Origin of the sequence: Rhizobium anhuiense (genome assembly GCF_003985145.1) — a bacterium.
Taxonomy (GTDB): domain Bacteria; phylum Pseudomonadota; class Alphaproteobacteria; order Rhizobiales; family Rhizobiaceae; genus Rhizobium; species Rhizobium anhuiense.
The window spans coordinates 1-42847 of sequence record NZ_ML133547.1; the positions used below are offsets into that span (position 1 = coordinate 1).

The following is a 42847-nucleotide window of genomic DNA, read 5'->3' on the forward strand; positions in this document are numbered from 1 at the left end:
TTCCAAACTCGCGCCCAGAACACAAACCAGCAATCCGCCAATCCGCTTGAGGTTCTTTAGAACGAAAGACTTCGTCGCCAGCAGCGCCGCCGCCCTCGTTCAGTGAGGGGGCTTATAGAACTAACCCTCCCAAGCAGTCAACAGGCCATTTCGAAAAAAGTGATATTTCTTTCATGTCGTTGTTTTTCCAGATAGAATTCCGGGAGGCACCCAGATGCGGTCATTTCCCGGATTCCGATCGGCCTTAAACCCTCAGGAAAAGATGAACGTCTTTCGACTTTTCGTGGAAAGAACGCTCTTTTGTCTCCTGCGCCCCGACATCATCACAATCTGCTGGTCTTAAGAGACACACGATTCACACAGGCAAATGCAGGCAGACTGCCTTTTCCCGGGTGATTTGACTTCCATGCTTAAAATATGCACATCTTTCGCCCCAGCCAGGATGGCTAAGAAATGCTCTCTGAGACGCCTGATGTAAGGACGCGGACCCGACTGCCATGATGACGGAGAAAATGATGATCCGCTCGTTGGGCAACGAGCCTCCGCTTCTGGCCGACGGCAGACGCGCGCCCGACCGGCGCGAAGTTTCCCTGCGCTGGCTCTCGGGCACGTTCCTCACCGGCATCACATCGTCCGTGCTCATGGGTGTCGCCCTTTTTGCCGCCCTTGACGGGCGCCAGCAGCTGGCGATCCCCGCCGAAGCCTATGCAAGTGCCGCGACAGACGCGCATGAGGATACGACAGTGGTCCGCGGCGGCCGGCTGATCGCGCCCGCCATCGCCGCAAAACCGTCCGACCGTGCCATCATGGAAGTTTCGACCGTCGTCCATGACGGCGAAAAGGAAGTCGTGCGCCGCCAGCCCTTCGCGCATGTGAAGATGACGCTGGCCGCTAACCACGTGGCGACCGAGGACTATCCGGACTTCGATCCCCTGGCGATCTTTTCCGCCGACGAGCCGCAACCCGCCCCGCAAAGCCGCACCGGCGCGCTTTACGGCTCCGACGTCGAATCCGAAGTCAGCCTGAAGACCATTCCCTTCCCAACCGGCAAGACCAGCATGCAGATGGCGTCCGGCCTGTCGCTCGAAGAGGTCGAAGAGAACGTACGCTCCAACGGCTCGGTGCTGACCGACGGCAACACGCAGCTCGCAGCGCTTTATTACGTCGATCCGCGCCGTTTCTCCAACGAGGATGCCGATGTCGATCTGACCGCCGGCCTGTCCGCCCGTGTGCTCGAACAGAACATGACGGTCTCCGCATCGGAATCGATCACACCGCAGACCGAAGAGTTCGCCGACGACATCCTGCCGGTGCGCATCGACACGCCGATCGCCAAGGCGCTGACGGATTCAGGCTATCCGCAGCAATATGCCGATGGCATTGCCGGCTTTATCTCGCAGCAACTGGGGTCCACCGATCTCGATAAGGGCGACGTGCTGCGCATCGGCATCATTCAGAAGGGCGAACAGGCCAAGATCATCCGCGCCAGCGTCTATCGCGGCACGCGCCATCTCGTCACCGTGGCCGTCGACGACAAGGGCAGATACGTGCCCGGCAGCGAGCCGCCGATGCTGGATGCCATCGCCACCGCTTTCGATGATAATTCCTTCGCGCCGCCTCCCGGCCAGAACCTGCCGCGCGTCTATGACGGCATCTATCGCGCTGCCCTTTCCTACGGCATGACCAAGGATATGACGGCGCTGATCATCAAGCTGCTCGCCAGCAACGTCGATTTCCAGGCGCAGCTAAGGACGACCGACAGTCTCGAGGCCTTCTTCTCCGTCGCCGACAGCGCCGGCCAGGCGACCGAGGATTCCGAACTGCTCTACGTCAACGCCCGTTTCGGCGATACGCAGACGCGCTTCTATCGCTTCCAGGATCCCGATGACGGCACGGTCGATTATTTCGACGAGAACGGCAAGAGCATCCGCCAGTTCCTGCTACGCAACCCGGTTCCGAACGGCATCTTCAAATCGGGCTTCGGCATGCGCCGTCACCCGATCCTCGGTTTCGCCCGCATGCACACAGGTGTCGATTGGGCAGCGCCGCGCGGCACGGCGATCATCGCCGCCGGCAACGGCACGGTCGAGAAAGCCGGCTGGGATTCCGGCGGTTACGGCAACCAGACGATTATCCGCCATGCCAACGGCTATGAATCCTCCTACAACCACCAGAGCGCCATCGCCAAGGGCGTCGTCCCCGGCGCCAAGATCCGCCAGGGCCAGGTGATCGGCTGGGTCGGCACCACAGGCGAATCCACCGGCCCGCATCTGCATTACGAATTGATCGTCAACGGCACGAAGGTCGACCCGCTGCGCATCCGTCTGCCGGGCGGCAAATCGCTGCAGGGCGAGGCGCTGGCGAAATTCGAGGACGAGCGCAAGCGCATCGATACGCTGCTGAACAACCAGACGTCAGACCAGGTGGCCAGCAAATAATCTCCGACAGCGTCCTTTGAACTGCCTACACGCTGGTCATCCCGGTCGCCGATCGCACCCCAGACGAAAAATGGCGGCCGAAGCCGCCATTCCTCATTCATCCGCAAACCGGTTTACGCCGCTTCGCTCACCGTCTGCTGCGTCTTGAACTGCAGCCGGTCCGAACCGCTCGTCACCTTCACCGTCGATCCGTCCGGCACCTGGCCGGACAGGATCTGCTCGGCGAGCGGATCCTGCACGAACTTCTGGATCACCCGCTTCAGCGGCCTTGCGCCGTAGACCGGATCATAACCCTTGTTCGCCAGCCAATGGCGGGCGTCTTCGTCGAGATCGATGACGATCTTGCGCTCGGAAAGCAGAGCCACCAGCCGTTTCAGCTGGATATCGACGATCGCGCCCATCTCCTCACGTTTCAGGCGATGGAAGAGGATGATCTCGTCGATGCGGTTCAGGAATTCCGGCCGGAAATGCCCGCGCACGACCTCCATCACCTGCTCGCGAACCGTATCGCTGTCGTCGCCGTCCCTCAGCTGCGTCAGATATTCGGCACCGAGGTTCGAGGTCATGATGATCATCGTGTTGCGGAAATCGACGGTCCGGCCCTGGCCGTCCGTCAGGCGTCCGTCGTCCAGCACCTGCAGCAGGATGTTGAAGACGTCGGGATGCGCCTTTTCGATCTCGTCGAACAGCACGACCTGATAGGGCCTGCGGCGCACGGCTTCCGTCAGCGCTCCGCCTTCGTCATAACCGACATAGCCGGGAGGCGCGCCGATCAGACGGGCAACGGAGTGTTTCTCCATATATTCCGACATATCCATGCGCACCATCGCCGTTTCGTCGTCGAAGAGGAAGCGGGCGAGCGCCTTGGTGAGCTCCGTCTTGCCGACGCCGGTCGGACCGAGGAAGATGAACGAGCCGATCGGCCGGTTCGGATCCTGCAGGCCGGCGCGCGCGCGGCGGACGGCGCGCGACACGGCCTGAACCGCATCACCCTGGCCGATCACCGATTTCGCCAATTCGTCTTCCATCCGCAGCAGCTTGTCGCGTTCGCCCTCCAGCATCCTGTCGACCGGAATGCCGGTCCAGCGGGAAACGACGTGAGCGATATTGTCGGGGCTTACCACCTCCTGCACCATCGGGCCGCGATCGCCATCCTGCTTCTCGGCATCGACGAGCTGCTTTTCGAGATCCGGAATGACGCCGTAAGTCAGCTCGCCGGCACGCTGGAACTCGCCTTTGCGCTGGGCGATCGCCAGTTCGTTACGGGCATCGTCGAGCTGCTTCTTGAGATCGGCGGCAAGGCCGAGCTTCTGCTTTTCCGCCTGCCAGCGGGCCGTCAGCGCATCGGCCTCTTCTTCGAGGTCGGTGAGTTCGGTCTCCAGCCGCTTCAGCCGGTCGGCCGAGGCAATGTCGGTTTCCTTCTTCAGGGCCTCGCGTTCGATCTTCAGCTGGATGATGCGGCGGTCGAGTTCATCGAGCTCTTCCGGCTTGGAATCCACCTGCATGCGCAGCCGCGCTGCCGCTTCGTCCATCAGGTCGATCGCCTTGTCGGGCAGGAAACGGTCGGTGATATAGCGGTTGGAAAGTGTCGCCGCGGCCACCAGCGCCGCATCGGCGATGCGCACCTTGTGATGCTGCTCGTATTTTTCCTTCAGGCCGCGCAGGATCGAGATCGTGTCTTCGACCGTCGGTTCGTCAACGACGACGGGTTGGAAGCGGCGGGCAAGGGCCGGATCCTTCTCGACATGTTTGCGATATTCATCAAGCGTGGTCGCGCCGACGCAATGCAGCTCACCGCGGGCAAGGGCGGGTTTCAAGAGGTTGGAGGCGTCCATCGCCCCATCCGCCTTGCCGGCGCCGACCAGCGTGTGCATCTCGTCAATGAACAGGATGATCTCGCCGTTCTCCGCCTGCACTTCGTTGAGTACGGCCTTCAGCCGCTCCTCGAATTCGCCGCGGTATTTCGCACCGGCAATCAGCGCGCCCATGTCGAGCGCCATCAGCTTCTTGTCCTTGAGCGATTCCGGCACGTCGCCGTTGACGATGCGCAGCGCCAGGCCTTCGACGATCGCCGTCTTGCCGACACCGGGTTCGCCGATCAGCACAGGATTGTTCTTGGTGCGGCGCGAAAGCACCTGGATGGTGCGGCGGATTTCGTCGTCGCGGCCGATCACCGGGTCGAGCTTGCCCTCGCGGGCTTCGGCGGTGAGATCGCGTGCGAACTTCTTCAGCGAATCGAAACCCTGCTCCGCATTGGAGGAATCCGCCGTCCGGCCCTTGCGGATGTCATTGATGACTTGGTTGAGGCCCTGAGCCGTCACGCCTGAATTCTTCAGCGTCGAAAAGGTCGAGGCCGAGGATTCGATCGCCAGCGCCTGCAGCAGGCGCTCGACGGTGACGAAACTGTCGCCGGCCTTCTTCGCCGCCTCTTCAGCTGTTGAAAGTACCTTGGCAAGCGGTTGCGCAAGATAGATGTTGCCGTTGCCGCCGGAAATTTTCGGCAGCTTGGCCAAAGCCGCGTCGTTGGCAAGGCGGGCCGCCTTGGCATCGCCGCCGGCGCGCTCGATCAGCGAGGCCGCCATGCCCTGATCGTCGTCGAGCAGGACTTTCAGCACATGTTCGGGCGTGAATTGCTGGTGACCTTGCGCCAGCGCATAAGTCTGGGCGGACTGGATGAAACCGCGCACCCGCTCGGAATATTTCTCGATATTCATATTCTACCTCCATGGATCGCCCTGCCCTGACGAGGCGCAGACCGATGATTGAGATCGACCCCCTGAAAAGGCAGGCCGCGCTTTGCCCGTCTGGGATTTCGGGCGAAGCAGTTCGAGGAGAATATGGTAGCCTGTTCTGCGAGTTTAAAGCCCATAAAACGAAAATCCCCGGCGCGAGACCGGGGATTTTAAAGGCAATTTGAGCAGATGGCATGAACCTCACGCTCTCCCCTGAAGGAGAGGCGAAATCCTCATTCCGATGCGACGTCGGCCAGCACCGGCGCCTCGGCAGAGGCACCCTCGCCTTCAGCAGCAGCTTCCCCTTCTGCGCCGCGACGCGGGCGACGGGGACGGTTGCCGGTGCTGCGACGGCGAGGCTGGCGTTCGCGCGGCTGGCCGCCCGAACCTTCCTCGTCCATGGCGACTTCGGCCGGTATGCCTTCGATCTCCGGCTGCGGGCCGGTTCCATCGATGACCTCGGCCTGGGACACTACCGGCGCCGGAGCAGGAGTCGGCTGGGGCTGGGACTCAGGCTGCGGCCGCGGCTGATGCTGCCTGCTCTGCGGCGGCTGGACGATAACGACGTCGTCACCGTCATTGTCGTTGCTATCCATATCGTCGCCGTCGCGGTCCGCGCCGTCGCGATCATTGTAATCGCCGCGATCGTCGCGCTGGAAGCGCTCCTGCATCTGCGCCTGGGCGCTGGCGATGATACGATTGTAATGTTCGGCGTGCTGGAGATAGTTCTCGGCAATCACGCGGTCGCCGGAACTTTGCGCGTCGCGGGCGAGTTGCGCGTATTTTTCGGCGATATGCTGCGCAGTACCGCGAATCTTCACATCGGGGCCGGAGCTGTCATAGGTCCGGGTCAGCGGATTGCCGCCCTTGCGGTTGAAATTGTTGTTATTGTTATTTCCACCGCCGCCGTTGTTATTATTGTTGTTACCACGCCCTCGACCGCGCTTGTTCTGCTGTCCTGGCCTCATAGATCGTTCACCTGAATTCTCTGTTTGTGATGGATACATGGCACCAACCGCCATGACCGGAAAACCGGGTCAGGACCTTTGTGCCGCGAGCATACTGCGCCTTTGCGCCGACCTGCCGCTTGGTTCTCAAGTCAGTTTGACTGATTCACGCATTGGGTCGTGTTCAACCGTTGAAACTCTCATTTAAAAGAGCGGACCCCCGAGGCAAACCAAGTACCGAACGAATCTCGTTCATTCCTATCTGCCCAACACGTAACCGCAACCTATATTGCTTCCCTGGGAAATCCAAGCCTTTTCTTCGCAATAACAATAATGTCCTGTCCAGTGCAGCAATTATCGCCTGTCACGCGAGCGCGAACACGAGCACCCTGTCGTTCTGACCATAATCTTTCACGGATTTGAGGCACTTGAAGCCTTTCGCTTCAAAGATCGCCGTCACATCGTTTCGCTGATCGTAGCCGATCTCCAGTCCGACGAACCCATCGGGTCTCATGAACCTTGCCGCATCCTTGGCTATGGCTTTGTAGGCGTCAAGCCCATCCGGGCCGCCATCCAGGGCCGCAAGCGGATCAAATTTCGTCACTTCGGGAGCGAGATCGTGAATGACATTGGACGCAATATAGGGCGGATTTGAGACAATCGCGTGAAAGGACCCTTCGATGCTCTCGAACCATCTCGACTGTATGGCCTGAAACCGATCCAGCAATCCGTTTCTTTCTGCATTCGATCTTGCCGTCAAAAGCGCATCCGCCGATATGTCGCTGCCGACACCTGACGCATCAGGACACTCGCTCAAAAGCGCAAGGCATATTGCCCCGGTCCCGGTTCCTAGATCAAGGATATGGAGACCGCCTTCAGCTTTTGCAAGGTTGCGGAGATAGCCGAGCACCGTATCGACCAGGATTTCTGTATCCGGCCGCGGCTCCAGCGTTTCCGCCGAGAGCCGAAGCGGCAAGCCGTAGAACTCCCGCTCGCCGAGAATGCGATGCACCGGCTCATGGCCGAGCCGCCGCTCCACCGCCTTGAAGATCAGCTCGGACCGCTCGGGAGAAAGTCTCTCGGCCGATCGCGTCAACAGCTCGGTCGGCGACAATTTCAGAAGGCCCGCGACCAGCAGCCGCGCATCGGTCGCCGGATCGACGATACCTGCTTCGGTGAAGCAACGGCGCGCTTCGGCAAGCATATCGGCGATCGTCGAGCTCATTGCTGTTCGCCGAGCTGTGCCAGCTGGCTTGCCTGGTAATCGGCCATCAGCGCATCGACGACCTCCTCGATCTCGCCTTCCATCATCCGGTCGAGCTTGTAGAGTGTCAGGTTGATGCGATGGTCCGTCACCCGACCCTGCGGGAAATTATAGGTGCGGATGCGTTCCGAGCGGTCGCCGGAGCCGACCTGGCTCTTGCGATCGGCAGAGCGCTCGCTGTCAGCCCGCTGCCGCTCGGCATCGTAGAGCCTGGAGCGCAGCACCTGCATCGCCTTGGCGCGGTTCTGGTGTTGCGACTTTTCCGAGCTGGTGACGACGATGCCGCTCGGCAGGTGGGTGATGCGCACCGCCGAGTCCGTCGTATTGACGTGCTGGCCGCCCGCACCCGAAGAGCGCATCGTATCGATGCGGATATCCTCCGGCCGGATCTCGATGTCGATCTCCTCGGCCTCCGGCAACACCGCAACCGTTGCCGCCGACGTATGGATGCGTCCGCCCGCCTCGGTTTCCGGCACGCGCTGCACGCGATGTACGCCGGATTCGAATTTCAGTTTGGCGAAAACGCCCCTGCCGGTGATCGTCGCGATGATTTCCTTATAGCCGCCGGCTTCGCCCTCGCTTGCCGAGAGAACTTCCACCTTCCAGCCCTTTTCCGCGGCGAAACGCTCGTACATGCGAAAGAGATCGCCGGCAAAAAGGGCCGCTTCCGAGCCGCCGGTGCCGGCGCGGATTTCGAGGATCGCACTCTTTTCGTCCGCTGCATCCTTCGGCAAAAGCAGGATCTGCATGTCCTGTTCGAGCGTCTCGATCTGCTCTTTCACCTCCGGCAGTTCCAGCTCGGCGAGGTCGCGCATCTCGCGATCGACCGATTTATCCGCCAGCAGCGTTTCGAGATCGGCAAGCTCGGCGACCGCCTTCTCATAGGCGCGGATCTGCGTCACGACGGCCTGCAGCTCGGAATATTCGGATGCGAGCTTCACATAGACATCGGCAGCCGGGCCAGCCGACATGCGCGCCTCGATCTCGCCGAAACGGCGCTCCAGCTCGCGCATTTTTTCAACGGGAAGCTTCGCCACCCTTCACTCCGATTCTTCTTAATCTCTGTCTAAAGGGGAATATTGTGGCTCTCGGCGAAGCGGGCAAGCACCTCGCGCATCGGCATCACGGCGTGGTGATCGTCCAGCACCTCGTCCATCACCTTGGCCAGCGCCCCGACATCGAGCCCGAGCAGCATCGCCTTCACCGGTCCGATCGAGGCCGGCGACATCGAGATCGAGCGGAAGCCGATGCCGAGCAGCGCCATCGCCGAGATCGGTTTGCTGGCGAGTTCGCCGCAGAGCGTCACCGGCGTCTTGTTCCGATCCGCCCCGCGCACGATATCGCGCAGGATGCGCAAGAATGGTTTGCCGAGCGGATCGAAGCGATCCGAGACCCGCGCATTGCCGCGATCGACCGCCATCGAGAACTGGAAGAGGTCGTTCGAACCGACCGAAACGAAATCCACCGCCTCCATCAGTTCGTCAAGCTGCCAGAGCAGTGCAGGCACCTCCAGCATCGCTCCGAATTGCAGCTTGCGCGGCAACCCGTGACCGAAGCGCGAGAGGTGCTGCACTTCCTTCTGCAACAGCTCGCGCACGATCTTCAGCTCCGAAACCTCGGTCACCATCGGCACCATCAGCTTCAGTTCGGTGTCGGCCGACGCCTTCAATAGGGCGCGCAGCTGGGTGCGCAATAGTCCCGGCCGATCGAGCGATAGCCGGATGGCGCGCCAGCCAAGGGCGGGATTTTCTTCCTCATGGCCGCGGAAATAGGGCACGACCTTGTCGCCGCCGATATCCAGCGTGCGGAAGGTGACGGGGCGGCCCGCCGCCTGTTTTATCACATTGCGATAGAACTGCTCCTGCTCATCCGCCTTCGGCATGGTGGAGGCGATCATGAACTGCAGTTCGGTGCGGAAGAGGCCGATGCCCTCGGCGCCCGATTCCGAAAGCTGCGGCAGGTCGACCAGCAGCCCCGCATTCATCATCAGCGCGATCCGCTGCCCATCCTTCGTCACCGGCTCGACGGCGCGCAGCGCCCGGAACTGCTCCTGCCGTCTGGCACGGAAGCGGACCTTTTCCTCGTAGGAACGCCGATGATCGGCCATCGGCCGCAGATGCACATGCCCCTCGTCGGCATCGATGATCACGGCATCGCCGTTCTCGGCGAGCGCCACGACGCCGGCTGCCTGGCCGATGACCGGAATGCCCATGGCGCGCGCGACGATCACCACATGGCTCGTCACCGCGCCTTCTTCCAGCACCAGCCCGCGCACATTGGCACGTGGATAATCGAGCAGTTCTGCCGCCCCCATGGCGCGCGCCAGAATAACCGCGTCGCTGGGGAAACCCTCGGCCGTCGTCCGCCCGGTATAACCCGTCAACTGTCTGAGCAGCCGGTTCGCCAGATCCTCGAAATCGTGCATGCGTTCGCGCAGATACGGATCCGTCAGGCGCATCATCCGCGCCTTGGTATCGCTCTGCACCTTCTCGACCGCCGCTTCCGCCGTCAGGCCGTTGCGGATCGCCTCCTCGAGCTTGCGCACCCAGCCCTGATCATGCGCGAACATACGATAGGTTTCGAGCACCTCGCGGTGTTCGCCTTCCATCGACACGTCGCGACGCGACAGCATGTCGTCGATCGAGATCCGGAGCGAGCCCATGGCTTCGGCCAGCCGTCGGATTTCCTTCTCGGCATCCTCGTTGAGCAGGTTGGTGACGACGATGCGCGGCTCGTGCAGCACGACGTAACCGAGGCCGATGCCGTCATTATAGGTGTCGCCGTCGACGGTCACCGAACGCGTCAGGTCGAGTTCGAGGCCCGGCTTGGTGATCTTCTTGAGCTCGCCGGTGGCGATCATCTCGGCCAGCACCATCGCCGTCGTCTCGAGCGCTTCCAGCTCTTCCTCGCGATAGTTGCGGCTCGCCTTGTTCTGGACGACGAGAACGCCGAGCGAGCGCCCGGTTCGGAGAATCGGCACACCAAGGAAGGAATGGTAGATCTCTTCGCCCGTTTCCGGCAGGTAACGGAAAGCAGGGTGTGACTGCGCGTCGGAAAGGTTCAGCGGCTGGGCCGAGGCTGCGATCGTGCCGACGAGGCCCTGCCCCATCTTCAGTTGCGCCAGATGCACGGCCTCGCGGTTGAGACCTTCGGTTGCATAGAGTTCGAGGACGCCGTCGGCGCGCAGCACGTAGACAGAGCAGACTTCCGCCACCATGTTGCCGGCGATCTGGCGGACGATCCGGTCAAGACGATCCTGCGGCTCCAGCGGCTCCGCCATCAACTCGCGCAGCCGCCTGAGCAGCACGCGTGGACCGCCGGAAAGGTCTCTCATGGCGTCTCAAGCTCCCGAAACAACGCACTCAGTCCCGGCGGGCCGGCCCTCGTCTCCTCAACCTGAAGGGGCAGGCCGCCCACTGGGAATCAATTCTTATCCAGACCGTAGCAGGAATGCAAAGTCCTGACAGCGAGTTCTGCATAGGGACCGTCGATCAGGATGGAAATCTTGATCTCGGAGGTCGTGATCGCCTTGATGTTGATGCCTTTTTCGGCAAGTGCACGAAATGCGGTCGCGGCAACGCCCGCGTGGCTGCGCATGCCGATGCCGATGACCGATACTTTCACCAGCCCCGATTCGTTCTGCACGACATCGTAGCCGATCTTCTCCTTATGGTCGCCGAGCACCTTGATCGCCTTCTCGACGTCGCCTGAAGGGACGGTGAAGGTCATGTCGGTCTTCGACCCGTCCTCGGAGATATTCTGGACGATCATGTCGACATTGATATGGGATTCGGCGAGCGGTCCGAAGATCGCTGCGGAAACGCCAGGCCGGTCGGCAAGACGGCGAAGCGAGATCTGAGCCTCATCCTTGGCATAGGCGATGCCGGTGACTACTTCCTGTTCCACGATTTCATCCTCGTCACAAATCAGCGTTCCGGGCGGGTTCAACAGATCGCCCATGCCCGGAGCATCGGGATCTTCGAATGACGAGCGCACGAAGGTGCGCACCTTGTGCACCATGGCAAGCTCGACCGAGCGCACCTGCAGCACCTTGGCGCCGAGCGAGGCCATTTCCAGCATTTCCTCGAAAGCGATCTTCTTCAGCCTGCGCGCCTTCGGCACGATACGCGGGTCGGTGGTGTAGACGCCGTCGACATCGGTATAGATATCGCAGCGATCCGCTTTGACAGCTGCCGCGATCGCGACGGCGGACGTGTCCGATCCGCCGCGCCCGAGCGTCGCGATACGGTTGTCGGGTCCCAAACCCTGGAAACCGGCGATGACGGCAACCTGCCCCTCGCCCATCCGCTTGACGATGTCGGAGCCGTCAATCTCCATGATCCGCGCCGCGCCATGAGCGTTGTCGGTGTGGATCGGGATCTGCCATCCCTGCCAGGACCGCGCATTGATATCCATCGCCTGCAATGCGATCGCCAGCAGCCCGGAGGTCACCTGCTCGCCGGATGCGACCACCGCATCATATTCCCGCGCATCGTAAAACGGAGAATTGGCACCGATCACCTTCGGCGTGCCTTGCACCCAGCCGACCAGTTCATTGGTCTTGCCGGACATGGCCGAGACGACCACCGCCACCTCGTGCCCGGCATCGACTTCGCGTTTTACGTGGCGGGCAACGTTCTTGATGCGGTCCAGGTCAGCGACGGATGTGCCGCCGAATTTCATTACGATGCGTGCCATATGCCTCTACCACGACTGGCGCCGGGACAGCGGAAAACCGAACCCGGCATCACGAAAGCTCTGGGGCGGACCGCCTGGCCAAAGAGCCGGATTCCCAACTTCTGGAACCGCTCTAAAAGCCCAGGCCCCAAAAGGCCCCAAGTTGCGGCGTCTCTTAGCGAGTTTGGCGGGGGTAGGCAAGCGCACGCGATAAAAGCTGTTGGCGAGCGGCTCCGCGCTCGTCAGTCCGCTGATCCACGCCCCTTGACTTATGCCGTCGATCGTCCGACTTCACATTGAGCGAATGAAGGAGTGGACGATGACGGAAGGCGCCAGAAGCACGATCGACCAGGGCGAAGTGGACCGCTTCTCGGCGATGGCGGCGGAATGGTGGAGCCCGACCGGCAAGTTCAGGCCGCTACACAAGTTCAATCCCGTCCGGCTTACCTATATAAGAGACAAGGCCTGCGAGAATTTCGGCCGTGATCCGAAAAGCGCCCGCCCGCTCGAAGGCCTGCGGGTGCTCGATATCGGCTGCGGCGGCGGCCTCCTGTCCGAACCTGTCGCCCGCATGGGCGCCTCCGTCACCGGCGCCGATCCGTCCGAGAAGAATATCGGCATCGCCTCTACCCATGCCAAGGCATCAGGCGTTTCGGTCGACTATCGCGCTGTCACTGCCGAGGAGCTCGCCGACGCCGGCGAGACCTTCGATATCGTCTTGAACATGGAAGTGGTCGAACACGTCGCCGACGTCGAATTTTTCATGACGACCTGCGCGAAAATGGTCCGCCCCGGCGGTCTGATTTTCGTTGCCACCATCAACCGCACGATGAAGGCGGCCGCGCTCGCCATCTTCGCCGCCGAAAACATTCTACGCTGGCTGCCGCGCGGCACGCATCAATATGAAAAGCTGGTGCGCCCGGAAGAGCTGGAAAAGCCGCTGGCCGCAAGCGGCCTCGAGATCACCGACCGCACCGGCGTCTTCTTCAACCCACTGTCGAACCAATGGAACCTGTCCAAGGATATGGACGTCAATTATATGCTGCTGGCAAAGCGGCCGGCGTAAGTCCAGGGCAGGCGCCACATGCAGGTAGCCATTGCAGCAGGCCGCGCGGACTGCGTCAGTTCACGTCTTCCGGCAAAACCGGAATGGCTGCGATCTCGATGCCCTCTTCGAGGAGTGCCTGCGCCTCGTCGAAAGTCGCCTGGCCAATGATGCCGCGGGCATCCGCCTCGCCATAATGGATCTTGCGGGCTTCCTCGGGAAACTGCGTGCCGACATCCTCGGAATTGGCCTTGACGGCCGCGACCGCCTCTTTCAGCTTCCGCAGGGCCTCCTGGCGCATGGCATCCATCGCCAATGTCTGGATCTCGTCCTTCTTCCGCGCCGTCGACACCGAAGGCGCCATCAACAGCTTGGAAATAGCAGCGGAATGACAGACGGGGCAGGTCAGGAAGCCGGTCGCGACCTGACGGTCGAAATCGGCGCTTTCGGAAAACCAGCCTTCGAATTCATGGGCATTGTCACAGGTGAGAGAATAGCGGATCAAGCGGCGACGCCTCCTGCGACTGCCCCCGCAATCTTCTCGACCGAGAATTCCCGGCCATTCCTCAGGTTCGGGATCTTATCATGCGCGGTTTTGACCGCACTGGGATCGATCTCGGCAACGATAATGGCCTCGCCGGTGGCGCCGGCCGACGCCAGCACCGTGCCCCAGGGATCGATGATCATCGAATGGCCAAAAGTCTCGCGGCCGTCCTCATGCCGGCCGGCCTGTGCGGCGGCGATGACGAAGACACCGTTCTCGATCGCGCGTGCCCTGAGCAGAATCTCCCAATGCGCCTCGCCGGTCTGTTTGGTGAAGGCGGCGGGAACCGTCATCACCTCGGCGCCGGCAATCGCCTGGGCGCGGAAGAGCGTGGGAAACCGCACGTCGTAGCAGATCGTAAAACCCATTTCGGCAAAGGGCAGCGACAGGACACGGGCCTCCGAGCCGGCCGTATAGGCGGCACTTTCACGCCAGCTCTCGCCATTGTCGAGGTCGACGTCGAACATATGGATCTTGTCGTAGCGATTGAGGATTCGGCCGTCGGGACCGAAGAGGAAACCGCGATTGGCGATTTTGCCGTCGGCAAGGGCGATTGCCGTCGAGCCGACATGCACGTGGATGCCGAGTTCGGCGGCGAGCTCCGAGCCGGTCTTGACGATGATGTCATGCGCCTCGTCAGCAAGAACGGCGCGCGCCGCCGCGCGATCGCGCTGCAACATGCCGGTCATCTCCGGCGTCTGCACATAGATCGCGCCCTCTGCGGCAGCCTCGCGCGCCAGCCGCGCCATGGCTGCGGCGTTTTTCACCGGATCGACCCCGGAACACATCTGGATGGCGGCGGCCTTGAAGCTCATCGATTTGTCCTCAGGCCGCCAGCATCGGATCGAGCTTGCCGGCCCGATCGAGCGCGAAGAGATCGTCGCAACCGCCGACATGATCGGCGCCGATGAAGATCTGCGGAAAGGTGGTGCGGCCGTTCGACTTGCCGATCATCTCCTGGCGAAGATCCGGCGAAAAGGTTGCGTCGTGTTCGACGTAGTCGACGCCCTTTTCTTCGAGAAGGGACTTGGCGCGGCTGCAATAGCCGCAGAACTGCCGTGTATAGATCGTGACGGGTACCATAATTTCTCCAGACCGATGCCGGGTATTTCTGTCATATAGGCTCGGAGAGAGCCCTTGCAAAGGTCAAAACCGTTATCTCGGCCGCACCTGCCTTGCGCAATGTCCGGCTTGCCGCAGCAACCGTCGCCCCCGTTGTATAGACGTCGTCGACGAGGACGATGCGCTTGCCGAAAATGTCGTTTTCGCAACCCTTGGCAATCGCGAAAGCGCCCCTGACATTGTCCTCGCGCGCCTTCGCGCCAAGGCCAACCTGCTGGCTGGTGCGCTTGACGCGAACAAGCGTGGCTGCAAGCAGCGGCTTGCCCGAAAGCCTTGCCATATGGCGGGCAAGCTCGGCTGCCTGGTTGAACTTGCGCGCCAGCATGCGGGTGCGATGCAGCGGCACCGGGATCAGCGCATCGCAGCTTTCGACCGCCCCGTCGGAAGCGCGCAGCATCCAGGCGGCCATCATCGGCGCCAGATCGGTACGGTCGCGATATTTCAGCCCATGCACGAGATCGCGGACCGCATGGTCGTGGGTCGCAGCCGACCGCAGCCGGTCGAAGGGCGGCGGGTCAGCAATCGCCTCGGCACTGAGGATGCCGGCACCGAGATCGTGCGAGAAGGGAATGCCGAGCACCTCGCAATAGGGCCGTTCGATGAAGCGGATGCCGGACCAGCATTTTGCGCAGAGCCCGCGATGGCCGCCTGTGGAAATACCGCAGACGGAGCAGGCGGGCGGATAGAAGAAATCGGCAAGCGCCGACAACGGCCGCAAGAGATGCGCCCGCAAAAACTCTGCCGGTCTTTCGAAATCGATCGAGCCCATGCGGCTAAGACTAGAGCCTTTCCTGGTCAGATTGAAGCATTCTGTTGGCTCAAACGGAATCGGATGGTCGACCGGCCGGCGCGCGTCGTAGCCCAGTTCTACGGCCAAGCCGGCCGGTCGATCAGCCGGCCCGTTTCAGCCAACCCTCCCGCAGATTTGCTAGGCAAATCTGCGGGACTTTAGAATCGCCGGACGCACCTATTGCTTCGCATGGCGAAGCAGTGCGGCCGGTGGGCCGGGCATCTCTACGCCAGGACAGAGGCGATCGGCTCGGACGTACCAAGGGGTATGTCCGTCGCCAATCGCCTTTGCCCTGATGAAAACCTGCTCCGGCAGAATGCTTCAATCTGGCCAAGAAAGGCTCTGGCGCGTTCTGCGCGAAACGAAAATCGTCTTGCCGCCTAAACGACGCGGGACTAAGGACATCGCCATGGAAACGATCTTCGACAAGGCCCTGATCGCCGCACACCGCCATCGTGCGCTTGCCAGCAACGACCCGAAAGCCGCCTTCCTGCTCGACATCGCCGCTGAGGAAATGGCCGAGAGGCTTGCCGTCGTCGAGCGGACCTTCGAGACCGCCGTCGAGCTGCACGGCGCAACCGGGGCTGCCGCCCGTGCGGCGCTGGCGACGGGCAAGATCGGCACGATCATCCGCGTCGAAAGCGAGAAGGCCTATGCCGGGCCGGGCGAAACCTTGATCGAGGCGCCGCTCGAAGATGTGCCGCTCGAACCGCAATCGGCCAATCTCATCCTTGCGCCGCTCAGCCTGCATCTGACCAACGATACGCCTGGCGTTTTCATCCAGATTCGCCGAGCCCTGAAGCCGGACGGGCTGTTTCTCGCTGCGATCCCCGGCGCCGGGACCCTCCAGGAACTGCGCGAGGTGCTGCTGGCCGCCGAGGTCGAGATGACCGGCGGCGCAAGCCCGCGTGTCATTCCCTTCGCCGATGTGCGCGATGTTGGCGGCCTGATGCAGCGCGCCGGCTTCACGCTGCCGGTGATCGACACGGAGAACTACACGGTGCGCTATGATTCGCTCTTCCCGCTGATGCGGGATCTGCGAGCGATGGGCATGAGCAATCCGCTTGCAGCCCGCGGCCGGATGCCGCTGACACGCGCCTTCTTCCTGCGCGCAGCGGAGATCTACGCCGAACGCTATTCCGATCCCGACGGGCGCATCCGCGCCACCTTCTCGATCATCTATGTCTCGGGATGGGCTGCGCACGAGAGCCAGCAAAAGCCGCTGAAGCCCGGTTCGGCCAAGGCTCGCCTCGCCGATGCGCTGAAAGTGGACGAGCACAAGCTCAGGCAGTAATGGCCGGCTGCCTCTTCAATTCCCAGGCAGATTGTTGCCGATCGCGTTGAAAATATCCTGCAGTCTGCCGGAGAAGATACCGAGAGCAGAGACAATTGCGCCACCGATGACGGCGGCGATCAGCCCATATTCGACCGCCGTCGCACCTCTATTATCTGCAAGAAATGCCTTCAAAAAATGCATCACCCAACCCTTAGCGCGAACGGACAGCAAACGACCAATTCCACGACCATCAGGTGATGGCCGACATTTTTCAGCAACCGGCGCCGACGCCATAGCCCTGGACGACGCAGACCGAGCCGGGTGTATCCTGGAGGACGCTGCGGCGAATCGTATAACGCTTGCCGCTTTCGGCCTTCGGAATCGATCCTGTTGTCATCGTATCAAATTCAAGGGGAGCGCTGGCAAAGACACTCTTTTTCGAGGAATCCGCAAGCATCGGCGTCAGGATGAGCGTCAGCGCAACCACCGCCGTACCGAACAGAAGGGCGATATTGAGCGCACCCGTCCTGCGCGAGGCAGACGAAGCCCGTTCCTTTTCCCGGACAGCTTTCCAGAAATCATCGTCCATGACGTCAAGCCTTTTAATACACGCACGCCAGATGCTTGATTGAGGCCGATCTTTGGCAGAAGGTGTTAAACGATCCATTAATATCCACAGCCGAAAACGACACGGCGCGATAATAATCAGGTAACGCTAAAGTAAATCCTGCAGCATCGGGATGAGCGGCTCGTCGGCCGGCGGCATCGGATAATCGCGCAACGCCTGCGGCCGCACCCATTTCAGCGCCTGGCCCTCGCGGCCCTGGGGAACGCCCTCATAGCGCCGGCAGATATAAAGCGGCATCAAAAGGTGGAAGGTCTCGTAGGAATGGCTGGCGAAGGTGAGCGGCGCCAGGCAGGCGATCTTGGTCTTGATGCCGAGCTCTTCCTCGAGCTCGCGCACCAGCGTTTCTTCCGGCGTCTCGCCAGGTTCGACCTTGCCGCCGGGAAACTCCCAGAGCCCCGCAAGCGACTTCCCCTCGGGACGCTGTGCCAATAGGATACGCCCGTCGGTATCGATCAGCGCGCAGGCGGCGACCAGCAATATCTTCCGGCCTGCCTCGATCATTTCGGCTCCCGCTGCCAATAGCAATAATGATAGGCGTCGCGAAAACCGAGGCGCTCATAGAGGGCGATCGCCGGACGGTTGGAAAGCTTCACCTGCAGCCAGGCCGAACGAGCGCTGCGCATGCGTGCCCAGCGCAGCGCCGAGGTCAGGATCTCGGTGCCAAGCCCCTCGCGCCGCCGCGCCTCGGAGACCGAAAGCGACATGATGCCGGCAAGATCGTTGTCCTGAACGCAGAGCACGGTCGCAAGCGGGCCATCCGTCGCATTCTCGATCATGAACAGGCCGGATGGCGGCTTGATCGCCGTAATGATTTCGGCAAGCGCCGGCTTCAAGCTCAGTGGCGCCCGCTCGACGGCGAGATTGGCATCGACGAAACGGCCGACATCATGGGTCGGCAGGTGATCGAGCGTGTCCGGCAATTCCGCCTCGGCCAGATCGCAGGTCATCACGACAGTCTCGTCGAACTGCATCCAGTTCTGCTGGCGCAGAAGTTCGATCAGCACCGGCGAGGCAAGCGGCGTCTGGCGGACCACGACGGCGCGGCCATAGGCCTCGAACTTCCGGCTCGCCTTTTCCAGGCGGATTTCGACGTCGCGATGATCCGAAGGATCGAGCGGCACGATCGAATTCAACCGGTTGGACGGGTGGCCGGCCGTCAGCCGCACCTGCCAGCTGCCGTCATATTGCACGGACGCCGCCGGCCAGGCGCGGAAGCCGACAGCCTCCAGCCTGCGGACCAGCGGCAGATTGTGTGAGGAAATGGATGCCTGCGCCAATGACCGATCAGCTCCGATAGTCGCCATTGATCGCAACATATTCCTTGGTGAGGTCGCAGGTCCAGACCGTAGCCGTGCCGGCACCGAGCCCGATATCGACTTTGACGGGGATATCCTGCGCCTTCATGACATCAGAGGCGGCCTCCTCGGAATAATCCGGGTCACGCTCGCCGTTGACGGCGACCCTGATGTCGCCGAACCAGATGGCGAGCCGGTCGCGATCGGCCATCTCGCCGGATTTGCCGACCGCCATGACGATACGGCCCCAATTGGCGTCTTCGCCGGCGGCCGCCGTCTTGACCAGCGGCGAATTGGCGATCGACAGTGCGATGCGCTTGGCGGCGGTATCGCTCTCGGCGCCCGTCACTGTGATCTCGAGCATCTTGGTGGCACCTTCGCCGTCACGCACCACCTGCAGCGACAGATCCTTCAGCACTTCGTTGAGTGCAGCGCGGAAGGTGGCAAGGCGCGGATCATCGGCGCGTTCGATACGGGCCTGGCCGTCCTCGGCCGCCGCACCCGTCGCAAACAGCATCAGCGTATCGGAGGTGGAAGTGTCGCTGTCGACAGTCATGGAATTGAAGGTCGGGCCGACACCGTCGGACAGAAGCGCCTGCAGCGCGGCCGGTGCAATGTCGGCATCGGTGACGACGAAGGAGAGCATGGTCGCCATATCAGGCGCGATCATGCCGGCGCCCTTGGCGATGCCGTTGATCGTCACGGCCACGCCGCCGATCTCGGCGCTGCGGGTCGAAACCTTCGGGTAGGTGTCGGTCGTCATGATCGCCTTGGCGGCCTCGAACCAGAAATCGCCCGTCGCTTCGACCTGCATCCGATCCAGAACGCCTGCGAATTTGGTGGCATCGAGCGGCTCGCCGATGACGCCGGTCGAGGCCAGATAGATCTCGTTTTCAGCGCAGCCAACGGCAGCGGCAGCCGACTGCGCCGTCAGCGCGGTCGCCTGGCGGCCCTTCAGCCCGGTAAACGCATTGGCATTGCCGGAATTGACGACGACGGCGCGGGCGCTGCCATGGGGAAGATTGGCCCGGCAGAAATCGACCGGCGCCGACGGGCACTTCGAGCGGGTGAAGACGCCCGCAACGGCCGCCGGCCTGTCGAAGACCATCATCAGCACGTCGGTGCGGTTCTTGTACTTGATGCCGGCGGACGCCGTCGCCATGCGCACGCCGCGCAACGGCGGCATCGAGACGAAGGATTTCGGAGCGAGCGGAGAGACGGAACCGGACATGATAAGACCTGCCAATGAGCATTTCCAGGCGAATTGGAAACCGGTTCGCCGTCCGGAAATGCGACAACAAACGATGCCGGAGCATGATGCCGAAAGTGTCGGCGTTTTTCGACGACATCATGCTCTGCTTTTTGATTTGGAAGGGCCCGGAAGAACCGGGCCCCGATGCGATGATTACTGCTGCGGCGCCGGCGCGACGGGCTCGCTGCCCGGCTCCGGCTGCTTGTTGGCCTGGTCGTAACCCTTGCGCAGCGTCTCGTCCGAGATCTCGATCTTGGCGGAGGCCTTCGCCTTGTTCAGAAGCTCAAGATACTTGTCGCGCATGACGAGCTGACGAACCTGATCCTGCACCTGCTCGAAGGGCGGCGGCGGAGCGTCGCGCTTGTCCTCGACCTTGATGACGTGGAAGCCGAAATCGGTCTTGACGGGTGTCTTGGAATAGGTGCCCTTCTCCAACGCGAAGGCTGCGTCCTCGAATTCCTTGACCATGCGGCCGCGCGAGAAATAGCCGAGATCGCCGCCTTCCGACTTGTTCGGATCGGTGGACTTTTCCTTGGCGAGTTCGGCAAAATCCTTGCCGGCGTCGAGCTGCTTGATGATGTCCTTGGCTTCGTCCTCGGTCTTGACGAGGATGTGACGGGCGTGGACTTCTTCCTGCTTCGGCAGGGCAGCGACTTCCTTGTCGTAGCGGGCCTTGACTTCCTCAGGCGTCACGATGTCGACGACATGCTTCTTGAAATAGGCGTTGTGCAGCTCGCGATCGGTGAGATACTGCATGCGCCTCTTGAATTCGTCGGTCTGATCGAGCTTCTCGGCCGCAGCGTCGGCGGCGAGCAGCTTCACGTCGATGGCGGCGGAAAGGGCTGCGACCTTCTTCTGGTCATCAGGGAGCTGCGCCAGCTGCGGGTCGAGATTGGCGACGGCAAGGTCGAGTTCCGACTGGTGGATCTCCAGATTGCCGACCTTGGCGATGACGGCGTCATCGGCATAGGCCGGGGCCTGGAGCGCAACAAAAGTTGCGAACGCCAGAACGGCAAGTTTGTTGGTGCTCAACATGAAATACCCTTCACAGTTACATCGCCGGTTTCAGCATCGCCTGAATCCAGCCCAAAATAGCCATCAACACCGGATTGTGGCCTTTCTGTATCCGCCAAATCCGTTGACATCATTCGACCCCCCTCTTATCTGTCACGCAACCTCGCGTCCAGAACAGTTTCCGGGCGTTTTAAGGCGCGCGCCTGATTTTCGGCTGGGCCGCGAATAAGAAACGTCGGGGATGAATATTGAGAAAGGACCAGTCATATGGTCAGCTTTGGCGGTATAGCCCGCAAGTTATTTGGTTCTTCCAATGACCGCCGCGTGCGGTCCTTCCAGCCGAACGTCACTGCCATCAACTCTATCGAAGAGAAGACGAAGGCCCTGACGGACGAGCAGCTCGCGGCAAAGACCGTGGAGTTTCGCGCCCTGCTCGCCGAGGGCAAGACCCTCGACGACATTCTGATCCCGGCCTTTGCCGTCGTGCGCGAAGCCTCGCGCCGCGTTCTCGGCCTGCGACCTTTTGACGTACAGCTGGTCGGCGGCATGATCCTGCATTCGAATGCGATCGCCGAGATGAAGACCGGCGAAGGCAAAACCCTCGTCGCCACCCTGCCGGTCTATCTGAACGCGCTTTCCGGCAAGGGCGTGCACGTCGTCACCGTCAACGATTACCTCGCCCAGCGCGACGCCGCCACCATGGGCCGAGTCTACGGCTTCCTCGGCATGACCACCGGCGTCATTGTCCACGGCCTCTCCGACGAGGAGCGTCGCGCGGCCTATGCCTGCGACATCACCTATGCCACCAACAACGAACTCGGCTTCGATTATCTGCGCGATAACATGAAGTACGAGAAGAACCAGATGGTCCAGCGCGGCCATAACTTCGCGATCGTCGACGAAGTGGACTCGATCCTGGTCGACGAGGCGCGCACGCCGCTGATCATCTCCGGTCCGCTCGACGACCGCTCCGAACTCTATAATACGATCGACGCCTTCATTCCGCTGCTGGCGCCCAGCGACTACGAGATCGACGAGAAGCAGCGCTCCGCCAACTTCTCCGAAGAAGGCACTGAGAAGCTGGAAAACCTGCTCCGCCAGGCCGGCCTCCTGAAGGGCAACGCGCTCTACGACATCGAGAATGTCGCGATCGTCCACCACATCAACAATGCGCTGAAGGCCCACAAGCTCTTCCAGCGCGACAAGGACTATATCGTCCGCAACGACGAAGTCGTCATCATCGACGAGTTCACCGGCCGCATGATGCCGGGCCGCCGTTATTCGGAAGGCCAGCACCAGGCGCTGGAAGCCAAGGAAAAGGTGCAGATCCAGCCGGAAAACCAGACGCTGGCCTCGATCACCTTCCAGAACTACTTCCGCATGTACGGCAAGCTCGCCGGCATGACCGGTACGGCGCAGACGGAAGCGGAAGAATTTGGGAATATCTACAATCTCGATGTCATCGAGGTTCCGACCAACCTGCCGATCAAGCGCATCGACGAGGACGACGAGGTCTACCGGACCTTCGACGAGAAGTTCAAGGCGATCATCGAGGAAATCCTCGATGCCCATAAGCGTGGCCAGCCGGTGCTGGTCGGCACCACCTCGATCGAGAAGTCGGAGCTGCTTGCCGAACGCTTGCGCAAGCAAGGCTTCAACGACTTCCAGGTGCTGAACGCCCGCTACCACGAGCAGGAAGCCTATATCGTCGCCCAGGCCGGCGTGCCGGGTGCCGTCACCATCGCCACCAACATGGCCGGCCGCGGCACCGACATCCAGCTCGGCGGCAACCTCGACATGCGCATCGAGCGCGAACTCGGCGATGTCGAAGCCGGTCCGGAGCGTGACGCCCGGATCCAGGCGATCGTCGAGGAGATCAAGGAACTCAAGCAGAAGGCGCTCGCCGCCGGCGGTCTCTACGTCATCGCCACCGAACGCCATGAAAGCCGTCGCATCGACAACCAGCTGCGCGGCCGTTCCGGCCGTCAGGGCGACCCCGGCCGCTCGAAGTTCTACCTTTCGCTTCAGGACGATCTGATGCGCATCTTCGGCTCCGACCGCATGGACAGCATGCTGACCAAGCTCGGCCTCAAGGAGGGCGAGGCGATTGTCCATCCCTGGATCAACAAGGCCCTGGAGCGCGCCCAGAAGAAGGTCGAAGCCCGCAACTTCGATATCCGCAAGAACCTTCTGAAATATGACGACGTTCTCAACGACCAGCGCAAGGTAATTTTCGAACAGCGCCTCGAGCTGATGGAAGCGGCCAATATTTCCGAAATGGTCTCCGACATGCGCCGCGAGGTAATCGAGGACATGGTCGAAAAGCATATCCCCGAGCGCGCCTATGCCGAACAATGGGATGCTGCCGGCCTGAAGACCGGTGCTTTGAACATCCTCAATCTCGATCTGCCGATCGAGGACTGGGTGAAGGAAGAAGGTATCGGCGAAGACGATATCCGCGAGCGGCTGACGCAAGCCACCAATGCCGCCTTCACGGAAAAAGCCGAGCGTTTCGGCGACGACATCATGCATTATGTCGAGCGCTCGATCGTCATGCAGACGCTCGATCATCTCTGGCGCGAGCATATCGTCAATCTCGACCATCTGCGCTCCGTCATCGGCTTCCGCGGCTATGCCCAACGCGATCCGCTGCAGGAATACAAGTCGGAAGCCTTCGAGCTCTTCACGGCGCTGCTCAACAATCTGCGCGAGGCCGTCACCGCCCAGCTGATGCGCGTCGAGCTGGTGCAGCAGGCGCCCGCCGAGCCCGAACCGCCGTTGATGCAGGCCCATCACCTGGATCCGACGACCGGCGAAGACGATTTCGCCCCAGCGATCTACCAGGCATCGGAAGTCATCGTTTCTCCCGAAAACCGCAACCCGGATGACCCGGCCACCTGGGGCAAGGTCGGCCGTAACGAGACCTGCCCCTGTGGTTCCGGCAAGAAATACAAGCATTGCCACGGCGCCTTCGAGCAGGTCTGAGGCAAGCCGCAACGATCCTGAAAATGCCGCCTTCGGGCGGCATTTTCTTTTCTCCGGCAACGCCTCACGATCGTAACTCAGCGTCGGGCAGCAAGCCCGATCCGGAACCGTTTCTTAACCCTGTTCTGTCAAGACTTCATGCGCGATTTGCCTGACCTTAGAGTTTTGCGTGTTCATCATGGCGGTCATAGAAACAGCGGAGAAGATGCTGCCCGCGGGCCTGCGCCCGATCGGCGGCCGTACGCTGCGCATGCTTGCGGCCGTGCTCACGGAACGCGGCGAGAAGGCGGCCGCCCAGCGCATGGCGCTGACGGCCTTTTCGATCCGTATCCTCAGCGCGGCTCTCGCCTTCGTCTCCCAGATCGTGCTCGCCCGGCTGATGGGCGAATATGAATACGGCATCTTCGTTTTCGTCTGGGTGCTGGTCGTCGTCTTCGGCGATCTCTCATGCCTCGGGTTCCACACGGCGATCATCCGCTTCCTGCCGCAATACAGGGCAGCGGGCGCTTTCGAGGAAATCCGCGGCCTGACCGGGACGGCGCGCATCTTTGCGCTGCTTTCCGGCACGGCGGTGCTCGCCGCCGGCACGCTCGGTCTGCATTTCTTCGGCGACATGATCCAGGTCTATTATCTCGTCCCGATCTTCATCGGCCTGCTCGCCATGCCGATGATCGCGCTCGGCGACATTCTGGAAGGCACGTCGCGGGCCAACCACTGGCCGGTGATGGCGCTGAGCCCGGTCTATATCGTCCGCCCGATCCTCATCATCCTCTTCATGCTCATCGCCATTGCCATCGGCGCCGAGCACACCGCCGTCACTGCGATGCAGGCAGCACTCGTCGCCACCTTTGTCACCGCGCTCGGCCAGTATGCCGCAACGCTCTATCGCCTTCGCCGGCATTATGATGAAGGCCCGCGCAAGGTCGATTTCCTCGCCTGGTTCAGCGTCGCCTTTCCGATTTTCCTGATCGAGGGCGTGAGCTTCCTGCTCACCAATTCCGATGTCGTCGTCGTCGGCATCTTCCTCGAACCGCACGATGTCGCCATCTATTTCGCCGCCGCCAAGACGATGGCGCTGGTGCATTTCATCAATTTCTCGGTCAAGGCAGCCTCCGGCCCGCGCTTCTCCTCGATCATCGCCGAAGGCGACCACGGACAGCTGGCGACCGCTGCCATCGACGCCGCCCGCTGGACCTTCTGGCCGGCGCTCGGTGTCGGCCTTGCCGTGCTTGCGGCCGGCCATCTGCTGCTATCGCTCTTCGGCGGCGCCTTCACATCAGGCTATCTGGTCATGGCGATCCTGCTCGCCGGCATCCTCGCCAAGTCGCTGGTCGGCCCCGCCGAAACGTTGTTGATGATGGCAGGCAAGCAGAACCTCTGCGTCGCACTCTATGCCGGCGCACTGACGGCCAATGTCGGCCTCAACCTCGCTTTGATCCCGCATTATGGCATCGAGGGCACGGCGATTGCCACGGCCTCGGCCATGGCGGTCGAGGCGATCCTGCTGCATCTCGCCGTGCGCCGCACGCTCGGTATCGTCCTGTTCGCCTTCGCCAGCCCCTCCGCCGCAACGCCAGAAATGAGAGTTCGATAGATGGTGCGTGTTCCCCCCGTTACCGAAAGCACCAACAGCGCCGCCAACCGCATGGTGCATGATCTCGCCGCGCTGCATTTCGAAGCGCCGCAGGCCGAGGCCCGCGCCGAGATCGGCCGGCCGGGGCGCGAGCTCTGCCTCTATCCCGGCAAACTCGGCTATGAACTTCAGGATGAGCTCGATTTCCTCTCCAACCGGGCGATGGAACCGAACGTCTTCTTCTCCGGCCGCTTTCTCGCCCCCGCTATGCCGCGGCTTGAGGACCGGCAGGTGAACTTCGCCCTGATCCGCGACCACAATGCCGGCCGCAGCCGCATGCGCTTCCTGATGCCGTTTTCGGTCGACCGGCCCGGTTTTGCCGTCGGCCCGTCGATCATCCGCGGCTGGTCGAACAGTTTCGGCCCGCTCGGCACGCCGCTCGTCGATGCCGAGGATGCTGCCGAGACCCTCGACAATCTCTTCGAGGCCCTGACCGTGCGCGATCTCAATCTGCCCGGCATTCTGGTTCTGCCGGATCTGCGGCTGAACGGCATCTTCGTGCGCATGCTCAAGGCTGTGGCGCTCAGCCGCAACCTTCCCGTCACCGTCACCAATCCTTACCAGCGCCCGATGCTGCAGAGCGACGAAGAGGCGCCGGCCTATCTCGGCAAAACCATTTCCTCCTCGCATATGCGCGAAATGCGCCGTCAGTGGCGCCTGCTGGAGGAACAGGGAACGGCGGTCTATGCCGTCGCCCGCCAGCCGCGCGAAATCCATATCCGCTTCGAGGAATTCCTGGCGATGGAAGCCGGTGGCTGGAAGGGCAAGCGGCGAAGCGCTCTCGTCACCGATCGCTATCACACGGCCTTTGCCCGCGAGGCGGTGTCGAACCTTGCCGCCGTCGATGCCGTGCGTATTCACACGATCGATCTCAATGGCAAGGCGATCGCCGCCATCGTCGTCCTGATGATGGGCGGCGAAGCCTATACCTGGAAGACCGCCTATGACGAGAACTATGCCCGCTATTCGCCGGGCAAGCTCTTGATGAGCGAGCTCACCGAATGGCATCTCGACGACGCCAATATCGTGCGTTCCGATTCCTGTGCCGTCTCCGATCATCCGATCATGAGCCGCTTCTGGCAGGAGCGCGAGGAGATGGGAACGCTGGTGATCGGCCTGACGCAGAACGGCGACCGCGACATGCGCCAGGTCTCGGCCCAACTCCATATGTACCGCAGCACCCGCAATATGGCGAAGATGCTGCGCGAGAAGATCATGTCGCTTGCCGGCCGGGGCTAATTTTCGGCCGCCGCCCTTTCGCGCAGCAGCCGGCGGATCACCTTGCCGGTGGTCGTCAGCGGCAAGGCGTCGATGAATTCCACCTCGCGCGGATATTCGTGCATTGAAAGCCGCGTCTTTACCCATTCCCTGATATCGGCGGCCAGCGCTTCGCTTGGATGATGACCCGGTGACAGCACGATATAGGCCTTGACGATCTCTGTGCGCACGGCATCAGGTTTGCCGACGGCGGCGGCAAGCTGCACGGCGGGATGGCCGATCAGACAATCCTCGATCTCGGCCGGGCCGATGCGATATCCCGACGAGGTGATGACGTCGTCGTCGCGGCCTTCGAAGGTGACATAACCCTCGGCGTCCTGACGGCCGATATCGCCGGTGAGCAGCCAGCCTTTGGCGAACTTCCGCTCGGTCGCCGCCGCATCGTTCCAGTAGCCGAGGAACATGACGGGGTCGGGACTGGCAATGGCGATCTGGCCCGGTTCGCCGGCCGGCAATTCGTCACCCGCTTCGCTGACGATGGCGACGCGATGCCCCGGCACCGCCCGTCCGATGGCGCCTGCCTTGGTGACGCCATGGGCAGCACTCGACGAGAGCACGAAATTGCACTCCGTCTGGCCGTAGAATTCATTGATAGTGATGCCGAGCGTACGCCGCGCCCATTCATAAGTCTCACGGCCGAGCGCCTCGCCGGCCGAGCCGATGGTGCGCAGCACCAGATCATATTTCGAGCGCGGATCGGCAACGGATCGCATCAGCCGCAGCGCCGTCGGCGGAATGAAGGCATTGCGCACCTTCATCTCGGCCATGATGCGATAGGCCATGTCGGCATCGAATTTCTGCGCCGGCGACGAGACGACGGGAATCCCGAGCAACAGGCTCGGCAGCAGCGCATTGAGCAGACCGCCCGCCCAGGCCCAGTCGGACGGCGTCCACACCTTGTCGCCCACTTTCGGAAAGCCCTCATGGGCAAACTGCATACCGGGAATATGGCCGGGCAGAACGCGATGACCATGCAGCGCGCCCTTGGGCGGCCCCGTCGTTCCCGAGGTGAAGATCATCAGCGCCGGATCGTCCGGACCGGTCCTGGCGACGTCGAAGACAGTGGGATGGCCGTTCACCAGATCGCCAAAGGCAACCGCATCGACATCCGCCCGGTCGATGCTGACGACATGTTTCAGCATCGGCAGGCGATCGCGGATCTGCCGGATGCGCTCGAGACCGAAACCATTGGTGACGATTGCTGCAACACCTGCTGCCTTCAGCCGGTATTCCAGCGCCTCGACGCCGAAGAGCAGCGCCAGCGGCAGCGCGACCGCGCCGGTCTTGTAGATCGCCACATGTGCGATCACCGTCTCGAAGGATTGCGGCAAGAGCAGCGCGACACGATCGCCGCGCTCCACCCCAAGCGAAACGAGCGCATTGGCGAAGGCCGAGGACTGGTCGGCGAGGGCGCGATAGGTCATCGCGCGGTGATGGCCATCCGGGCTGAAATGCTCGAGACAGACGCGCTCCGGATCTCTCGCGGCCCAGTCGTCGCTGACGGCGCGGCCGATATTGAAATCTTCGGGAATCCGCCACGAAAAATCGCGATAGAGATCGTCGTAGCGATCATGGGGCGGCAGTTTCATAGGCAAAATCCGGTGAATGTTGCACCAGCTAACACCTTGTGCTGCAATTGCGCAAGCGGCCGGTCTGGGCGGCGATGACTGCCCGGCTTCAAAGCCATCACGCATAGTTGCACGCATGGCAGAACGGATTCTTCGCCAGGTGCCCTGCGACTTTGCCGGCTTTCGCACTAGATCATGGAAAGCCGCCTGGGGGCCACCAATTCATCACGGAGCCGTTTCATGGAATACGCAAAATTTGGGAAGACCGGACTGGAAGTGGCGAAAATCTGCCTGGGCTGCATGACCTTCGGCGATCCCGGCCGCGGCAATCATGCCTGGAGCCTCAGGGAAGACGAAAGCCGGACGATGATCAGGCAGGCAATCGACCTCGGCATCAATTTCCTCGACACCGCCAACACCTATTCCAACGGTTCCTCGGAGGAGATCGTCGGCCGCGCCATCAAAGATTTCGCCAAACGCGAGGATATCGTGCTGGCGACCAAGGTGTTCAATCGCATGCGGCCGGGCCCGAACGGCGCCGGCCTGTCACGCAAGGCGATCTTCGACGAGATCGACAACAGTCTGCGTCGCCTCGGCACCGACTATGTCGATCTCTACCAGATCCACCGGTTCGACTATACGACGCCGATCGAGGAAACGCTGGAAGCGCTGCACGACGTGGTCAAATCGGGCAAGGCGCGTTATATCGGCGCTTCCTCCATGTATGCCTGGCAGTTCGCCAAGGCGCTCTACGTCTCCAGGCTGAACGGCTGGACCGAATTCGTCAGCATGCAGGACCACCTGAACCTGCTCTACCGCGAGGAAGAGCGCGAAATGCTGCCGCTCTGCGAGGATCAGAAGATCGCCGTCATCCCCTGGAGCCCGCTGGCCCGCGGCCGCCTGACCCGCGACTGGGACGAGACGACGGCACGCAGCGAAACCGACGAATTCGGCAAGACGCTCTACACCCAGTCCATCGATGCCGACCGCAGAATCGTCGAGGCGGTGGCCGAGATCGCCAGGACCCGCAACATCTCCCGCGCCCAGGTCGCAACCGCCTGGATCCTGCAGAAGAGCGCGGTGACCGCGCCGATCATCGGTGCCTCGAAACCGAACCATTTGCAGGACGCCGTTGCCTCGCTCTTGGTCAAGCTTACCCCCGAGGAAATCGCGACACTGGAAGCACCCTACATCCCGCACGCCGTCGCCGGCTTCAAGTAGTCAGCCGGCCGACTTCTCAGCAGGCATGAGCGAGGCAGATCCCTCTACGCGCCCGCGCGGAGAGGGAGATCGGCATTATGACTATTCCACGACCGATCTTACATCCGGCTGCCGGGGTCGAGCTGCCGGCGCATCGTCACCAGAAATTGCTCGGCAAGCGCCCTATCCTCGACCGCGCGGGCAAGAATGACGGCGCCCATCATCGACGAGAGCGTCGTCGCGGCATTGGCCCGGCGTTCTTCTTCAGTCTCGCCGGGAACGATATCGGCGAGCGTGTCGACCAGCACGGACAGCCCGTCGCTGAAGACCGCGCGGACAGCCCCCCGGCTGCGGCTCACCTCCTGGATCAGCGTTGCGAAGACGCAGCTGCCACCCGGATCGTCGACCGTGCGCCAGTGAATATAATGGTCGAGAAGTGCTGCCAGCGGCCGGTCCGGCGATTCGGCGATGTGCTCCTTCCACCGCGTTTCCACTCTGTCGATCAGCTTGCGGCTGACCTCGAGCGCCAGATCGTCCTTCGAACTGAAATGACCGTAGAAGCCGCCATGCGTCAGCCCCGCCGCCTTCATGATGTCAGCAACGCCGACCCCGTCGAAACCGTTCTCGCGGAAAAGCACGCCCGCAACGCTCAGGATCTTTTCGCGGTTTTCGGCAAATTTCTCGCGGCTGACCCGCATTTTTCGTCTCCAGAAATAGTCGCTTGACAAAATATATGACGTCCATCATCAATACGCAAGAAATATGATGACCATCATGTAAATCGGTCCTGTACTTTCGCGAACCTGAATTCGAACGGAATCTTGCCCATGGTTTCCACAGCCCTCGCCTCCACCCTTGCCCGGCGCAACATCCATTACGGCTGGGTCGTCGTTGCCGCGACCTTCCTCACCATGCTGGTCACCGCCGGCGCCATGGGCGCACCCGGCGTTCTCATCAAGCCACTGCAGGACGAGTTCGGCTGGGAGACCTCGCAGATTTCCTCGGCGCTGGCGATCCGTCTGATCCTGTTCGGTTTCATGGGTCCGTTCGCCGCCGCCTTCATGAATTATTTCGGCGTGCGCAAGGTCATCGTCTTCGCGCTCGCCCTGATCGGCGCCGGCTTCATCGGTTCGCTGTTCATGACCACGCTGTGGCAGTTGCTGCTGCTCTGGGGCATCGTCGTCGGCTTCGGCACCGGTCTGACAGCCATGGTGCTCGCCGCGACGATCTCCTCCCGCTGGTTCACCAGGCATCGCGGCCTCGTCGTCGGCATGCTTTCGGCAAGCTCGGCCACCGGCCAGCTCGTCTTTCTGCCGCTGATGGCCGAGCTGACGGAACGCTACGGCTGGCGCTCGACGGTGTTTTTCGTCTGCGCCATGATCATGGTCGCAGCCCTTGCGGTGCTCGCCTTCATGCGCGACCGCCCGGCCGACCTCAACCTGCCGGCTCTCGGCGAAACGCACGTGACGCCGCCGCCGGCAGCCACCTCGCTCGGCGTCGCGCTGATGACGCCGATCACCGTCCTCAGGGAAATCTCGAAGACCTCGACCTTCTGGATCCTCTTCGCCACCTTCTTTATCTGCGGCCTCAGCACCAACGGCCTGATCCAGACCCATTTCGTCACCCTCTGCGGCGATTTCGGCATCGTGCCCGTGGCCGCCGCCAGCGTGCTCGCCGTCATGGGCATCTTCGATTTCTTCGGCACGATCGGCTCCGGATGGCTCTCCGATCGGTTCGACAATCGCTGGCTGCTGTTCTGGTATTACGGCCTGCGCGGCCTCTCGCTGCTCTACCTGCCCTTCAGTGATTTCAGCTTTTACGGCCTTTCCATCTTCGCCATTTTCTACGGCCTTGACTGGATCGCCACCGTGCCGCCGACCGTCAAGATCGCCGCCGACCGCTTCGGCCGCGAAAAGGTCGGCCTCGTTTTCGGCTGGGTCTTTGCCGGCCATCAGCTGGGAGCCGCCACCGCCGCCTATGGCGCCGGCCTCTCGCGCACGGAGCTTTCGAGCTATCTGCCCGCCTTCTTCGTCGCCGGCGCCTTCTGCCTGCTGGCCTCGATCCTGGCGATCACATTGAAGAAGTCCGGCCTCAGCAGCCCGGCCCCCGCTGCAGCCCATTGATATCGACCGGACCCGGCCTCGAAACGAGGCCGGGTCTCTCCACCGGATCGGTCTGATAACTTCGCTTGCCCGTCTTGCGCGCGCAGGCGCTCGCATGTTAGACAGCCGCCCGTTCGTATCCGTTGCCCCATTGGCGGAATTGGTAGACGCGCTCGACTCAAAATCGAGTTTCGAAAGAAGTGCTGGTTCGACCCCGGCATGGGGCACCACCTACGCTCTGCGAACTTCGGCTCGGCAGGCCGAAGAGCAGCTAAGCGAAGGGTTGTCGCGCCGTAGTTCCGTCAGGAACGAAGGCGGACTGGTTCGACAATGCTCCGGCTAGCTGCACCATCATCTCAAATCGCTTCGCGTAGCCCTGCCTCAGGAGACCTGATACGGGACTACGGAGCAAAATTCGCCTGCGGGTGAAGCCTACTTGTTCTTCAACAGCCACATTTTGCCGGCCATGGTGATGCCGTAGACGTCTTTTGAGACGTCGTCGTCCAGATGCCGCCGCTCGAGGAAACCCGGCTCCTTCAATTCACCCAGCGTCTTGGCAGTGACTGATTTGATTTTCTGCGGCCGCTCTTTCCAACGGTCGGTTTTTGCGTAAGTCACCTGCGCGTTCTGGTGCGTCCATTTGTTGGCTGGCTGAGGATAGAGATCTCCATCCCTGGCGAGTTTGAGTGCGGCGATCTGGGACGGGGTAAGCTCAATCATAGTAAAAATCCTGTGCGGGAGGTATTTGCGCTGGGAACGCGCTTTTACCAAAGGCGTGCTCATAACACCGACGGACCACTTCCACCACCCATTCAGACAGTCGCGCCACAAAAGGCGAAAACCCGGCTCGTGGGAACCGGGCTTCGCCCTTGTAGCGTATGTCTCGTTAATTGCAGCGTCGGACCGTCTTGGTGACCTCGCCTTCATCGGTCTGGCGCGTGACGCTCCTGGTTTCGCAGCCACTATCGCGGTAGCGGCGGTGCTCACGTTCGCGCACGGCACCAAAAGTGACGCCTCGCTCGCTGATGGTAATTCCAGGTCGTACCCGCTCGTGACGATAGCCGTCATCATAGGAACGCTCCCTGACATAGACGCTATCGGCAAGAACAGGCGCTGCAAACGAGCAGGCGGCAAGGGCCGCCACAGTACAGTTCAGGATAATCTTCCGCATGTCGTTCTCCTTTCTTGATGAAAGGGCAACGAGGCAAGCCGCAAGTGGTTCCAACATTGTGACGGCCCGGCCGTGCCGCAGACAACGTCTGCATCTGGCGGGCCAGAACTATGAGTGAGGGGGCCTCACCGCTCAAATCACTTGTTTAATTTTGCTTGCGCTTCGTCCAAAGTGGCCGCCGCTACAAATAGAGAGGGCGGACGTGCATCAGGAAGTAGGACTCATCGCGACGGTTGCCGTCAGTTTTGTTTTCGCCGCGATCCTGGGCTACGGCGCCGATCGGCTCCGGCTGCCGCCGCTCGTCGGCTACCTGATGGCCGGCATCCTGATGGGGCCGTTCACCCCGGGCTTCGTCGCCGACACCGCCCTTGCCGGTCAGCTCGCCGAAATGGGCGTCATCCTTTTGATGTTCGGCGTCGGCCTGCATTTTTCCGCCTCCGACTTGCTCGCCGTGCGCGGCATCGCCGTGCCGGGCGCGATCGGACGGATCATTCTCGCCACCCTGCTCGGCGTCGGCCTTTGCCAACTCTGGGGCTGGAGCCTCGGCGCCGGCATCGTCCTCGGCCTCAGCCTGTCGGTGGCGAGCACCGTCGTTCTCTTGAAGGCGCTGGAGGAGCGCAATCTCGTCAACGCGCCAAGCGGACGCGTCGCCGTCGGCTGGCTGATCGTCGAGGATCTGGTGATGGTGCTGGCGCTGGTGCTGCTGCCGGCGCTCGCAGAGCTTCTGGGTGGCAACGCCGCCGATACGACCAACCACGGCCTCGGCGACCTGCCGCTGGTGCTGACGATCGGCCTGACGCTGTTGAAGGTGGCGGCCTTCGCCGCCATGGCGATCTTCCTCGGCCCTCGCATCGTGCCCTGGCTGCTGACGATGATCGCCCGCACCGGCTCGCGTGAGCTGTTCACGCTGACAGTCCTGGCGATCGCGCTCGGCATTGCCTTCGGCTCGGCGGCGATCTTCGGCGTCTCATTTGCACTCGGCGCATTTTTTGCCGGTGTCGTCATGAGCGAATCCCAGCTCAGCCACAGGGCGGCCGCCGATTCGCTGCCGCTGCAGAATGCCTTCTCCGTGCTGTTCTTCGTCTCCGTCGGCATGCTCTTCGACCCCTCGATCCTGGTGCGCCAGCCGCTGGCCGTGATCGGCGCGCTGGCGCTGGTCATCCTCGGCAAGGGCATCATCACCTTCCTCATCGTTATCCTGCTCAGATATCCGATCGGCCTGGGGCTGACATTGGCCGGCGGCCTCGCCCAGATCGGCGAATTCTCCTTCATCCTCGCCGGTCTCGGCGTGTCGCTCGGGCTTCTGCCGCATGAGGGCCAGGATCTGATCCTTGCCGCCGCAATCCTGTCGATTACGCTGAACCCGATCGTGATCCTGGCGACCGACGGACTGAAGAAATATATCCATTCGACATGGCCCTCCCTTTGGGAAAATTACGGCAGAAAGAGGCAGAAAGCGCTCGGCAAGGAACTGGAAAAGATCAGGGCGCTCAGCGAGGAGCGCGAGCGTCAGCATCAGTTGAAGATGCAGCAGCTGATCGAAACTTTCCCGTTGTTCTCCGAGGTCAGCGAGGACGCGCAAGAGGAGCTGCTGCTGCTCTTCAAGGCAAAGTCCGCCCCTCCCGGCGAACGCGTCATTCGCCGCGGCGACCGCGGCGACAGCATGTATTTCATCTCTTCGGGAGCGGTGGAGGTGCGGCTCGCCAGCGGTGCGATCCGCCTGGAACCGGGCGCCTTTTTTGGCGAAATGGCGCTTCTCACCGGCGGACGACGCACCGCCGACGTCATTGCCGTCGATTTCTGCCAGTTCGAGGTGCTCGAGCGGCGAGACTTTAACATGTTCATGTCACACCATCCCAATCTGCGCGCCGCCGTCAGCGAAATGGCCCAGAAGCGCACGGAGATGAACGTCCTGCGCCAGCAATGGGAAAAGTCGATGGACCTGTCCTGAGCAAACACCGCCGCATTTCTCGCGGGAGCGCGATAGCGTGATTGCCTAGAGTAGGTCGCGCAAAACTGAGCAGCGGTTTTGCGATTCCGACATGCGTAAAAGCAAACATCTAAATCGCAAGCGAATCTGAGGATTGCGACGCGCTTTAGACCGCCGGCCAATAGCCATCGGCACGGAAATCCTCCGGGATCGGATCGAGGCGCGACAATGTCTCGGCCGCGAAATCGATCTGTAGCGACAAGTATTTGAGAGACGCCAGCATCGGCGCGCCGGTCGCAAACTCCCGGATGCGGGACAGATGATAGCCGCTGGCGCTCAGCCGCCGCGCAGCCTCCTGGCGGACATCGTCTCTGCTCGGTCCGCGCCCCTTTTCGGACCGGTCATCCATTTGCACGGCCTGCCCACGGCCGCCTTCGATCACTTCGAACATTCTCATGCCACCCTGCACGTCGACCCTATGCTCTAATACAGCTTGCCGCAGAATGGCCGATTCGCAATCCCATGAAATCTCGAGAGAGGCGCGGATGCGCCGCATCACGAAAATTTTTGGACGGCGGTGGCAGGAAGGACACGGGCGAGCATTTACAGCACCGCGCACGGCCCCTAAAGCTTTTGCACCGCAACAGGAAGGAAACGGAATGCTCCGCAGACTTTACGACTGGACCATGTCTTTGGCCTCGCGCAAATCGGCCGAAGTCTGGCTCGCCGTCATCGCCTTCGTCGAAAGCTCCGTCTTTCTCGTCCCCGCCGATGTGCTCTTCCTGCCGATGGCGCTTTCGAGGCCGGAACGCTCCTACCGCTATGCGCTGATTGCAACCGTCGCCTCCGTGCTCGGCGGCATTGCTGGCTGGGCGCTCGGCTTTTACGCCTATGAAACGGTTGCGCGGCCGGTTCTCGAATTCTACGGCAAACTCGACGCCTTCGAGCAGATGAAGGCCTATGTCACCTACGAGTGGATCCTGCTGCTGCTCGTCACTTCGGGTCTCGCGCATCTGCCGCCAATCAAGATCGTCACGATTTTGTCCGGCGTCATCCACGTCAATCTGGGGCTTTTCGTCGTCTCGGCGATCGTCGCGCGCGGCGCGCGTTTCCTCTTCCTCGCCTGGCTGCTGCGCCGTTACGGCGAGCCGATCCGCCATTTCATCGAGAAGCGCCTCGGCCAGATCGTCAGCGTCGGTGCCGCCGCCGTGATCGTGTTATATCCCGCCTACCGCTATCTCGCTCACTAGAACAGGATGATTTTCGGCCGAACAGGCCTAAAATCTGAATCCGCATCTCAGGCTTTACCAACTTTGCGGAGTTCCGCCATGACTGCCACTTCCTCGCCGCTCACCCGCCCCGGCTTTACCTATTCCCTGCTGCTCGCGATCGGCATGGCGGCCGTCGTCGGCACGGCGCTGGGCTTCCAATATATCGGCGGCTATATTCCCTGCGCGCTCTGCCTGCTGCAGCGCCAGCCTTATTATTACGCCGTCCCGATCGCGATTCTCGCCGCAATCTCCGAGCTCGTCGGCCTGCCGAACTGGATCACCCGCGCGCTCATCCTGGCGGCCGGCATCCTGATGCTGGTCACGGCAGGCATGGGTGTCTATCACGCTGGCGTCGAATGGCATTTCTGGCCGGGGCCGGCCACCTGCTCGACCACGGCAAGCAGCATGACGACCAATGCCGGCGATCTGCTCGGCGAACTCAACACCATCAAAGGCCCGTCCTGCACCGATGCGGCGCTGCGGGTGCTCGGCCTGTCTTTTGCAGGCTGGAACGTGATTGCCGGAATTCTGCTCGCAGCCTTCGCCTTTGCAGGCGTTCGCAGGGCTGCCTCTGCATAATCCCTTAAGTCGGCCGTTCTCTGTGCCTCCGAAGGACGCCGTGCTGTAAGCAACTCGATCACGGCTGCAGTTCGGTATCCCAGTAGAGATAATCGAGCCAGCTGTCATGCAGATAGTTCGGCGGGAACAGCCGGCCGTTATTGTGCAGATCCTGCACCGTCGGCTGGTAGGGCTTCTGCGCCGGGAACATGCCTGCCTGCTTGGGAAGCTTGCTGCCCTTGCGCAGATTGCACGGCGAACAGGCAGCCACGACATTCTCCCAGGTCGTCTCGCCGCCATGGGCGCGCGGGATGACGTGATCGAAGGTCAGGTCGTCATGGGCGCCGCAATACTGGCATTCGAACCGGTCGCGCAGGAAGACGTTGAACCGGGTGAAAGCGGGATTGCGGGACGGCTGAACGTAAGTCTTGAGGCACACGACACTCGGAAGCCGCATCGAGAAGCTCGGTGAGGAAACCGAATGTTCATACTCTGCGATGATATTCACACGGTCGAGAAATACCGCCTTGATCGCGTCCTGCCAGGACCATAGCGACAAGGGATAATAACTCAGCGGCCGGTAGTCAGCGTTCAGGACGAGCGCCGGCAGGGCCTGCGGGGAGACTGCAATCGTCAAGGGACTCTCCTGATCGATTCGGCATCTGCACCTGTATATTAGGCCGGTTGTTACAGGATTGTGAAGTCCAATAAATTCAGAGGATAAAGGCAAAATGAAGAGTGTTGCCGATCAGCCGATCGGCACCATGTCGCGGCGCATTTTCGTGGCGTAATAGGCCCAGAAAAGCCGTGCCGCCACCGAGCGCCACGGCGACCAGACTTCCGAAAGCTCGGCAAGCGCCTTCGCCTGCGGCCGTGCCGCAAGGCCGAATGCCGTCCCGACCGCATTCTGCAGTGCGACATCGCCGGCCGGGAAAACATCGGCATGGCCGCCGCAAAACATCAGATAGACCTCCGCCGTCCAAGGGCCGATACCCTTCAGCGCGGTGAGTTCGCCAAGCGCCTCGCCCGGCGGCTTCAGGCAGAGGCCGGAGAGATCGAGGCGGCCGGAGGCAACCGCTTCGGCGATCCGCGACAGAGTGTCGGCCTTGGCGCGCGACAGGCCGAATTCGCGCCATGCCTCTGCGTGAAGCAGCATGTAGCCTTCGGCAGTCAAAAGACCATCCGCTGGCAGCATGCGCCGCCAGATCGCGTCGGCGCTGGCGCGCGACACCATCTGCGAGACGATGATATGGGCAAGCCCGGCAAAGCCGGGTTCGCGCAATCGCAGCGGAACGGGTCCGGCGTCCGCTGCGATCGGCGCAAGGCGCGGATCGAGGCGAAGCAATGCTTCGAGCCCCTGCCTGACGTCGTCTTCGTTGCGGATGATCTGCACATTGCCTCGCAGTGGTTCAAAAGCCGAATCCATGGCAGAAGAAAGCATGACCACGAGTGAGCGTCAAAAACCCGTCTTTCGCTTTGCGCCGAGTCCCAACGGGGCGTTGCATCTCGGCCATGCCCTCTCGGCGCTGCTGAACCACGACATGGCGCGGGCTGAACAAGGCCGCCTGCTGCTCCGCATCGAGGATATCGACCAGACACGCTGTACGCCCGAGTTCGAGGCCGGCATCCACCGGGATCTCGACTGGCTTGATATCCGCTGGGAAAGCCCGGTGCGGCGCCAGTCGGAACATTTCCCCGAATATCAGGCAGCATTGCATGCGCTGATCGAGCGCGGTCTGGTCTACCCGGCCTTCCTGACGCGCGGCGAGGTGAAGGCGCGCGTCGCGGCCTACGAGGCGGCGGGAGAATCCTGGCCACGCGATCCAGACGGCACTCCGCATTATCCGGCAGGTGACCGCGACCGGCCGAAAGACGAATGGCAGGAAATGCTGACCGCGGGGAGGAAACATGCCTGGCGGCTCGATATGCGCAAGGCGCTCGACCTGATCGGTCAGCTGCTGTTCTGGACTGAAACCGGCGACGGTAGGACTGGCGAAATCGCCGCCGAGCCCGGCGTCTGGGGCGACGTCATCTTGTCGCGCTCGGATGCGCCATCGAGCTATCATCTTTCCGTTGTCGTTGACGATGCGCTGCAGGGCGTCACCCATGTCGTGCGGGGGCTCGACCTCTTCCATGCGACATCGGTGCACAGGCTGCTGCAGGTGCTGCTCGGGCTACCGCAGCCGGTCTATCACCATCATCGCCTCATTCTCGGCGTCGACGGCCGCAAACTTTCGAAAAGCGAAGGCGACACCGGGCTTGGCGAATTGCGCGCCCAAGGCATGTCAGGAGCGGATATTCGCCGTCTTGTCGGGCTCTGATGGCCTTTCGACACGCTCTCTGCCGACGATCGAAAGCGTATGGGAAAACATCCGGAAGACGCGGAACTTGATCAGCGCCGCATTGATCTCCGCCCCGATGATGAAGATGACGCCGACCATGTAGAGGAAGATCAACACGATCATGACGGAGGCCAGACCGGCATAAGTTGCCGTATAATTGGCGAAGGTCGCCAGGTAGTAGGCAAAGATCAGTGCGCCGGCGAGCCACAGAAGCAGTGTCAGCAAAACGCCCGGAATAACGTCGAAGACCCGTCGTTTGCCGGCCGGCAGCCAGAGATGCATGACCAGCAGTCCAACCGTCAGAACCACCAGCGTGCCGTAGATGCGCCAGCTGAAGACGATGTCGAGCGTATCGGCAAACAGTGGGAACCATTTCCTGGAATAATCGAGCGCCAGCGGCAGGGCGACGAGCAGAATGCTGATCGCCGCAAAGATGATGACCGCGATCAACACGTAGCCGAGGCTGAAGAGACGGGTGAAATACCAGGGCCGCGTCTCCTGCACCCGGTAGGCGCGGTTGAGCGAGATGCGCAACGCCTCGACGCCGTTCGAAGCGAAATAGGCGGCCGCCAGCACGGAGATCGTCAGCAGCCCGCCGCGCGGAATGGTCAGCACCTGCAGCACCTGGTCGGCCAGCGGCTTGGCGATCGCCTCGGGCCAGGTGTCGAAGATCAGGTGGATGGCGGTCGAGGAGAACTGATCGGCGCCGAGGAAGCTTGCAAGCGCGGTGCCGAAGATCAGGAACGGGAAAACCGCAAGCAGGCTCGACAGTGCCACGTGACTTGCCATGGCAAAGCCGTCGTCCTCGACCATGTGACAGATCGCGTCATAGACCACGTCGTAGATCGTGCGCAGCACCTTCGGCATTCCGTCTCCGGCTTTCCAGATTGTATCCTCTGGCCGAATATGGGAAACGAGTCCCATTTTGTACAGGAATCATTCCATGGCGGGAGAGCGCATCATCGTCGTCACCGGATGTTCGTCCGGGATCGGCGCTCATTGCGCGCGGGCGCTGAAAGCCGATGGCTGGCGTGTCTTCGCGACGGTGCGCAAGCCGGACGACCTCAAGGGGTTGGAAGCAGACAGCATAGAGACCTTCCTGATGGACTATACCAGGCCCGAGACGATTTCCGATCTGGTCGGCGCGGTTCTCGAACGCAGCGGCGGCCGCATCGACGCGCTCTTCAACAACGGCGCCTACGGCCAGCCGGGCGCCGTCGAGGATCTTTCGACTGCAGTGCTGCGCGCCCAGTTCGAGGCGAATTTCTTCGGCTGGCACGAACTGACGCGGCAGGTCATTCCGCCGATGCGCAAACGCGGAGAGGGGCGGATCGTCCAATGCTCGTCGATCCTCGGTGTCGTGCCCTATCGTTATCGCGGCGCCTACACCGCATCCAAATTCGCGCTCGAAGGCCTCAGCATCACGCTGCGCATGGAGTTGCAAGGCAGCGGAATCCATGTGAGCCTGATCGAGCCGGGACCGATCGCCACCCGTTTCACCGCCAACGCGCTTGCAAAGATCAAGGAGAATATCGACCTCGACAATTCGCCGCACGCGGTCGATTACAGCAGACAACTGGCAAGGCTCGACGGATCGGGGCCGGTCAACCGCCATAAACTCGGCCCGGAGGCGGTCTATTCCGTATTGAAACACGCATTGAACTCGAAAAATCCAAGACCACATTATCCCGTAACGACTCCGGCTAAGCAGGGCATGTTCCTGAAGCGGCTGCTTCCGGCAGACCTCTTCTACCGCCTGATGCGCTGGACGGACTGACTGAGAAAGCTGAGTGCCATGTCCACGTTCACCTATGTCCTCGCGATCATCGTTATGGGCGCCGTCGCCCTGGTGCTGATCCGCGGTCTCTTCAACATGATGAAGGGCGGCGATGCCAACCGCTCCAACAAGCTGATGCAGCTTCGCGTCCTGTTGCAGGCGATCGCCGTCGTCCTGATCATGATAACGCTCTGGCTGACCGGCGGCGGCCGCCCGACCTGACGGCGCTTTGAGGGGGAACCGTGGTCAAACTCAACAAGATCTACACCAAGACAGGTGACGACGGCACGACCGGGCTGGTTTCCGGCCCGCGCCGGACAAAGGACGATCTGCGCGTCGAGGCCTATGGCACGATCGACGAGGCCAATTCCGCGATCGGCCTGGCGCGGCTGCACACTTCAGGCCTGCCCGAACTCGACGCCATGCTGATGTCGATCCAGAATGATCTCTTCGATCTCGGCGCCGATCTCGCCACCCCTGACACCGGTGAGCCGCCGGCCTATGAGCCGCTGCGGATCGTCGAGACGCAGGTCGACCGCGTCGAGCGCGATATCGACCAGCTGAATGCCGCTCTCGAGCCGCTGAAATCCTTCATCCTGCCGGGCGGCAGCCCGGCCGCCGCACATCTGCATCTTGCCCGGACGATTGCACGGCGCGCCGAACGTCAGATGGTGGCGCTTGCCCGCACCGATGGCGAAATCGTCAGCGAGGCGGCGATGAAATATGTCAACCGGCTCTCCGATTTTCTCTTCGTCGCCGCACGCCATGCCAATGACCGCGGCCATGCGGATGTGCTTTGGGTTCCGGGAAAAAACAGATAGGCTTGCCGCACGATCGCCGGGGGGCCTTATGTTCATACCACTTCACGACGCCAATACGCTGAAACATATCAAGGTCCAGTGGGTGACACTCTCACTGATCGCACTGAATATCGCGGTCTGGCTTTTGACCAGCCTGGAGAGCGAACAGGCAGCCCAGGCGACAACTGTCGGGCTAGGCTATATCCCCGCGATCGCCTTCGGCGACGCTGTGCTGGCGCCGGGCTTGGAAATCGTGCCGGAACCGCTGACCTATCTCACCTATGCCTTCGTCCATGCCGGCTTCTGGCATCTGGCCTCCAACATGATCTTCCTCTGGGTCTTCGGCGACAATGTCGAGGATGCCATGGGGCATCTGCGTTTCCTGATTTTCTACCTCCTCTGCGCGGCCGCCGGCGCGCTCTGCCACGGCCTGCTGACCATGACCTCGCAAGCGCCGCTGGTCGGCGCCTCGGGGGCGATCTCCGGCGTCGTTGCCGCCTATGTCATGCTGCATCCGCGCGTCAGGGTCTGGGTGCTGGTGTTCTTCCGTGTGCCACTGCCCCTGCCGGCCTTCATTCCGCTGCTTTTGTGGATCGGGCAGCAGTTCTTCATGCTGGCGATCACCCCTGATAGCGACGTTTCCTGGGGCGCGCATGTCGGCGGCATTCTTGCCGGCGCTCTTCTGATCCTGGTGTTGCGCCGGCCGGGTGTACCGCTCTTCGACCGGCAGATCGTCACGCCCCGCGCCGTGAGAAACGACCGCAGTGCCGGTCCGGCCATCGCGGCCGGTACGGACGGGCAAACGGCGCAGCGCTTTCCCTGGGGCCGACGCTGATAGCTATATTGACGTGAACGTAAACGTCCATATATTGCCGAGGCAAATTGCCTGCCGGCGTCATGGAAGCGTTGAATTTGGAGGAAAAACGCGTATCCATGTCGCCATTCGACAATCGGAGCGGCGCCCAAGCGCGCATTTTCTAAAAAAGCCTCTGAAGCCAGTTTCTCCTGAAGGAAGGACCCCATGAAGATACTCGTCCCAGTCAAACGGGTTGTCGACTACAACGTGAAGATCCGGGTGAAGCCGGATGGCACGGGTGTCGAGCTTGCCAATGTGAAGATGTCGATGAACCCGTTCGACGAGATCTCGGTGGAAGAGGCGCTGCGGCTGAAGGAAGCCGGCAAGGCCGAGGAGGTTGTCGTGGTGTCGA

General features: G+C 61.8%; 42 protein-coding genes and 1 tRNA gene. 19 read left to right on the forward strand and 24 right to left on the reverse strand.

Features of this window, described 5'->3' with window-relative positions; genetic code table 11:
* The first annotated feature begins 497 nt into the window (after positions 1–497).
* Complete coding sequence (locus tag EEQ99_RS33490; RefSeq protein WP_028757565.1) at positions 498–2438, forward strand: M23 family metallopeptidase; 1941 nt, start codon at positions 498–500, stop codon at positions 2436–2438.
* Between the two features lie 113 nt (positions 2439–2551).
* Here EEQ99_RS33490 and clpB read toward each other — a convergent pair whose 3' ends face one another.
* Positions 2552–5152 carry an ATP-dependent chaperone ClpB gene (gene clpB / locus EEQ99_RS33495; protein ID WP_047619963.1) on the reverse strand — a complete coding sequence of 867 codons (2601 nt, stop codon included), beginning with the start codon at positions 5150–5152 and terminating at the stop codon, positions 2552–2554.
* A gap of 44 nt (positions 5153–5196) precedes the next feature.
* Between clpB and EEQ99_RS34835 the strand changes: the two genes are divergently transcribed.
* A complete protein-coding gene (locus tag EEQ99_RS34835) occupies positions 5197–5355 on the forward strand; it encodes a hypothetical protein (protein WP_164736004.1) in 159 nt (52 codons plus the stop codon).
* A gap of 48 nt (positions 5356–5403) precedes the next feature.
* Here EEQ99_RS34835 and EEQ99_RS33500 read toward each other — a convergent pair whose 3' ends face one another.
* From EEQ99_RS33500 to EEQ99_RS33520, 5 genes are all read right to left on the reverse strand, one after another.
* On the reverse strand, positions 5404–6138 hold the full coding sequence (locus tag EEQ99_RS33500) for a DUF4167 domain-containing protein (protein WP_063476311.1): 735 nt from the start codon (positions 6136–6138) through the stop codon (positions 5404–5406).
* 343 nt (positions 6139–6481) lie between these two features.
* Complete coding sequence (gene prmC, locus EEQ99_RS33505; RefSeq protein ID WP_127431883.1) at positions 6482–7342, reverse strand: peptide chain release factor N(5)-glutamine methyltransferase; 861 nt, start codon at positions 7340–7342, stop codon at positions 6482–6484.
* Positions 7339–8418 carry a peptide chain release factor 1 gene (prfA, locus tag EEQ99_RS33510; RefSeq protein ID WP_127431884.1) on the reverse strand — a complete coding sequence of 360 codons (1080 nt, stop codon included), beginning with the start codon at positions 8416–8418 and terminating at the stop codon, positions 7339–7341. The genes prmC and prfA overlap by 4 nt, the downstream gene beginning before the upstream one ends.
* 29 nt (positions 8419–8447) lie before the next feature.
* On the reverse strand, positions 8448–10715 hold the full coding sequence (ptsP, locus tag EEQ99_RS33515) for a phosphoenolpyruvate--protein phosphotransferase (protein ID WP_047619955.1): 2268 nt from the start codon (positions 10713–10715) through the stop codon (positions 8448–8450).
* An 89-nt stretch (positions 10716–10804) separates the two neighbouring features.
* Positions 10805–12079 carry an aspartate kinase gene (locus EEQ99_RS33520; protein WP_047619953.1) on the reverse strand — a complete coding sequence of 425 codons (1275 nt, stop codon included), beginning with the start codon at positions 12077–12079 and terminating at the stop codon, positions 10805–10807.
* Between the two features lie 298 nt (positions 12080–12377).
* On the opposite strand from EEQ99_RS33520, the gene ubiG reads away from it, so the two are divergent.
* Positions 12378–13124 carry a bifunctional 2-polyprenyl-6-hydroxyphenol methylase/3-demethylubiquinol 3-O-methyltransferase UbiG gene (gene ubiG, locus EEQ99_RS33525; RefSeq protein WP_047619973.1) on the forward strand — a complete coding sequence of 249 codons (747 nt, stop codon included), beginning with the start codon at positions 12378–12380 and terminating at the stop codon, positions 13122–13124.
* Between the two features lie 55 nt (positions 13125–13179).
* Here the strand turns inward: ubiG and EEQ99_RS33530 are convergent, their stop codons facing one another.
* From EEQ99_RS33530 to EEQ99_RS33545, 4 genes are read right to left on the reverse strand one after another with little or no spacing between them, the layout of a single operon-like run.
* Positions 13180–13608 (reverse strand): DUF1178 family protein, encoded by a 429-nt coding sequence (locus EEQ99_RS33530; RefSeq protein WP_047619951.1) that lies wholly within the window; start codon positions 13606–13608, stop codon positions 13180–13182.
* Complete coding sequence (locus EEQ99_RS33535; RefSeq protein WP_127431885.1) at positions 13605–14462, reverse strand: carbon-nitrogen hydrolase family protein; 858 nt, start codon at positions 14460–14462, stop codon at positions 13605–13607. Before EEQ99_RS33535 ends, EEQ99_RS33530 begins: the two co-directional genes overlap by 4 nt.
* 10 nt (positions 14463–14472) lie before the next feature.
* Positions 14473–14730, reverse strand: a complete 258-nt coding sequence (gene grxC, locus EEQ99_RS33540; RefSeq protein ID WP_047619947.1) for a glutaredoxin 3 — start codon at positions 14728–14730, stop codon at positions 14473–14475.
* Between the two features lie 31 nt (positions 14731–14761).
* Positions 14762–15538: a ComF family protein gene (locus EEQ99_RS33545; protein WP_127431886.1), complete on the reverse strand. Its 777-nt coding sequence runs from the start codon at positions 15536–15538 to the stop codon at positions 14762–14764.
* Between the two features lie 430 nt (positions 15539–15968).
* On the opposite strand from EEQ99_RS33545, the gene EEQ99_RS33560 reads away from it, so the two are divergent.
* Positions 15969–16853, forward strand: a complete 885-nt coding sequence (locus tag EEQ99_RS33560; RefSeq protein WP_127431887.1) for a methyltransferase domain-containing protein — start codon at positions 15969–15971, stop codon at positions 16851–16853.
* Between the two features lie 15 nt (positions 16854–16868).
* Here EEQ99_RS33560 and EEQ99_RS33565 read toward each other — a convergent pair whose 3' ends face one another.
* The 6 genes from EEQ99_RS33565 to EEQ99_RS33590 form a co-directional block, all read right to left on the reverse strand.
* Positions 16869–17036, reverse strand: coding sequence for a Flp family type IVb pilin (locus tag EEQ99_RS33565; protein ID WP_047619943.1), 168 nt, complete (start codon positions 17034–17036; stop codon positions 16869–16871).
* Between the two features lie 70 nt (positions 17037–17106).
* Positions 17107–17424, reverse strand: a complete 318-nt coding sequence (locus EEQ99_RS33570) for a hypothetical protein (RefSeq protein WP_047619941.1) — start codon at positions 17422–17424, stop codon at positions 17107–17109.
* Positions 17425–17550: 126 nt separating this feature from the next.
* Positions 17551–17964 (reverse strand): 8-oxo-dGTP diphosphatase MutT, encoded by a 414-nt coding sequence (gene mutT / locus EEQ99_RS33575; RefSeq protein WP_127431888.1) that lies wholly within the window; start codon positions 17962–17964, stop codon positions 17551–17553.
* A complete protein-coding gene (locus EEQ99_RS33580; RefSeq protein ID WP_127431889.1) occupies positions 17961–18767 on the reverse strand; it encodes a GNAT family N-acetyltransferase in 807 nt (268 codons plus the stop codon). The genes mutT and EEQ99_RS33580 overlap by 4 nt, the downstream gene beginning before the upstream one ends.
* Positions 18748–19989, reverse strand: a complete 1242-nt coding sequence (gene argJ / locus EEQ99_RS33585; RefSeq protein ID WP_063476305.1) for a bifunctional glutamate N-acetyltransferase/amino-acid acetyltransferase ArgJ — start codon at positions 19987–19989, stop codon at positions 18748–18750. The genes EEQ99_RS33580 and argJ overlap by 20 nt, the downstream gene beginning before the upstream one ends.
* A gap of 174 nt (positions 19990–20163) precedes the next feature.
* Positions 20164–21045: a peptidylprolyl isomerase gene (locus EEQ99_RS33590; protein WP_047619934.1), complete on the reverse strand. Its 882-nt coding sequence runs from the start codon at positions 21043–21045 to the stop codon at positions 20164–20166.
* Between the two features lie 246 nt (positions 21046–21291).
* Here EEQ99_RS33590 and secA point away from each other — a divergent pair, with 246 nt between their 5' ends.
* The 3 genes from secA to EEQ99_RS33605 all read left to right on the forward strand — a co-directional run bounded on the left by secA (position 21292) and on the right by EEQ99_RS33605 (position 26881).
* On the forward strand, positions 21292–24009 hold the full coding sequence (gene secA / locus EEQ99_RS33595; protein ID WP_063476304.1) for a preprotein translocase subunit SecA: 2718 nt from the start codon (positions 21292–21294) through the stop codon (positions 24007–24009).
* A gap of 178 nt (positions 24010–24187) precedes the next feature.
* Positions 24188–25603: a lipopolysaccharide biosynthesis protein gene (locus EEQ99_RS33600; protein ID WP_063476315.1), complete on the forward strand. Its 1416-nt coding sequence runs from the start codon at positions 24188–24190 to the stop codon at positions 25601–25603.
* Positions 25604–26881 carry a GNAT family N-acetyltransferase gene (locus EEQ99_RS33605; RefSeq protein ID WP_047619931.1) on the forward strand — a complete coding sequence of 426 codons (1278 nt, stop codon included), beginning with the start codon at positions 25604–25606 and terminating at the stop codon, positions 26879–26881.
* Here EEQ99_RS33605 and EEQ99_RS33610 read toward each other — a convergent pair.
* Positions 26878–28509 carry an AMP-binding protein gene (locus EEQ99_RS33610; protein ID WP_127431890.1) on the reverse strand — a complete coding sequence of 544 codons (1632 nt, stop codon included), beginning with the start codon at positions 28507–28509 and terminating at the stop codon, positions 26878–26880. The two genes, EEQ99_RS33605 and EEQ99_RS33610, sit on opposite strands and share 4 nt — an antisense overlap.
* A gap of 219 nt (positions 28510–28728) precedes the next feature.
* Here EEQ99_RS33610 and EEQ99_RS33615 point away from each other — a divergent pair, with 219 nt between their 5' ends.
* Positions 28729–29709 (forward strand): aldo/keto reductase, encoded by a 981-nt coding sequence (locus EEQ99_RS33615; RefSeq protein ID WP_127431891.1) that lies wholly within the window; start codon positions 28729–28731, stop codon positions 29707–29709.
* Positions 29710–29807: 98 nt separating this feature from the next.
* On the opposite strand, the gene EEQ99_RS33620 is transcribed toward EEQ99_RS33615, so the two are convergent.
* Positions 29808–30386: a TetR/AcrR family transcriptional regulator gene (locus tag EEQ99_RS33620; RefSeq protein ID WP_028759089.1), complete on the reverse strand. Its 579-nt coding sequence runs from the start codon at positions 30384–30386 to the stop codon at positions 29808–29810.
* 129 nt (positions 30387–30515) lie between these two features.
* On the opposite strand from EEQ99_RS33620, the gene EEQ99_RS33625 reads away from it, so the two are divergent.
* Positions 30516–31811 (forward strand): MFS transporter, encoded by a 1296-nt coding sequence (locus tag EEQ99_RS33625; RefSeq protein WP_127431892.1) that lies wholly within the window; start codon positions 30516–30518, stop codon positions 31809–31811.
* A 124-nt stretch (positions 31812–31935) separates the two neighbouring features.
* Positions 31936–32020, forward strand: a tRNA-Leu gene (locus EEQ99_RS33630).
* Between the two features lie 202 nt (positions 32021–32222).
* On the opposite strand, the gene EEQ99_RS33635 is transcribed toward EEQ99_RS33630, so the two are convergent.
* Together EEQ99_RS33635 and EEQ99_RS33640 are read right to left on the reverse strand one after the other, a co-directional pair.
* Positions 32223–32510 (reverse strand): hypothetical protein, encoded by a 288-nt coding sequence (locus EEQ99_RS33635; RefSeq protein WP_028757264.1) that lies wholly within the window; start codon positions 32508–32510, stop codon positions 32223–32225.
* 166 nt (positions 32511–32676) lie between these two features.
* Positions 32677–32961: a hypothetical protein gene (locus tag EEQ99_RS33640; RefSeq protein WP_047619967.1), complete on the reverse strand. Its 285-nt coding sequence runs from the start codon at positions 32959–32961 to the stop codon at positions 32677–32679.
* Between the two features lie 202 nt (positions 32962–33163).
* On the opposite strand from EEQ99_RS33640, the gene EEQ99_RS33645 reads away from it, so the two are divergent.
* Positions 33164–34912 (forward strand): cation:proton antiporter domain-containing protein, encoded by a 1749-nt coding sequence (locus tag EEQ99_RS33645; RefSeq protein WP_028757263.1) that lies wholly within the window; start codon positions 33164–33166, stop codon positions 34910–34912.
* A gap of 145 nt (positions 34913–35057) precedes the next feature.
* Here EEQ99_RS33645 and EEQ99_RS33650 read toward each other — a convergent pair whose 3' ends face one another.
* On the reverse strand, positions 35058–35348 hold the full coding sequence (locus EEQ99_RS33650) for a hypothetical protein (protein WP_028757262.1): 291 nt from the start codon (positions 35346–35348) through the stop codon (positions 35058–35060).
* A 202-nt stretch (positions 35349–35550) separates the two neighbouring features.
* On the opposite strand from EEQ99_RS33650, the gene EEQ99_RS33655 reads away from it, so the two are divergent.
* Positions 35551–36141 (forward strand): YqaA family protein, encoded by a 591-nt coding sequence (locus EEQ99_RS33655; protein WP_028757261.1) that lies wholly within the window; start codon positions 35551–35553, stop codon positions 36139–36141.
* A gap of 78 nt (positions 36142–36219) precedes the next feature.
* Complete coding sequence (locus tag EEQ99_RS33660) at positions 36220–36741, forward strand: disulfide bond formation protein B (RefSeq protein ID WP_028757260.1); 522 nt, start codon at positions 36220–36222, stop codon at positions 36739–36741.
* 58 nt (positions 36742–36799) lie between these two features.
* Here the strand turns inward: EEQ99_RS33660 and EEQ99_RS33665 are convergent, their stop codons facing one another.
* Positions 36800–37357, reverse strand: a complete 558-nt coding sequence (locus EEQ99_RS33665; protein ID WP_004671754.1) for an HNH endonuclease — start codon at positions 37355–37357, stop codon at positions 36800–36802.
* Positions 37358–37468: 111 nt separating this feature from the next.
* Positions 37469–38161: a DNA-3-methyladenine glycosylase family protein gene (locus EEQ99_RS33670; RefSeq protein ID WP_028757259.1), complete on the reverse strand. Its 693-nt coding sequence runs from the start codon at positions 38159–38161 to the stop codon at positions 37469–37471.
* Here EEQ99_RS33670 and gluQRS point away from each other — a divergent pair.
* Complete coding sequence (gene gluQRS, locus EEQ99_RS33675) at positions 38160–39041, forward strand: tRNA glutamyl-Q(34) synthetase GluQRS (RefSeq protein WP_127431893.1); 882 nt, start codon at positions 38160–38162, stop codon at positions 39039–39041. The two genes, EEQ99_RS33670 and gluQRS, sit on opposite strands and share 2 nt — an antisense overlap.
* On the opposite strand, the gene EEQ99_RS33680 is transcribed toward gluQRS, so the two are convergent.
* Positions 39006–39929, reverse strand: a complete 924-nt coding sequence (locus EEQ99_RS33680; protein WP_047619916.1) for a YihY/virulence factor BrkB family protein — start codon at positions 39927–39929, stop codon at positions 39006–39008. The two genes, gluQRS and EEQ99_RS33680, sit on opposite strands and share 36 nt — an antisense overlap.
* Positions 39930–40005: 76 nt before the next feature.
* Between EEQ99_RS33680 and EEQ99_RS33685 the strand changes: the two genes are divergently transcribed.
* The 5 genes from EEQ99_RS33685 to EEQ99_RS33710 form a co-directional block, all read left to right on the forward strand.
* On the forward strand, positions 40006–40839 hold the full coding sequence (locus tag EEQ99_RS33685) for an SDR family oxidoreductase (protein WP_047619915.1): 834 nt from the start codon (positions 40006–40008) through the stop codon (positions 40837–40839).
* An 18-nt stretch (positions 40840–40857) separates the two neighbouring features.
* Complete coding sequence (locus EEQ99_RS33690) at positions 40858–41061, forward strand: twin transmembrane helix small protein (protein ID WP_028757255.1); 204 nt, start codon at positions 40858–40860, stop codon at positions 41059–41061.
* Between the two features lie 20 nt (positions 41062–41081).
* On the forward strand, positions 41082–41660 hold the full coding sequence (locus EEQ99_RS33695) for a cob(I)yrinic acid a,c-diamide adenosyltransferase (protein WP_047619913.1): 579 nt from the start codon (positions 41082–41084) through the stop codon (positions 41658–41660).
* A 28-nt stretch (positions 41661–41688) separates the two neighbouring features.
* Positions 41689–42474, forward strand: coding sequence for a rhomboid family intramembrane serine protease (locus EEQ99_RS33700; RefSeq protein ID WP_063476299.1), 786 nt, complete (start codon positions 41689–41691; stop codon positions 42472–42474).
* 186 nt (positions 42475–42660) lie between these two features.
* Positions 42661–42847: electron transfer flavoprotein subunit beta/FixA family protein (locus EEQ99_RS33710; protein ID WP_425299728.1), on the forward strand; the 187-nt coding region annotated here is incomplete at its 3' end.

Bases quoted from the DNA above. Each gene is read 5' to 3' on its own strand.
- EEQ99_RS33690 (WP_028757255.1), top strand. From the start codon at position 40,858: ATGTCCACGTTCACCTATGTCCTCGCGATCATCGTTATGGGCGCCGTC.
- EEQ99_RS33635 (WP_028757264.1), bottom strand. From the start codon at position 32,510: ATGATTGAGCTTACCCCGTCCCAGATCGCCGCACTCAAACTCGCCAGG.
- EEQ99_RS33605 (WP_047619931.1), top strand. From the start codon at position 25,604: ATGGTGCGTGTTCCCCCCGTTACCGAAAGCACCAACAGCGCCGCCAAC.
- EEQ99_RS34835 (WP_164736004.1), top strand. From the start codon at position 5,197: ATGATTGAGATCGACCCCCTGAAAAGGCAGGCCGCGCTTTGCCCGTCT.
- EEQ99_RS33610 (WP_127431890.1), bottom strand. From the start codon at position 28,509: ATGAAACTGCCGCCCCATGATCGCTACGACGATCTCTATCGCGATTTT.
- clpB (WP_047619963.1), bottom strand. From the start codon at position 5,152: ATGAATATCGAGAAATATTCCGAGCGGGTGCGCGGTTTCATCCAGTCC.
- prmC (WP_127431883.1), bottom strand. From the start codon at position 7,342: ATGAGCTCGACGATCGCCGATATGCTTGCCGAAGCGCGCCGTTGCTTC.
- EEQ99_RS33680 (WP_047619916.1), bottom strand. From the start codon at position 39,929: ATGCCGAAGGTGCTGCGCACGATCTACGACGTGGTCTATGACGCGATC.
- mutT (WP_127431888.1), bottom strand. From the start codon at position 17,964: ATGATCGAGGCAGGCCGGAAGATATTGCTGGTCGCCGCCTGCGCGCTG.
- EEQ99_RS33625 (WP_127431892.1), top strand. From the start codon at position 30,516: ATGGTTTCCACAGCCCTCGCCTCCACCCTTGCCCGGCGCAACATCCAT.
- gluQRS (WP_127431893.1), top strand. From the start codon at position 38,160: ATGACCACGAGTGAGCGTCAAAAACCCGTCTTTCGCTTTGCGCCGAGT.
- grxC (WP_047619947.1), bottom strand. From the start codon at position 14,730: ATGGTACCCGTCACGATCTATACACGGCAGTTCTGCGGCTATTGCAGC.
- EEQ99_RS33660 (WP_028757260.1), top strand. From the start codon at position 36,220: ATGACTGCCACTTCCTCGCCGCTCACCCGCCCCGGCTTTACCTATTCC.
- EEQ99_RS33535 (WP_127431885.1), bottom strand. From the start codon at position 14,462: ATGAGCTTCAAGGCCGCCGCCATCCAGATGTGTTCCGGGGTCGATCCG.
- EEQ99_RS33620 (WP_028759089.1), bottom strand. From the start codon at position 30,386: ATGCGGGTCAGCCGCGAGAAATTTGCCGAAAACCGCGAAAAGATCCTG.
- EEQ99_RS33545 (WP_127431886.1), bottom strand. From the start codon at position 15,538: ATGGGCTCGATCGATTTCGAAAGACCGGCAGAGTTTTTGCGGGCGCAT.
- EEQ99_RS33700 (WP_063476299.1), top strand. From the start codon at position 41,689: ATGTTCATACCACTTCACGACGCCAATACGCTGAAACATATCAAGGTC.
- EEQ99_RS33650 (WP_028757262.1), bottom strand. From the start codon at position 35,348: ATGAGAATGTTCGAAGTGATCGAAGGCGGCCGTGGGCAGGCCGTGCAA.
- EEQ99_RS33580 (WP_127431889.1), bottom strand. From the start codon at position 18,767: ATGGCGACTATCGGAGCTGATCGGTCATTGGCGCAGGCATCCATTTCC.
- EEQ99_RS33685 (WP_047619915.1), top strand. From the start codon at position 40,006: ATGGCGGGAGAGCGCATCATCGTCGTCACCGGATGTTCGTCCGGGATC.
- ubiG (WP_047619973.1), top strand. From the start codon at position 12,378: ATGACGGAAGGCGCCAGAAGCACGATCGACCAGGGCGAAGTGGACCGC.
- secA (WP_063476304.1), top strand. From the start codon at position 21,292: ATGGTCAGCTTTGGCGGTATAGCCCGCAAGTTATTTGGTTCTTCCAAT.
- EEQ99_RS33615 (WP_127431891.1), top strand. From the start codon at position 28,729: ATGGAATACGCAAAATTTGGGAAGACCGGACTGGAAGTGGCGAAAATC.
- EEQ99_RS33640 (WP_047619967.1), bottom strand. From the start codon at position 32,961: ATGCGGAAGATTATCCTGAACTGTACTGTGGCGGCCCTTGCCGCCTGC.
- EEQ99_RS33570 (WP_047619941.1), bottom strand. From the start codon at position 17,424: ATGGACGATGATTTCTGGAAAGCTGTCCGGGAAAAGGAACGGGCTTCG.
- EEQ99_RS33500 (WP_063476311.1), bottom strand. From the start codon at position 6,138: ATGAGGCCAGGACAGCAGAACAAGCGCGGTCGAGGGCGTGGTAACAAC.
- EEQ99_RS33560 (WP_127431887.1), top strand. From the start codon at position 15,969: ATGGAAACGATCTTCGACAAGGCCCTGATCGCCGCACACCGCCATCGT.
- EEQ99_RS33600 (WP_063476315.1), top strand. From the start codon at position 24,188: ATGGCGGTCATAGAAACAGCGGAGAAGATGCTGCCCGCGGGCCTGCGC.
- EEQ99_RS33655 (WP_028757261.1), top strand. From the start codon at position 35,551: ATGCTCCGCAGACTTTACGACTGGACCATGTCTTTGGCCTCGCGCAAA.
- EEQ99_RS33520 (WP_047619953.1), bottom strand. From the start codon at position 12,079: ATGGCACGCATCGTAATGAAATTCGGCGGCACATCCGTCGCTGACCTG.
- ptsP (WP_047619955.1), bottom strand. From the start codon at position 10,715: ATGAGAGACCTTTCCGGCGGTCCACGCGTGCTGCTCAGGCGGCTGCGC.
- EEQ99_RS33590 (WP_047619934.1), bottom strand. From the start codon at position 21,045: ATGTTGAGCACCAACAAACTTGCCGTTCTGGCGTTCGCAACTTTTGTT.
- EEQ99_RS33670 (WP_028757259.1), bottom strand. From the start codon at position 38,161: ATGCTTTCTTCTGCCATGGATTCGGCTTTTGAACCACTGCGAGGCAAT.
- EEQ99_RS33565 (WP_047619943.1), bottom strand. From the start codon at position 17,036: ATGCATTTTTTGAAGGCATTTCTTGCAGATAATAGAGGTGCGACGGCG.
- argJ (WP_063476305.1), bottom strand. From the start codon at position 19,989: ATGTCCGGTTCCGTCTCTCCGCTCGCTCCGAAATCCTTCGTCTCGATG.
- EEQ99_RS33490 (WP_028757565.1), top strand. From the start codon at position 498: ATGATGACGGAGAAAATGATGATCCGCTCGTTGGGCAACGAGCCTCCG.